Source organism: Methanomicrobium antiquum, assembly GCF_029633915.1.
Taxonomy (GTDB): domain Archaea; phylum Halobacteriota; class Methanomicrobia; order Methanomicrobiales; family Methanomicrobiaceae; genus Methanomicrobium; species Methanomicrobium antiquum.
Genome location: NZ_CP091092.1, coordinates 459374 through 517044, shown reverse-complemented (window position 1 = coordinate 517044; position 57671 = coordinate 459374). Strand labels below are relative to the sequence as shown.

The following is a 57671-nucleotide window of genomic DNA, read 5'->3' as shown; positions in this document are numbered from 1 at the left end:
GGGAAGTTTTCCTATCTCTGGCGGCTTTCTGTATTCAGTCTCAACACTGTCCGGGATTATAACTCTCTCACGCATATGTCCGATTGTCTCATCAGACATTACAAATACAGGACATCTGAACCTTTCTGAAAGATTAAAAGCCTTTACTGTTAGTTCATACATCTCCTGAACAGTTGAGGGAGTAAGAGCAATTATCGAAAAGTCACCGTGTGATCCAAACCTGCACTGCATCATATCCCCCTGTGCAGACATTGTAGGCTGTCCTGTCGAAGGCCCGCCCCTCTGGATATTTACAATAACAAGCGGTGTTTCAGTCATTACTGCATAACCAATATTTTCCATCATCAGCGAAAATCCGGGTCCGCTGGTTGCAGTCATTGTCTTTGCACCTGTCCAGGATGCACCAATCAAAGAGGAGATGCTTGCTATCTCATCTTCCATCTGAATAAAAGTCCTGCCAAGCCCGGGCATCTCTTTTGCCATATGCTCTGCAACCTCGGTTGAGGGTGTAATCGGATATCCGCCAAAAAATGTGCATCCTGCCGCGAGTGCACCCTCGGCACAGGCAATATTTCCCTGCATAAATTCTATTCTGCTCAAAACTCTATCACCACTCCAAGAGGTTCATAAGGCTCTTCCTCAACCCAGTGAATAGCCTGATCAGGGCAGATTAACTGGCATACGCCACACAAACGCCTCTGATATAATTTGGAAAGCCTGCAGTTTGTACACCTGCCGGGTCTGTCAAGGGAAGGAACAACAATTCCTTTGCTGTTTAATTCTGATCCTTCCTGAAATATATTATATGGGCAGACAAGTGTACAGAGATTGCATCCTTTACAGCGACTCTCATCAATAATTAGTTTCATGAATTACGACCCGTTTTTTTAAAATTATCTGATATTATTATTGCGCGCCAATGTTACTAAATATCTTCTTTTAAGACTAAGAGAAAGCAGTTTTGAAAACCAATTACAAATTTCCAGGGGTTTATTTAGAAGTTTAAAAACCCAATCATTTCTTAAATTTGAAAGATCTGTTCCTGTATCTTATAAAATCTCTTTCTGTATCTTAAAAAAAATGCATCAGTCTCCTAAAAGAATTATTTAAAGTGCAGAATGGTCCTCAGAACTGCTGTTTTTTAAACATTTCAAAAGCCCTGTCAGAAACTTCCCTGTAGAGATCATTTCCTTTTGAGTCGATTGCAACAGTTAAGGGAAGTTGGTTTACTTCTATCTCCCAGACTGCTTCTGCCATTCCAAGTTCTTCATAAAAAACGCCTTTTAAACTCATCCTCGATGCCGCAAGCGCCGCACATCCGCCGGTATAGGCAAGATATACCCCATTTTTATGGAGCATTTCAGTTACATTTTCACCCATACCGCCTTTTCCAATAAAGGCTTTTACACCGGCATCGATTAAAAAACCACATAGGTTGCTGAGCCTTGCAGACGTTGTCGGACCTGCGGCAACCACCTTTCCATCTTTTATAACCGGCCCGCAGTGATATATGACAGCACCTTTGGGATTGAAAGGAATACCTGATTTTTGCATCTCAAGATGCGCTTCATCACGGGCAGTATAAATTGTTCCTGAAAGATATACCCTGTCACCTGCACAAAGCTCAAGCACTTCATCTCCAAGAGGTGTTTTAAGACAAACCGGAGTTTTAATCAAAATAATCCCTCCATGTCAACCTCAACAGTAGCACGTCTGTTAACCCAGCACTGGACATTTACTGCAACAGGAAGTGATGCCGTGTGGCAGTGGCCGCGTTTTACCTTAACTGCAATACAGGTTGTGTCGCCGCCAAGGCCCATAGGCCCTATGCCAAGTTCATTTACACTGTCGCATATTTCCTGCTCAAATTCATCCATCACGTCAACAGGCTCAAGCAGGGCTTCTTTTGCAAGCGCCGCAACACCATCAAATGTGCTTCCGATACCAACCCCCAAAACTACCGGAGGACATGGTCTTCCTCCGGCAATAAGCATTGTTTCGACAACAAAACTTTTTATTTTTGAGACTTCAGACGGAAGAAGCATACAAAGCCGAGACATATTCTCACTTCCGCCGCCCTTAGGAATGGCTGTTATTGTAAATGCACTTCCCGCCTCTCCTGGAATTATGTGAATCGCAGGTGTGCCCGTTCCTGTATTATCACCGGAGTTTTTTCTTGTTATCGGGTCAACAGCGTTTGGACGAAGAGGTATTTTTTCTGTTGCCTGCCTGACACCTTCATAGATTCCTTCATAAATGTCAAAAGACAGAGGAATTTCCGGCGGGAGATTTACAAAAAATATGTGAAGACCGGTGTCCTGACAGATTGGAGCGCAAAGACTCTCAGCCTGTTTTAAATTCTCCAGTATATTTTCATATTCTGCCTTTGCAACCGGATTTGTCTCTTTTTTTATCGTTTTTTCAAGTGCAAGCTTAAAATCATCAGGAAGATGTATTTCAGCTTCACGGACTGCTTTTTCTGTGGCTTTTGAAATCCTTAATTTTAGCATTTTATCATCATACCGGCGAATTTTTGAGTTATTTATTTATTTACACAATATTTCTTAAACATGCGCCTGAATCAGAGAAAAACTAAAAACAACTGCAGAAAAAAACCAAAAAATATCAAAAAACATAAAACAATATCAAAAAACATCAGAAAGAAAAAAAAATGAAAATTAAAAATTAAAATTAAAAATCGAAATTAGAATTAAAATAAAAAATTAAATAATCAAATTTCCATACTGAATTAAACTGCAGAAAGCATTTCCCATAAAAACGTCCATGAAATTATATATCATGCACCGGTTTCATGTAAGTTACGAAGTAACTTTCATGTAAATTTAAGAAAAGAAACAGCCCAAAAAAAAAAATCAGGCTGAAAAACCGCCTTTACAAATATTGAATAATAAATTATTCAGTTAAAAATTTGATTTGGGATATTTTCATGCCTGAACGTTTTTTACAGTTACTGTAATACGTGTTGGCGTAGGGAGTTTGTATCCTGCAGTTTTCAAGGCTTTCTTTGCCTTTTCAGCATATTCTCCAGTAGTATATACTGTGAAAATCTTCTGGCGCTCTTCAACACGTGCCGCAGTTCCTACTGCCTTTCCAAAAGCCATCCTCATACCTTCTGAAACACGGTCTGCACCTGCACCGGTAGCCTGCTTGTTCTCGCGCAGAACCTGGTGAGGGAATGTGCGGAGCTTGAAGTGATAGTTCATTCTTCCAATCTCCTTTTGAAGTTTCCTGTTTACAGACATACGTGCCGCTTCAAGAGCCTTGTGCTGAATCTGACATGCCTCATCGGCCTGAATTGTTATTTCAACAGGAAAAACCTGTTTTGTATTTCCCATATCAAACTGGACAATCTTGGAGCCGGGCACACCACCCATATATTCGCGTCTGGTGTAAGCCTTCTTCGCAAGCGCCCTATACATTTTTGCGGGTTTTCGAACCATTTTTTATAAACTCCTCGCTATCTAATGTGCTATAAAAAATGGGGATAAATCCTAATAAACCTAACTATATTTTTCATGAAAACCGGTTGTGATTTACAAAAAAAATGCATGAAATATTTTTTTGATGAACTTTTTTTTAAAAAAACGTCCATGAAATTATATTTCATGCACCGGTTTCATGTAAGTTTCCGAAATAACTTTCATGTAAAAAATTAAGTATTTTTCCTTATTTTTTTATTTAGTTCCCTCTCCCATCAGGGAAAGAACATATTTTCGAAGATCTGCAAACTCAGGAGAAGTTCTCTCCCTGCACCTTGGAATATTAATCTCAACAACATCTCTTATTTTCCCGGGGCGCGGAGACATGACAATAATTCTGTCAGCCAAAAATACAGCCTCATCAACACTGTGAGTGATAAAGATGATTGTTTTTTTAGCTCTGTGCCAGATTTCAAGAAGCTCTCTTTGCATCATATTTCTTGTCTGCGCATCTAGTGCTCCAAAAGGTTCGTCCATTAGTAAAAGTTTGGGATCATTTGCCAGTGCACGTGCAATAGCAACACGCTGGCGCATTCCTCCGGACAGTTCATGTGGATATGAGTTTGAAAACTGTGACAGACCTACAAGCTCAAGATATTTTCCTGCCGTCTGCATCCTCTCTGGTTTTGAAACCCCCTTCATCTCAAGTCCGAATGCGATATTGTCAATGACACTGAGCCATGGAAAAAGAGAGTACTCCTGAAAGACCATTCCACGTTCAGGATCAGGCCCTTCAATTGCTTTATCCACCAAAAGCGCCTGACCTGATGTCGGAGTGTCAAGACCTGCAATAATTCTTAAAAGTGTTGTCTTTCCGCACCCGGACGGCCCTACAAGGCAGATAAACTCTTCATCCTCAATTGCAAGGTTTATATTGTCAAGTGCAACAACTTCATCTTCCTCTCCCTCCGAGAAGACTTTTTTGAGATTTTCTATTGATAAAAGTGACATTTAAAGCTCCTCATCCTGCCATTTCAGCATCTGTCTGTTCACATAACGTCTAAACACGAGATCTATCAGGAGTCCTATTAGTCCAAGAATCACCATGTAAACAACAACGTTTGGCATCTGGTGAAGATTATAATAAGTCCACAGGTTTTTCCCAAGACCGTATTTACCACTGCCTGCGCCAAATATTTCTGCACCAACAAGACACATCCAGCCAACACCCATTGAAATTCTGATTCCGGAAGTTATCGAAGGAATAGCTGAAGGAAAGGCAACCCTCCTTATAAGACTCAAACTGCTTGTACATCCAAGCACCATTCCGGCTTCAATAAAAACCTTTGGAACTCCCTTAAATCCGGTATATGTATTTACAAGAATCGGAAATACCGCTCCGATAAAAATTATAAATCCGGCGGCGGCATTGGTGAGTCCAAACCAGATGATTGCAAATGGAATCCATGCAAGTGGAGGTATTGGTCTGAAAAGCTCAATTAAAGGATTTAATGCCATATCAGCCTCTTTAAACCAGCCCATAGCAATTCCAACCGGAATTCCGACAGCTATTGCGGCACACATCCCTATTGCAAAATGCAAAAGACTGTACTCAAGGTCCTTTAGAAGAGTGCCCTTAGGACCAAATGCCATATTCCAGAATGCCGAAACTATATCAGTAAAACTTGGTAAAAGAAAGGGATTTCCAACATAATATTCAGCTATAAGCTGCCATATTAAAAGAAAACCTATCAGAGTTGCGGCAGGAAATAATATTTTTTTTGTATAGTCCTTTTTTTTAGAAGCCATATTTTCTGTCCTTATGAAAAGTAAACTCAATTTATGATATAATTATGGCAATTGAAAAAATAATCTCCCACTTTTTTAAAGATTTTTTTTGCCACATTTAATACCCAAAATTCTTTTGGTTTTTCCAGATATTTAATCAGAATAAACTTTGGTTTAATTCATATATTTGTTTTAATTCAATTTTTTGTTTGATTCATATATTTGTTCTAATTCAATTTTTTTGTTTGATTCATGTATTTGTTCTAATTCATATTTTTTTGTTTGATTCATATATTTGTTCTAATTCATATTTTTATAAAAAAAAGAAGTTTTGGTTTTTAATTTTTCGAGCTTTTTTTAAGCAGTTGCAGTTGCTTTTTCGTAGAATGATAAATCGAAGATATCATCGGCAGTGAGATTTTTCTCGATATATCCAAGTTCGTTTTGCGATTTTACATATGAAAGAACGCCATCTACAATGAGATTTGGATCTGAAACCCATTCTCCGTCCCAGTTTTCAAAGGACTTTGCCGCAACTTCTTTTGTATTCTTGGTGTAATCCGAATATATCTGTGCTGCTTCATCAGTATGCTCAAGGTTATATTCAGAAGCCTTTATCTGTGTTCTTACAATTTCTGTTACTGCATCTGGATTTTCACGGATAAGTTTTCCGCTGACTACAAGGACACAGCAGGGATGATTTGGACTCATTTCTCCTGAATTAAGAACAATTTTCCCATAACCGTCCTCTTTTATGATTGTGGGCGAAGGTGCAGGTAAAAATACTGCATCAATCTGTCCGGCAGTGATTGCTGTGACTGCATCGCCAGGCCCCATCGGCCTTATATCCACATCAGATTCAGGGTCAATACCGTTTGACAAAAGCCAGTCTCTTAAAACAGTGTCCTGAATTGTTCCTGACGGGAATGTGGCAATAGTATGCCCTTTAAGTGAATCAGGGCCGGTGTATTCAATATCAGGCTTTACAACAAGTGCTGAACCCTGAGTCTGGACAGCCGCAACAATTTTTGCGTCAAGACCGGTTGCAATCGCGGATAATACAGGCGCCGCACCAACATATGCGACATCAATTTCTCCTCCAAGCATTGCCTGCATTTCAGGTGCTCCTGTGGGGAACAAATACTCATTCTTTGATGCATCAACAGTGATTCCATATGGTGCGAGGTTTTCTGTCCACCATCCTTTCTTCATTGCAGTCATGTATGCAAGCTGATGTGTACTTGGCTGATAACCAAAATTTATTTCAGCTTTTTTCTCCGTTCCCGGCTGGGAAGGCGTTTCAGTACAGCCGGCTATTAGCATAAATCCGGCTGTCAGCATTAATACCAGAAAAAGACCAGTTATTTTTTTCATCATTTTCCCCTTCTTTAATTAAACAATAACTTTTGAGAGGGAAGAATATAAGATAATATCTTTTTGGGTAACGTAATTAATACATTGAGGTTATAAAAAAATAAATTTTTTATACAATAAGGAATTTTTGTTTAAATCATTAGCAAATTAAATCAAAACATCCTTTAAATCCATAGTATTTTTTGGCATATGCTTTGTATTTTTGCGGGCGCTTACAGCATAATATGAAATTTTTGGTATTCTTACTGTATAAGAGCAGAATTCATCATCGCAACCCTCAAATTCGACAGGCAATTCCACCCAGGTTTTGTTTTCCAAAACATACATAAGAAAGGTAACATCATTCTCTGTCATACTGACATCAGAGAGCCAGTTTTTGCTTACTTCAAATGAAGCAGATAATGCAACAACCGATGATTCCGGCGCACCTGACATATGAACTGCTCCATATCCATAAACAGGTCCCAAAGGCTCTTTGAACAGATCCCTTGCAAAATCAACTTTTGAAACTTCAAACATAACATTTGAGACATCCTCGCCAAAAGCGGCTGAAAATTTTCGCATGAAACCGGTATTAATATAAAATGAAAATATGTCACCTTTTTTGAGATTACTGCTACAGGCAGATGAAAGATAAGGCGAGCATCTTACATTATACAGCTTATTTGGAGCATTTCCATAGTAACTTCCTGAGCTTTTGAAATTGTTATTACTATTTTCGGATGAATCATCTTCATTTCCATTCCCTCCGGTTTCATCTTCTCCATCCCCATCATCTTCATTTCCATTCCCTCCGGTTTCATTCACGTAAGCCTCTGCTACAATGAATTTTTCATAAACAGTCTCATTGAAAATACCATTTTTTTCTGTTGAAAGACTTACCGTATAATTACCGGGATTTTCATAGACATGTGTAATTCCCATACCATCGTCTGAAAAAATATCAGATGTATTATAAAAGCTTCCATCTCCAAATGAGAGATTCCAGGTGTCAGGAACGCCTATACTCTTATCTGAAAACATTACATGCAAAGGCGCAGTTCCTGAAGTTTTATTTACAGAAATGTTCGAGAATGTCGGAACTGTTATCTCTTTTTCGCAATATGATTCTCCAAACCGGTTTGAGACATTAAGCGACACAGTATAGATTCCGGCACATGGATATTTGTGTGCAGGAGGATTTTTTCCGGAATATGAAGAATTATCTCCAAAATTCCAGAGATAATTCTCTGCAAAAGTCTGCGAATAAGTCATATCAGAAAAAGAAACAGTCATATTTGACGATACCGGATATACAATTGCATTAAAATCAGGCTCAGGCGTTTTGCCCTTCATTGCAAAGTAAAGTGATCCGTAATTTAAATTTTCGCCGTCTTCCCTGTAAAAGGCAATGTACGGAAGATCTGTTTCAGGGTCAAATCCAAAATCGTTGTATAAACCTGAATCTGCCTCAAAAAATACGTTTTCTATCTCCCAGGCCGAGGGGTCACCCACTTTTTCAAAATTACAGGTTGCAAACTTTAGATCACCATTAGTGCCATCGCGTCTGTCATAATAACTTATTCCGGGACAGTCAGAATTGTTGTAATCCAGACTTGTATAAGGATAAGGGCGCTCTTTACTATCTGAGCCCACATCATCGACCAGAATATAATTCCAGGAAATCCCGTTGTGCCATGCGTAATAAAGATCCCCTGTATTTTTAACATAACTCACTCCCGGATATCCGTCTGAATTAAAAGCAAGAGAACAGCCAAATCCGATATTGGATGAGTTGTAGCTTATTTTATCAGATTTCCAATTTTCACCATCATATTCGCGATAATAAATTTTCTGATCTGATTGAGGATATAAATAAACAATCGCAGGATATCCCGTCAGAGGATTCAAAGCAATAGATGAATATTTAGAGCCTCCTGAGCTGGATGAAATTTCAAAATTCTGCCATATTTCATTTATACTGTAAGCATACGAAATTTTATTAGCACTATTAAAATAAGATACAAAGGGTATATCCGAATTATTATAGACAATAGAAGGCTTTGTTGTCCCGACTTTAGGATTGATTATACTCTCATCCCAGTTTTGAGAGGATTCCCATTCAAAATTTTTAGCTCCTGTCAATCTCAGAGTTATTTCAGGAGTGTCTGAATAAAAGACTATTGCAGGATATCCTGTTGAATTAAAAGAAATATCATTATATGAAGCATTTTTTGCAATATCTCTGTTTATATTCCACTGACTGCCATCATACCAGGCAACCCTGAGATCTTTTGATACAATTTCAGTATAGCTTATTACAGGATTATGTGTCACCGGACTAAAAGCAACAGAACAGTAGCCGCCTGCATTTCCATCTGTATCAATAACAGTAAAATTCCATCCATATTCATCTGATGTGGCAGAAGCGGATGCAACAGGTGCTGAAAAAAAAATCAAACCTAAAAACACAAAAATATATATCAATCTAAAACTGACCGGAGAGTCCACATTTTTTTGTTTTTATCAGATTTAAATAAAATTTTTGATTTTCATCAGGGATTTTTCTATCTCACATGAAATCTGGTTATTCCAAAATTTATCCACAATAAATCAATTTACAAAAAACAATTTACAAAAATCAATTTACAAAAATTAATTTACAAAAGTTAACCGGCATCAGATAAGATGAACAATATAAGATTCACAAATTGATGTAAAATCAATAGTCGCCTTAAATATGCATCTGAACATATAATTATGGCAGGAGATTTGTGATGAGTAAAGACCCGCTTAGAGGAGGGCGGCTTGGCGATGGACGCCCATCCGAGGTATGGGAGTATCTGTCGTCAAAAGATGCCGACAAATTCATTGGAGAATCCGATATTTTAGTTGACATCGGCCACCTCCTGATGCTGAACAGGCAGAAAATTATCGACAGCGATTCAGCAAAGGCCATAATGGAGGTTCTTTTAAGCCTTCATAAAGAGGGTCTTTGCGACTCTGTTTTTGACCCTAAATTTGAGGATGTTCACGCCGGAATCGAGGCATATATTATCGATAAAACCGGTTCTGATAAAGGCGGCAGGCTTCATATGGGCAGATCAAGAAACGATGAAGTTGCAACCTGCGTCCGCATCAGATTGCGGGAAGACATATTAGAAATTCTGTACAGAATCGCCGGTCTTAGAGGAGTTCTTATTGAGCTTGCAGAAGAGAATAAAACTTCATTCATGCCGGGATTTACACATCTTCAGTATGCACAGCCAACTACGCTTGCGCATTATTTAATGAACTATGAACAGGCCTTCGGACGTGATTTTGAGCGGTTTGGCGACTCATTATTAAGAGTAGACTTATGCCCGCTTGGCGCCGCGGCCTTTGCATCAACAGGATACCCTATTGACCGAGAATATACTGCAGAACTACTGGGCTTTTCAGGAGTTCTTGAAAACTCAATGGACTGTGTTTCCGGACGCGACTTCTGCCTTGAGACAATCTCTGCATGTGCTATAATAATGACAAACTTAAGCCGTCTTTGTGAAGAGTTAATCATATGGAGCTCTTCTTTTGCCGGATTTGTAAATCTTGACGATTCTTACTGTTCGACAAGTTCCATAATGCCGCAGAAAAAAAATCCGGACTGCGCGGAAATAATGCGCGGAAAGGCAGGATCTGTTGCCGGAGCGCTTTCCGCATCAATTGCCCAGATAAAAGGGCTTCCGATGAGCTACAACAGAGACATGCAGGATTTATGGCCGCATCTTTGGAGAGCAGTTTCAGATACAAAATCATCTGTTGAAATTATGACAGGCATGATTAAAACTGCCCGATTCAATATTGAAAAAATGGCAGATGAGGCAGGAAAAGGATTTTCCACTGCAACCGAGCTTGCCGACGTTATGGTTAGAAACTACGGGCTTCCATTCAGAACAGCTCACGGAATTGTCGGGCGTTCAGTAAGGCTTGGAAAACTTGACCTTGAAACACTTGAAAAAGCATCCCTTGAAATGGCAGATATTTCTCTCAAAGAAAGGGGAATGGATGAAAAGTCAGTTTCAGAAGCACTGGATGTTGAATTTTCAGTCCGTGAAAGAGACAAAACAGGAGGACCGTCACCGGCGGCTGTTTCAAAAAGCATTGAAAAGCGAAACTATGCATTAAAAGAAGACATAGAGTGGACTTTTTCAGTTAGAAATAATATTGACAAATCTCTTAAAAATATGATAAAACAGGCTGAGGAGCTGATTAATTAACAATGGAATCCGGAGATAAGGTTCTCTTTAGTTATGCAGGAACAGAGCTTAAAGGAACATACATAACAGAGCGAAACAAAAAAGCGGTCATCAAGCTTGAAAACGGCTATAATATTGGAGTTGACATATCAGCAGTTAAAAAAACTGAATCACCAAAGGCTAAAAGAGCAGTCCCAAAAAAGATTGAACAGGACAAAAATCTCCCTGCACTCTCAATTATCTCAACAGGCGGAACAATAGCCTCAAAGATAGATTACAGAACAGGTGCTGTTACAAGCCAGTTTGAGGCCGAAGACATTCTTCGGGCAATACCCGGTCTTAAAGATATTGCATGCTTCAGTGCACATGTTCCTGCAACAATTCTTTCAGAGAATATGACTCCTGAGATATGGAAAACTCTTGCAAGAACAATATATGATGAGATTAAGAATAACACAAACGGGATTATTGTTACGCATGGAACAGACACCCTTGCCTATTCTGCCGCGGCAATAAGTTTCATGGTGAAAACTCCGGTTCCAATTATTTTTGTCGGGTCACAGCGTTCTGCTGACAGGCCGTCAAGCGATAATGTAATGAACGGAATGTGCAGTGCAAAAGCCGCCCTTTCAGACCTTGGAGAAGTAGCGGTTGTAATGCACGGCTCAACAAACGATGACTTCTGTGCAATTCACAGAGGTACAAGAGTCCGTAAAATGCACACATCAAGGCGTGATGCCTTTAAAAGCTTAAACATAAAACCGCTCGGACGTGTTGACTATCCCTCGCTTGATGTTTCACTCGAAGAACACGCCATAAGACGAAATCAAAACAAATCTGAGCTTTTTGACAAGCTTGAAGAAAATGTCGGGCTCCTATATTTCTATCCGGGGATGAAGCCTGATATTATTGATGCATTTTCCGGCTACAAAGGGCTTGTAATTGCCGGAACCGGCCTTGGACACACATCATCGCTCTGCATTGATTCAATAAAAGCACTTTCAGAGACAGGAACAAATGTTGTGATGACATCGCAGTGTTTAAACGGCCGTGTCTGTGACAGAGTTTATGATACAGGACGCGATCTTTTAACTTCTGGAATTATTGAAGGAGAGGATATACTTCCGGAGGTCGCTTTTGTAAAACTTATGTGGGTTTTGGGACAGGAAAATAATCCCTCAACAGTAAAAGAGCTTATGAGAACAAACCTTCGCGGCGAAACAGAGAGGTGCCTTCACAATGAATTATGAAGATATTGGCCTTAAAGCCGGAATTGAAATCCATCAACAGCTAAACACGAAAGAAAAATTATTCTGCCACTGCCCGACCCAACTTCGTGATGTTACTGAAAAATGCGGAGAGTTCAAAAGATTCCTTCGTGCAACAGAAAGTGAGATGGGCGAAATTGACCGTGCGGCTGAAGAGGAGATGAAAAAGCAGGACAGAATTTACACATATTATGAATATGATACAACGTGTCTTGTAGAAAACGATGAAGAGCCTCCCGCGCCGATGAACACCGAAGCGCTCGAACTTTCCCTCATTCTTGCAAAAATGATGAACATGACTCCTGTTGAACAGGTGCATGTAATGAGAAAACTTGTAATTGACGGTTCAAACACAAGCGGTTTTCAAAGAACCTCTCTTGTTGCTCTAAACGGAAGAATACCCTGCATTCCAGGCGGTGCCGGAATTGAGTCAATCTGTCTTGAAGAAGAAGCGGCACAGCGGGTAGAAGGAGATGTATTCTCTTTGGACAGACTTGGAATTCCTCTTGCAGAAATTACAACTGCGCCTGATATGAAAACTCCGGAGCAGGTAAAAGAGGTTGCATCATACATCGGAATGCTTCTTCGCTCAACCGGAAGAGTAAAACGCGGACTTGGAACAATCCGCCAGGATGTCAATATATCAATAAAAGGCGGGGCAAGAGTTGAGATTAAAGGTGTTCAGGACTTAAATTTAATTGATGAGGTTGTAAGACGAGAGGTTTTGCGCCAGCAGAATCTTATTGCAATAAGAGATGAGCTCAAAGAGAAGAACGCCTCTGTCTCTGAAGAAATTTTTGATGTCACAGAAATCTTTTCTGAAACAGGCTCTGCAATTTTAAAGCGGGCAAAATCAATTCTTGCAGTCCGTCTGAATGGTTTTGCAGGCATTGTCGGAAGAGAAATTCAGCCCGGCCGAAGGCTTGGAAGTGAAATTTCAGATTATGCAAAGAAATGTGGTGTAGGAGGCCTGTTTCATACTGACGAACTTCCGGCATACGGAGTTTCCGAAGATGAAGTTGAAAAATTAAAAATTTTCACAAATGCCGGACCTGATGACTGTGTTATTCTGGTTGCAGACTCCAAAAAGAAGGCAGCATGTGCAATCGGCCAGATAATTAAGCGCTCCAGGCTTTCATTTGAAGGTGTTTTAGAAGAGACCAGAAAGATGCTGGAGGAAGGTTCCACTTCATATATGAGACCTCTTCCGGGCGCGGCAAGGATGTACCCGGAGACCGATGTTTTCGCATCAGACATAACAGAGGATTACTGGGATTTGCTTCAGATTCCAGAACTTTTAACAGAAAAAGAAAGACGCTTTTCAGAGGAGTTCGGGCTGGACCCTGCACTTTCGAAGAACATGGCATATTCTGTCAGGTGCAGGCTCTTTGAAGAGGCTGTATCAAAAGGTGTTAAACCAAACCTTGCGGCAAGAACTCTTTATTCGACACTGAGAGAGGTAAAACGGGAAGGATTTGACACATCAGTTCTAAAAGATAAAGAAATTATTGATATCTTATTGGCAGTCGAAGATAAAAAAGCGGCAAAAGAGGCTATTCCCGATATAATAAAAGCAGTCTGCAAAGGAGACAGTGTTAAATCAGCAATGGAAAAAATTGCTCCGTCTGTCTCTGAAGAAGAGCTTTTAAGTGTAATTTCAGCCGTTATTGAAGAGAGAAAAGACTTTGTAAAAGAGCAGGGGATGAGGGCATTGGGGCCTTTAATGGGGGTTGTCATGAAAGAGATGCGTGGCCGCGTTGACGGTAAAGTGATTAGCGAAGCTCTAAAATCCGAACTTCAAAAAGTTCTCTGAATTATTCAGAAACATTCATTCAATTATTAAAAAAAATGTTTTTTTTCAAACATACATTTTTTAGGGATTATTTTTTGATTGATTAATGGATCCTTTTTTTATTGTTTCACGGGTTTTTTTAAATTTGATTAATGAATCTCTTTTTTAAATTTGATTAATTGATCTGTTTTTTTATTATTTTACGGGTCTTTTTTTTCTATTGGTTAATTGTTTAGATTAATTGTTTAGATAAATTGTTAATTTTATTTCATCACAATTTTGTGCATCAAATCAGTAACACCGGGCTTTCTTCTCCGTCTTTTAGAGGCGCTGTTACCTCCTCCATAACCCATTCCTCCGGGAGATGTTTCATACATTTCCTCATCTAACCTGTCTGCGATTTCGTCAAATATGCGTTTATAGGCAGGACAATGCGGATCTACTCCCCGTACCTCACCTCCGGTTGGAGCAATTGCGTTGTAAGGACATCCTCCACGACAATATGTTATATGGCGGCAGTTTTTGCAAGATTCATCTACAAAACTTTTAAACTCCTGCATAAGAATCCATGCCTTTGAACTTTCTATTTCATCGGGTGACGGGTTGTCATGCACATTTCCCATAAGATATTCCTGCATCCCGACAAAACGATAGCATGGATATATCCCGCCGTCAGGTCCGATTGCAAACGTTGTTCCCATACAGTCGGCAAATGTGCAGACATTTCCTCTTCTTGTAAAAACACATCTTACGAGATCGTTTATGTTCATAATCTCAGCTTTATTAATGTATTTTATCGCCATATCAAGAAGGTACACTAAAAGTTCGCCGTATTTTTCAGGTTCGAGAGCATATTTTTCCGGTTCTTTTCCACGAAGTGACGGAAGTGCAGGGTGAAGTTTCAGCGGAAATCCGTTATCCATAAAAAACTTAAAAATCTCCTCTTTTCTCTCATACGAATCAGAGGTAAAGGTGCAGATGTATTTGACATCAAGTCCGTTTTCGGTTGCTGTTTTAAAGCCTTTCATATTTTTTTCATAGTACCCAGATCCCCTCTGAATATCATTTATCTCTTCCGGCCCGTCAATGCTTGAGCCGACAGGAATGTTGTATTCAGCAAGAATCTTTGCAATCTCAGGAGTCATCCTCCAGAGATTTGTCTGAATCGCAAAGGTTGGCTCAAGATGTTTTAAGCCCTCAGATAATATTGGAAGGGCTTCTTTGTAAAATTCTGCTCCGGCAAGCAGTGGTTCACCCCCATGGAAAGTTACAGTAACCTGATAATTTTTAAGATTTTTTAGCCATTCAACCGTTTTTCTGACTGTTTCAACAGTCATTACCGGGGAATCCTCTTCAGAACTCCAGCAGTATACGCAATTTGAAGGACACCCGAGAGTAGGGATAATCATCACATGAAACGGACTTTTCATCAGGATATTTTAGGCATTCTACATGGTATAATTTTTCTTAAATTTACGAGAGCCAAATGAGATTTAAGCTACATGATATATGCAAAGTCTGAAAATTATGACAGGAGAAACAAAAACAGAGGGAAGATGATATATACTTTCCTTTAGCATATAGGAAAATACTCAATATTTGAGAGGAGTTCTTTATGATTGATATAAAAAAGGTAGCAGATATTCAATCGCAGAAAAATCCGCACAATGTGGATGCAAGAAAGATATATGAGACAAAGCATGCAACAGCAGTTGTAATAACATTAAATCCCGGAGAATCTTTAAAAAAGCATAAGACACCGGTTGATGTATTCTTCTATGTGCTTGAAGGAACAGGTGTCGTTGAAATAGGAGATGATAAGGATATGGCATCAAAAGATTCAATAATAAACAGTCCTGCAAACATACCTCACAGATGGATTAATGAATCAGATAAAGTGTTTAAAGTGCTTGTTGTGAAAGTTCCAACTCCAACAACAGAGACTAAACTACTTTAATCTTTCAATTTTTATCTTCAGCATCTTTGTTTCCCGTACATGTTAATAAGCCTTATAAGATCTGAGAAACCATCCATTTCCATCTGAAGAACTCCGTTTTTATCCATTCCCATGCTTGTTTCAGCATCGGCTGTAAGCATGTCAGGCCCTCTTATAACAGTCCTCTCAACTCCGTCTGAAGATAAGACTTCTGCGGCTTCTTTTTCATGCACAAAAGCTCTTCCGGGGATTATTACAACTTCTCCAACACGGGATAAATCAACTTCTTTTAGATCATCGATTGTAATTAAACATGCTATCTCTTTTTTTGTTCCATAAACCCATGTTTTATTTCCACAGGCGTCTAAAATCGCCTGAATCGGCCGTGCCGCAATACTTCCTGTGATGATAGTTGCATCTTTTTCTACTTTTGGCAGTTTTTCAAGAAGGTCCGGTTCGTCCATGATTGCAAACGGAGATCCTATCTCGGGGTCTCCAAGCGGAGTTCCATTTATTTTAAAGCTGTATCTGGAATTTAAGGAGGCTACAAGTTCTGCAAATTCACGCACTGTATGAACTCTCTGACCCTTAATGATAGGAGCGTTTTTAAGAATCAGTCCCTGATCAGTGCGGTTTGCAAACCTCATCAGAATAAGTCCCTTTACACCACATTCCTCTAAATATCGGCACATGTCTTCAAGGACTTCTGCATCATTTACACCGGGAATTACCAAAGATGCGGCATAAACATCTATTTTTTTACACAGTCTTTTGAAGACTTCAAGCGACACTTCCGGTGTCTTGTCTCCCATGTATTCTTCGCGAAGTTTTGGGTTGCTTGAAAATACTGTGAATGATATCTCAGACAGGCCGTTTTCGACCATGAAATCTGCAATTTCAGGATCGTCAAAGCCTTTTCCGGATGTATATCCGATGTGAATCGGAACTTCCATACTTCCAAGAATCTCCATTAAATCCTTAAATTCAGGATAACAGGAAGGATCTCCTCCGCCGCTTATTGTTATTTTTTCAAGTTCACCGTCCATTAACTGCAGATTTGCAAGGATGTCGTCTGCAACATCACGCAAATCCTTGAATCTCTCATATTTTTCCCGGACTCCGTCAGTACAGTATTCACAGCCTTTTGTAAAAGGAAGGCAGTATTTACATCCAAAGGGTTCGGGTTCATCCTCTTTTTTGAGGCCTTTGAAATAGCAGTATTTACAAAAACCCCGGCAGTCTACTCCGGGACTTCCTCCCAGGTCTACGGTAAGATGCGCCATATTGTATCCTTCACAATGTTTTGTTGCGATAAGGGATTAAATAATGGTCTTTTAATCAGGTGATTGAATTTTTGGCAGATGCAAAACGTCATCTTTTTTATAGTAAACAGCCAACATTAGTAGAGCGCCTCAGTGGCTTAGCGGCATAGCGGCTGATTTGTAATCAGCAGGTCGGGGGTTCAATTCCCTCCTGAGGCTTCCAGACATCATGTCCAATTCCCCCCCATAACTCTTTTATATTCATATTCTGAACTTTCTTTCATGGGAAGTACCACAGCACCCACCAGGACCGACAGTAATTTTCATTACGTCAAGCCAGTCTATGCAGACCGGTCAATTAAACGGGCACTCACAGAAGGCCAGATTCTCCAGTATGACTTAGATCTCATCTATGAATTTATATCCGAGCTTCAGGCATCACAAAACATCGGCCTTGCAAGAACAAACAAAATAATTTATGCTCTCATTACATGGAGACGTTTCATCTGTCCTTACAAAGAGGCAAAAATCTCTGATATCTACAAAGCGATTTCAGATCTCAAAACAGCAAAGAGCAGCAGGGACAGGCCATATAAGGCCAACACAATTCATGACTACGTCATGTTTCTGAAAAGATTCAGCCTCTGGATGATTGAAAATGGCTATAATGATCTTCCGAAAGAAAAAATAAACAAAATAAAACCGCCAAGCGCAAACTTCAGCACAAAACTTCCTGAACAGATGCTTTCAAAAGAAGAGATAGAGACGCTGCTCTCAGGCTGCACAAATTCAAGAGACCGGGCATTAATCGCACTTCTTTATGAATCAGGATGCAGAATCGGAGAAATCGGCCGGCTCACATGGGGAAGAATACAGTTTGACGAGTATGGAATCATTCTGACAGTTGAAGATACAAAATGCAGTAAGCAGAGATATGTCCGGATAGTTATGTCAAAACCTTACCTTCTGGCATGGCGCCAGGACTATCCCTTTGAACCGAAAGATAACAACCTCGTCTTTATCACTCAGCAAAAAACTCCATTTAACCACGGCACTGTAATGAAAATCCTTCACACTTTAAGGATAAGAACAGGTATTCATAAACACATAACACCGCACATCTTCAGGCACAGCAGAATCACACACCTGATCAATGACGGGATGAATGAATCAGTAATAAAGCTAATGATGTGGGGAAACATCAACACACCGATGTTTCAGACATACGCACACCTGACCGGACGTGACATCGACCGTGAGGTTCTCGGAAATTATGGAATCGTTTCAAAAGACGAAAAGGAAACCCATGCACTTGAACCGGTAATGTGTCCAAAGTGCATGACGATAAACCCGCCGAAAGCCGAATTTTGCAACCGCTGCGGACGATCATTCACCGATGAAGCAACAGCAACCATTGAAGAGATGGCAGAAGACATCAGCAAAAATCCCAACCTGCTAAAACAGATGATTGAGAAGATCCTTGAGGAGAAAATGCAGGCAAAAACATCTCTATAATTTTTAAAAAACCCAAACCTAAAGACTTCTTTTTAACCACAGTGCGCCTTTTAACTATCTAACCCGCAAAAATACTGCACACAATAAATCCACCGCGGGCGGTCTGAAAGTAAAACGCCTGCAGGTTTATCTGCTCTTAAAAGTGACCTGAAAATATGAATCAGTTGTTGAAATGGGGAAGAGACACTGTTTCGGGATCTTTCAGCCTTTGAATCTGATTATATTCCTGACCGGTTTTTATTCAGGGAAGAGCAGATAAGAGAGCTTTCATATAATCTGAGACCGGCGCTTAAGGGGTGTTCGCCGGTGAACACAATATGCAGGGGGCTTCCGGGGACGGGGAAAACAACATGTCTCAGAAAACTTTTTTCCGAGGCAGAGATGCACACAAAAAAGCTTGTTACTGTTTATGTAAACTGCCAGATTGAGAGGTCTCCGTTTTCGATTTATTCAAAGGTTTATCGAAAGGTTACCGACACTAAAATTTCGCCCGCAGGTTTGTCTTTTGAGAACCTCGTTGCAGCGGTTGCAAAAAAGATTGCAGAAGAGAATAAAGTCGTTCTTCTCTGCCTTGATGACGTTAATTATATGGGCAGTAAGAGTGCGATGAACACTACACTTTTTACTGCTTTAAGACTTCACCAGGAATTTGAGGGAGTCAGAATAGGAGTTTTTGCAGTTCTCTCAGATGTTCATAAGAATATTTTAGATGGCCTTAATGCCGGGGTTGTGTCATCATTCAGGCCGGCTGAGGTATATTTCCCGCCTTATTCCGCTGCAGAGATGCACGATATTTATCAGGCCAGAATCCTCCAGGGTGTTTATCCGAATGTTATCTCAGGGGATATTCTTGATCTGATTGTTGACTATTCAATGAAGATTGGGGATCTCCGTGTCGGCCTTGATCTGATTAAGCGGTCTGTGATGAATGCGGAGAACGATGCCAGGACATCTGTTACTGAGGAGGATGTGAGCCGGGCCTTTTCGGTTTCAAAGGATGTGCATGTTAATGAGACCCTTAAGACTCTGAAGAACGGTGAGAGGCAGCTCTTTGAGCTTATCGGTGAGATGACACGGGAGTCTAAAGAGAGGGGAGACGCTGCCGGCGTCACATCAGGACAGGTGCAGCGGCGTGCGAAGGATGAGCTGAATATCGGTTATACCTACTTTTTTGAGTATATCAAAAAATTAGAGGAGCTTAGGCTTGTTGATCTTGTGAAGAAGGACGGGGTTCATGGTAGGATGAGTTATGTGGAGGTTAGGGGGTTTTTATAATGGGTTTTTATGTTAAAATCCTTTTAAAGCGATGAGAGCAAATTAGAGAAGTTGTAAATCGCTTCTTCAGCTTCAGATACAGTTTTTGCACCTGTGCAAACCAGGCTTCCGGTAGAAAACAGGAGTATTGTAACTCCCCTGGTTTTGCATACCATCCCTGGGAATTGTTCAGGTTCATATTCACAATCAACCTCTTCTCCGGACCTGAATTGCTCGTAAATGGCTTCCAGACTGGAATTAATTTGTATTTTATCGTGACAAACGATGTTGCATATATCGAATTTTTTTAATTCGGCTGGGAGTCCTGCTTCGTGTATTTTTTCAATGATTCTTTCAATCAGGGAGTCTGAATTTTCAATAATATCCGCTCCTGTAAGCAGGAATTTTCCGGATTTATAGAATGCCACATACTTGTTTTCAGGCTGAAGGCGGTATTTGAGCCAGTGTGATTTGCCTTTTTCCGATCCTGGAAGTCCTGTTTGCAGTTTTTCCAGGTCCAGAGGCCCTTTTAGTGAAATGGTGGCTACAACATTGGTTATCTTCATTTTTCTCCCGTATATTAATTATAAACAATCTGTTCAGGACAAAGCGAGTGATTTATAGACAGCATCGACAGGGTCTTCATAAAAGGATATCTGGAATTTGCTGAAAAGATCCGGAGGGACCATTGAGATCTTTCCTGCAGAAGATATCGGGATTAAAACTTTCTTTGCACCGGCATCTAAGCAGACCTGAAGAAGGTCAGAAAGATTGTCAATAACACTAATCGAACCGCCGATAGTGAAGGTTCCAAGAATAACAATCTGTTCATGTACGGGTTTTTCAAGGGCGCCTGAACAGAGACTGATAAATGCAGGAAGTGCAAGGCCGTCTGCTATTCCGACACCTGTCAGGTCCTGTACATGAAGCTGGTAATCTTTCTCTTTTGTGGAGATACTCTGGCTGACGGATTTGGCATTTGCCTTGAAGTAATTAAAAGCGGTCTGAACAGCCTCTTTTGCTTTCGAATTTGAGCCAAGACCGGATTTTTCATATTTCCCCGAACCGGCTACTACCTGCAGTTCAAATTTATATACCCCAATCTTTCCATCTTCGTTTCTGTTAACAGAAAATACCTGGCCGGGTTTTCCCATGCCTTCAGGAATCAGCCTGCTGCCGCCGCTTTCAGGAACTGTAACAAAATGCTCTGAATGCTCCTCAACATCAATGTATGAAAAGTTGACATCGTAGAATTCAATTCCGCCAATCTTTTTTAATTGTTCTTTTACTCTTCGTCTTCCGGTGAGGGCATATTCTAGGATTTCACGTGCGTCTTCCTTTGTTGCACTGTCATCAGGATATAATAGTTTCATCAGACCGGAAAATGTCTTTTTTACTGCAATTACATCTCTCTGGTTGAGGTTGTTTCCAAACCTGAAGTATTTGAAGATATGATCTCCAAAGGATCTCTTTCTCATCTCGCGGAGGAATTCCGCAAGGTAGTCAACAATGAATCCGTACCCTTCAGTGAAATGTTCAGGCCTGAATTTTGGGACCTCCCAGCCGGGAAGATAATAATGAATCCTGTCGAAAAATGCACTGTCATTGTTCATGACATCCGGAAACGGTGCAAAGAGATGTGCTGTTTTCATTAGAGATGATATGCTCTGGTTTACGTTTCCGACAAAAACAATTGAGGCGTTTGCGTTTATCTGGTCTTTGCCTCTTGCAAATGAACCTGATGCCATGTAGTCTTTGAGGATTTGGATTCCGTCCTTGTCTTTGAACCTTATGCCGGCGACTTCATCAAACGCTACAACATCCCATAAACCGACGAGTCCTACCTGTCTTGAACTCAGGTTGTAGAAGAGATTTGCAACTGTTGTCTGTCCACCGGATATTAATATTGAATTTGGAGAGATCTCCTTGTAAACATGGGATTTCCCTGTACTTCTTGGTCCAAGTTCGCACAGATTATAATTATTTTCAACAAGAGGAACAAGTCGTTCAAGGAGATGCCATTTGACAGGATACTCCAGTCTGTCAGGCTCCATTCCTATGGTTCTCAACAGGATGTCGATCCACTCATCTTTTGTGAATTTCTTCCTCCTGTCGATTAGTTCATTGATATCCATATTGGGAATCTGGATAGGTTTCAGGCTGGATATCATAAATGGGGAACGGGATGATTCGACAGAATATTCCATCTTTACTATGCACCAGATTCCGCCACCTAGGAGTTTTTCATACTTCTTTACCGTTTCGGGATCGATCTCAATCTCTTTGATTCCAAGCGATGAGAATTCGGCTTCATAAACATCCCGCCTCTCATTGAGATGAACAGTTATCTTGTCAATGACAGTGTAATATCCGGTCTCACGGATTCTTGATTTAATAAGCTCTGCTTCGTCAGGGCGGACGTAGTTGTCTGATAAGATACGTTTTACTTTTTTTACCCCTTCTTCGATTAACTCTTCATCTTCTGTTGCACAGTTTGAGCCAAGCAGATATTCGAGGACATAGACCGGAACATTATTGCTTCCTTTAAGCTTTTTTGTCAGGTCTTTTCTGACTACTCTGCCAGGGAAACACTGGTTTAGTTTTTTATCCGTTTCAATTGCTGGTATATGTTCTGTCATCTTTTAAGCCTCCGGTTAAAAATCATCAGTTATCAGAATATCTACTTCAAGGGTGGTCTCTAAAACATCAGTGTATTTTGCCTTTGTGTCCTCATCGACAGCTTTTAAGAGATAGATGCCGTTTTTAACATTTCTACCCAATGTAAGTGTTACATCAATAATTCTTTTGTCCGGTTCGTCAGAGGTTCTGTCTGCAATGATAACCTTTTCGTCGCTTAATCTTTCCCCTTTATTGTCATAAAGTGCGATTCTGCACCGGAGGGGTTCACGTTTATCTGTTACACTTTCAGTCTGTAAAAGACTGATCCTAAACGGATTACTGGTGATTTTTCTGATGTTTCCAAGCAGTGTTATTCCTACTTTACCATATCCTATTCCTTTTCTGTCAAGATCGGATTCTGATTTAATGTGGTTGTAGTGAAGCACTGGTATGACTATCTCCTGGAGAGATGATCCACCATGAACAAAGTTCCTTCCGCCTCCCTGGTGCCTGAAACGGAGATCGGCGAAGGGTGTGTATATATAGTAATGTTCTCCTGAATCTGAAGGGATATTTAATTCAAATCTGTGTGTATTTGGAAGTTCTGTCTTTTCACTGCTGATAATAAATCTTTTATTTGCAATAAGGAAATTGTCCTTTTCAAACCCTGCTGTATCAACGATGTCGACATTTTCGAGAGCGTCGCGGTTGTAGATGAATCCGTGATCTGCAGTGATTATTATATTGTTTACATTCAGACTTCTTCCAAGACGGTTTATCATAGTGTTAATATCGTCAATGGCAAGTTCTGCGGCCTCAAAGACTTCGTCTTCTGAGGATTTGCTGTCTCCGGTATCATCGATTCTGTTGTGATAGATATATACTATTCTCTTTCCTTTGATTAGCTCTCTTTGTTCATCTGATTTCAGTTTACTGAACTCTTTGAAGTTTAAAGCTATGGATTCCTTGCCGTAGGCGGCGAGTATTTTATCACGGTTTGCAAGACCGTCAGAGTCCATCCCGTCAACAAAGACATGATCTTTTTTGTATTCAAGCTGTTTGTGGGGAAGAAGTGAGGCCATTGCGAGCCGCGTGTAGGACGGAAGAGAGGAGGCCATTGTCTTCATCTCAACTGTTCCGTTTGTACTTTTGTTGAGGACATCCATGAGTTCGGCGGCGACCTCATATCTGAGAGCATCTGAGATTATGACTGCGACTTTGTCTCTGTCGTTTCTTTTGATTATCTTTGAAACATGGTTGTCGAAGAAATCTTTCTGTTTGTCGATTAGTTCTATCTCCCATTTTCCGTTTGAATTTTTTTCGAGGAGGTCGCTCCATTTCGTCAGGATTTTTTCGTTGGTGTTCCTGTATTCCCTCTCGACTATCTCCCTGATGCTGTTTTTCAGGATGTCTTTATCACTGTTTTTGTCATAGTGGCGGTAGAACTTTCGATAGTAGTAGTCGTGGAGATAATATTTTTCAGCATATCTTCTGAAGAGTTCATTTGGAGTGTTTGCAGGGGTTTCTTTTTCTTCTATCTCTTCTGATAAACGGATTAACATTATGCCATATTTAAGTGCTGAATAGATGTGCTTAAATTCGGGATAGTAATGTCTGGTCTTTCGTGCTTCTATCCATTCGAGGTATTTTTCATAGTCCCTGCCGCCGTTTTCGATTGTTTTTACTATCTGCCGGATTATGCTTTTATCAAAAATATCGGGTGCATTGACTTCCAGGTAGCTTTCAACTTTTTGTTTGTTGAGGATGGAGGTTAGATCTTTTTCCAGCTTTTTATCTTCTTCGAGGAGAAGTTTCCGGCAGTATTCGTCAAATCGTGAGTAGTCTTTTGAATTTTCCATCCAGCCGGAGATGAATATTTCACATTCGTTGCTCTGCTTTGGATGGTTAATATAACTCTCAAGTGCTCCGGGGGGGATTTGTGCATTTCTGTCGATATGGGTTATAAGAAAGCTTAAGAAGAATTTTTCGAGCGTGGGGTGCTCTTTATAAAAGCCAAAGTTTCTTCCTGCAATGTCCCAGAATTTTTCTTCAAGGCTGTATCGGACGATGTCTTCCCAGATTGTGTTCTCTTCTTCAGAGAGTGAGTTCATCAGGACGTTTTTGACAATCTCCCTGTCGTCCGGGGCTGTCGATCCTGTGATTACTGTAAAGATACCTTTTAAGAGATCTTTTTCTTTCCATGTATTATCATAGTATTTTTTTAAGGCTGCAACTCTTTTCTTGCTTGCGAAGAATTTCTGGTGCTTTTCAAGGAATTTGTCATATTCATAGCCTTCTATTCCTATCTCAGATTTTATATCGGATATTCTGCTGTTTTCAAACCGTTCGGAGTATAACTGGATGTCTAAGAGCCAGTTTTCCTTATATGGTCTTTCAGCTTCGTGGGAGTAGATGAGATAGTCAGATTCGGTGTCTGTATGTTCGATTATTTTTTTTATTTCATAGAAGTTGTTATCGAGGATGAGAGTTTTTATGCCGTTTTGACTGAGTGTTTTTGAGATTGATTCCAAGTCTTCGTCTTCGGCTGTTTTTTCATTGTCATACCAGAAGACTATCTTTCTTTTTTCAAATTCTGATAAGTTTTTGAATTTATGAAGTATTGCGGCGGTTGTCTTCTCAAGGCTTAGTATCGGCATCTCTTTTCCCCTATTACTGGAAATTTTGATCTGTGTTCATATAAATACAAAAGTTTCATACTCCTCTCACCAGTCCCTCAAACTTTTCATAGTTGACCTTTACTCCATCGTCGAGGTCTATTTCTATCTGCTGTAATGATTTGTTGTTTAGGAGTTCGTCGTACTTCTGCATCTCTTCGACCTGGTTTTTGATCTTCGTGAGCCTGGCCTTGTTCTTCGTTTGATCTCCGGAGAGCATCTCCACTTCTGCGATGAGTTTTGATTCGAGTTCGAGGAGATAATCGGTTCTCATCTTCGCAAGGGTTGACTTGTCATACCTGTGCATGTAGATGAGTGCATTGAATCCCTGATTTTTTCCGGATGAAAACATCCAGTAGATAGGTCTTTTCTTGTATGTCTGGACGTGGTCTTTGTAGAACTGTTTTATGAAGTAGTCGCGGATGACTGCTTCAGGCGATATTGTGCTCCTGTCGGATAACGCCTTTGCAATAAAATCAAGATTTGCTGAGAGGTTTTCTCTTCCGAACGTGACCTTCAAAAAGTCCTTAAACCTCGATACGATGTCGTCTTTGAAGTACTCGTCATCAAGGACAGGGATGATGTTGTCATCGTCCGGCAGAAAAGCTGTCTTTTGTACCTGCTCAAGATAATCATCGATGGTCTCTCCCTGGTTTGCGAGAACAAGTCCGGGTTTGTCAAGCGAGTATCTTCCAAACATGCACCCGACTGCGTAGGAGATGAGTTCTTTCATTGTGTCTTTGAGAAGCAGTGCTTCAAGTTCCTCTTCAGTTTTATTCCCGTTATACCTGTAATGTGGATTGCATGTAAGCGTAATCTCAGATAGCGGAACATCTGGCGTCAGCTCGTCCTGAAGTCCGTATGCCTCAATAAAAATGTGGTTATTCTCCTCTTCGAGACGCTGCATCTCATCGGTCATCTCCTGCCAGTAAGAGCGGAGTTTTGTGTATGATTCTTTTATTGTCGGTGATTTGTATTCAGGGGAGAGGATGGGCAGTGTCTCGAAGTCCCATGAGGTTTCATAGGAGTTCCAGTCGGTTTTTGCATGTTGAATAGTCCTATTAACTATTATCTGAGCGGATTTTTCATCGATGAAGGCAGCAGGTAAAACATTGAAATAGCCTATGTGAAAATGCATCGTTGGATTGAGAATTTTAACAATTTTATTAGTGAATTTGTTATTACAAAAAGAAAGTAACTGCTCTTTTGTACAGCGGTTGGAAATAAAGGCCGAATGGCCAGTAGCATCAAAAATAAACCCATTAGGATAGATTCTGAACGAATTTGAGCCACTCGTTACATCTGACCACGAAACAGATTCTAAAAAATAATAATCCATATTTTGAGGACGTGATCTCAATTTGCCGTTTTTATCTCTAAAGTTTCTTATTTCTAAACCGTCATTTTCCCAATTTACAATATATTCGTTATTTCCATACCATTTACGAAACTCTCCTCCTTTATTACAGGGAAACCAACAACATCCAGATTCTTTCGCCTGGATTCTGCTTTCAGCATGGAAATATATATTTTTATAATTGGCTTCCCACCATAATCTTAAGAAACGATTATTATCACCAGTTGCCAATCCCTGTCTTGCAACGACATTTTTTTCAATAGAGGGTAGTTTGTCAAAAATATTACGATTTTTTACACTAACCCAATACGCAATAGGACTCCCCGGTATCTTCTTAAAGTCCTCGGCGGAGGCCCGGTAGAAGTTCGGGACAGGGTTGTTTGATGTTGATTTTGATTTTGTGGTCATCATTGCTCATCTCCATCTGTTTTCAAAAGAAGTGCCTTTCCTTTTTTTGTCAGTCTGTATTTCTGTGTTGGGCTTTTTGGTGAATCAGGCTGTGTCATCTCAACAAATCCGTCATCGGTTGCAGGTTTTAAGTAGTCATATATAAAAGTAGGCCGGTGATTAAGCCCGAGAACTTCCATTGCACCCTTAACACTGAGTGGTTTTTTCTTTAGACATAAGATAAGGCGTTTTACCTGCGGAGTTACTTGTTCGGTTACTTGTTCGGTTACTTGCTCGGTTACTTGCTCGGTTACTTTGCCGGAGGACTTTACTTCTATATTTTCAGCAAGATAAACAGTCACACGAATCCGCATTCCTATCTCTATAATCTCAGGCTCAGGAAGCCCCAGTTTGTCAGCCTCCTTTAATATCCTGCGAAATCCGCTGCCCCACTGCTCAATTAAATCAAGTTCACTAAAAACCCTGGCAATCACACGGTTTCTTATCCTTGATACACCCTGCTTAACATCCTCAACTGTCATTCCGGGGAGAAGAATTCCGGGGTTTTCAATCTCAATTCTGTCATCAAAAAAAGAAACCCTTATTGGTGCCCCTTTCTGTGAATAATCTGCATGAACTATAGCGTTAATCACAGCTTCACGAAGAATTGTTAAGGGAATACTCCAGACATCCTTACGTTTAACATTAGAAAAATCAGCTCCCTTAAATGCATGTTTCTTCAAAAAGAGCATAACATCCTCAACTGATTTAGAAAGAGGTTCATGAATATCCGTATGATCAAAGATGTCCGCCTTATCCTTTCCTATAAACCGTCCGCACTGGACCCAGGCATCCGGAAAATAGAAATTCCTGTTTTTTCCATAAAGAAGCATGGCACCAGTAGTCGGGACCAGTTTTCCCTGGACAGGAACCAGAAATTTAAGAGTCAGAAGCTCTTCTTCATTTAATTTTCTGACTCCCTCAAAGTCCTTCTTTGCAAACCCGATATCAAGATTATCCAAAGAGAGATCAGGCATCGGCATCTCATCGAATGAAACACCAAAAGCACTCCGCTGTAACTCTTCGATAAGCTCATTATCTGCCTTGCGGTTGGTTGACCCGAGCCTGACATATACCCCGTCATCAGGACCTTCATTCTTCATAAAGTGAGGTCGCCTTCCACTTGGATACACTTCAACTGCAAGAAGCGTTTTATCACCAAAAGACGCCAGTTCAACATTAGGGATAAGTTTTGGTGCAATATTATCAGCAATGAGACTGCAAAGCCTCTCCTCCTCATCAAACGGATTTGTGATTCCCAAAATGTTACGCGTTTCATCCTCAACACCGATGAAAATCCTTCCTCCGGCAGTGTTTGCAAACGCTATTATTGTCTTTAAGACATTTTTTGGTGAGGAAAGGTCACGTTTGAATTCAAGCGTTTTACCTTCCGGCATTTTTATCATAGAGGAGAGTGGGATAGCCATTACGCCTCCTTCTGCAGACCCAAAAGACCGGCTGACTGAACAACTGCCTCATGAAGTGCCTCCATCTTCTCCGATTCGTTGCGGCCGTCAACGAGGCGGATATATGCACCTCTATAATTAGGATGTTGGGCATTCTCTATAACAAAAGCAGTAGTTGATACAACTTCGCCGCCTATGCTGTCAAATGCCCTTGGGCCCATATGTGCCATTGTAATTATGGTTTCATTATCCAGTATATTCGCACGAAGTTTTTCAAAAGAGGATAAGAACATCCAGCTTTGCATCGTAATCATCGCAACCAAACCCTTCTTCATTGAAAGATCCAGATTGCGCTCAATAAACATAGCAAAGAGATCGGATTTGCTGTCCGGATAATAGTCCTTTGCAAACTTTTTAAGATCTTCATTCAGCCCCTTATTCCCCATATATGGGGGATTTGCAACGACAACATGGTAACGCGGCTCAAGATATTCTGCCTGTTTTAAAGCGGACAGAACCTTCTTGTGAGTCTCATAGAGAATAAGACTGGATGAGAGATTCTTCTCATTTAACATCCGGCGGATGTCAGAGAGAGAAGTTGAAGAAGGACGGATAAGCGATCCGAAATTATCAGCCTCAGTGAATCCAAGAATCGTCTCTTTTAGCCCGGAAGAAAAAAGATTGCTTCCAACCGCTGACATATAATCCTCAAACTCACCCTCATCAAATGAGATATTCTCAAGAACACAGATATTCGGCTGAACAGGACTCTCAAAGAACTTCCTGTTCTTCCTCTTCGCCTTCATAACAAGAGCAAAAGCCGCAAGCGATCCCGCACGCTTATCAATTTCAATACCATAGAGATTGTTTCGTAAAATTGTCTGCGGGATTTCGGATTCGATATAGCCTTCCTCTTTGTACATCTCATACAAAAGGTCGAATGCATAAACCAATATGTGCCCCGAACCGCAGGCAGGATCACACACCCGTATTTCCTCCGGTGAAGAAATCCTCAGAAAGTCTGACTCCTTCTCCTCAGGCATGATATAGTAATCCATCATCTCAAAAAGCCGGGAGTTTGGCCGGTTTAACATCCACAGCCGCCCAAGAGAATTCTCAACCAGATACTGAACAATCCACTTCGGAGTAAAAAGCTGGGTTACAGCCGGAATCTGGTCAGGTGTATACGCCTTTTTAGCCGCCATCAGGCGATCCTTCTTCTTCGCAATATAATCCTGGTAGATCCATCCGATGATCTCAGTCTCTCTCCAGTCTTCCTCGCTGATAATATCATTGAGATCTTCAAGAAGAGAATCGGTATGCAAAAGACGTTCAGGGAATAAAAGTTCGGTATAATCCGAGATCTCCTCAAACATAAACGGCATTGTCTCATGAAGGAAATTACAAAGCCTGAAAAACAGATAGCGGTACAGCTCCTCCTCCTTTCCCTCAGACTTAAGATCAAGAATATGGCCGCGATCAACATTCAGGAAAGAAAGATCCAGGGCCCTTGTCAGGATATCAGGCTCTTTTTTTCCTTCGGTCCCGGATGAAAAAACCCTGACCGGCATATACCCGTTCGCCTCCATAAAACGGATAGCAACAAACCTGTTAAACCATGTATAGGTAATCTCCTCAACAACCCGTTCGTAACCCTTTTTCTTTATCTCACCAACCAGAACCTTTCTCTGGTCTGCAATATCCTTTTTGTAAGGTTTTCCGCCGATAATAACCGAATCTTCAAATTCGCTCTCAACCTCGTAGATCTCTTTTGGAAAAATCTTGTAAAAAGCCGCCCGCTTCTTCGTCTCTTCAGAAAGCCTCTCTCTAAGCGAATCTGAAAATTGCAGCACCCTTGCCTTATCCATAATCAGATCACCTGTATCTTCTTCTTCTCATCCAGAATTTTCTTTAATTTGGCTTTCAATTCAATGATATATTGCTCGAGGTCTTCCTCATTCTCAATGTTCTTCTTTGTTTTAAATATCGATTTATTATCGATTATCTCAAGAGGGACTTCAGAAACTACCTCGTCTCCATCTTTTAAATCCGGCTTTTCTGCCTTAATCTTACTTTCAATCTCCTGGTATGAATATTTATATTTTTCAGGAAGACTTCCAATCTGCAGTTTAATGAATGAACAGTCATTTGATCTCTCAACCTGTCCTGCAGAATAATCAAATGATTCACCAACAGATCCTATTTCAGCCGAATAATCTGACATAGAATATGAAAATTCTTTATTCAGCCGGGATTTATATCCCTCAGTCTCGTTTTTAAATTCATCCTTTAATTCTGCAAGAGACTCTGCCAAAGAATTTTCAATAGATGCCTCAAGCTGTGGAAGCATCCGAATCTCTGGATAAGGTTCATCAGAACCAAGAATCCCTTCAATCTTGGAAAGACTTTTCTTTGCCTCCTCGTTTAGAAACTGGGCGTTTCTCCTGTATCCCTCGATCTTATCCAGAATTCTTTTAAATATATCCTTCTGGCTCCCTTCGAAGAATTTTACAGGCAGTTCAGCCTCTTTGTTAAGCCTGAATATTTCATCCGTCTCATCAGAGATCTTAGCCAGAAATGCCGACGGATCAGATACTCCCAAAAGATCCTTAATAAATCTCAGATAATTTTCAATAGGCTGTTTTCCCGGATACCTGCTCTCCTCTGAATATTTGACAAGATCCTCAGAAAGCTCCTGCTTCTTATCATCAAAGAGAGTTTTTGCCCGATTATAGAGATCACTCTCTTTATCCGGCAGATCGGTTTTTTCAAATACATCTCTAAGTACAGACTTAACATTATTTAAAATCTCAATGCCTGTCTTCTTCCTGATCTCAATGATAACTCTGTCAAAATGTTCCTTCTTTGTCAGATACCTGGTAATCTCTTCAGGTTCTAAGGAAAGGTAAGTTCTCTGGTACCTGAGTTTAATATCTTCATTTCTGAAAAGAGTTGCAACCAGGCCGGAAACTGTAAAATTCTTCCATCCATAAGGTTTCTTCATAAAATGGCTTCTTATTTCGCTTAACAAAACCTGGATTTTTTTCTCTTCTTTGACACTGATGTAATTGAGCATCTCATCAAGTGCAAGTTCATTTGCCCCCTGACTTCCCACTCCAAATCTCTCAAGGTCATCTTCTTTTAACAGCCTGATGATATCATACTCGGATTCAAACTCTTTCTTTACATAATCCGATTTGCTATAGACATTATCAATGAGTTTTTCATAACCCTCCTTTACCCTGTCTCTCGGCCCTCCCGAATCGATGCGAACCTCTTTGCCGTCGATAAAGACCCTTGCATTCTTAACTCCCTCACAGATTGCCATCTTTGAAGAGTCTTTAAGTCTCGCTGCTTCCTGATTTTTTTCAACAATAATTTTCTTTATAAAATCATCACTGCGGGTAGAACCGTTCTGTTTAAGATATTTTTCAATCTGTAGATACTCTTCAATCTGGGAAATAAATCCACTATCCTTTGGGAATATAAAAAGAAGAGTCCCATCTGAATCAACATTGCTTAAAACCTCCCCGGCAAAATTGCTCTGGTCGCTGCTTCCAGGATATTCATCAGACAAAGGTGTCAAAAACCTGATTGTCAAATCAGCATCAGTGGAATTCGTAATCTTATCATCAACCGATTTATTGAACTTATACTCTCCGTAAGACTTCTGGCAAACTTCATTTGAATTGAATACTTCATCATATACCTCATCGACAATTTTGTGCCTGTCAACATCGATATTTTTTATCTCCCTGTTTATTTCCTGCTCCTCATTTGTGAGAAAATGGAAAGTATCCCCGGATTTACTAATCAAAGTCTCCTTTTCAAGCCGGTTTAATGATGAGATTACAGTGTCTTTTAGTGCAAGTTTGTCCTCATCCACGCTTGTAAGCGATAAAACAACAATATTGTCAAGGGTTGGCTGAAGCTCCTTTACATGCCTGATTAAAAACAAAGTCTTCAGTATGAGACAGTCAAATTCTTCAAGATTATCATTATCCTCAGCCTGGGCTATCGTTCTTGCAATCACCGGGTCGAGAAACGTAACAACAGTATCATAAAACGAATAAAACGGAACGAGAGCACCCAGAGAAGAATCCCCATATTTTTCTGCTGCTTCCTTATATGCATTTAGCATCGAGCGTTCGCCTTTTGCAAGATGTTTCCCTGCAAAACCTGTCGATCGAATCTTTTCAAAAACCCTCTGCAACACATTAAACTGATATGGCACAAATGGATAAACCGATGTAAAATCTTCAGAATCCCGGAAATTCTTCATCTCGGCGCTGCCCTGTGAAAAAGATATCAGATTCTTAAGAATAATCTTCTTCTCATCGAAATAAAGAGAAAGAGTTTCATTATATTCATCCTTCTTCTTAAGGATCCTCTTCTTGATTACCTCATCGACATTCGCACTGGATAAACTAACTCTTGTATCAAAACGAGCCTGAATTTTAGAGAAATCCTGTTTTGTCTCTTTCTCCTTAATACCTTTAACCGCTGTCTCAATATCAGCCTGTGAAGTAACGATTATCCAGGCCTTTCCTTTAAGAATAGTCCCGAGTTCTTCTGCCACTGTCTGAAGATTAAGCATCAGGTGGCTGTTATCTCCGATATATTGCCCTATTTCATCAATAAGGAATATCACCTGATGATCCTTATCTTTTGAATCGCAGTATTTTTTAACAGCCTTTGCAAATTTTTCCGGAGTTAAAATATAGTTCTGGCCATCTGATTCAAACATCCTTGCAGATGCTTCCTTACTCTGAAAACCGCATCTTTCCAGAGCCTGAACAATATCATCCTGCTCAAATGAATACTGATCGCGGATATCTTCCCAATTGCCACCGTTTATCTTTAGAAATTCTTCTTTAAATGAATCAAAAAGTCCCTTATCATCAAGATTTTCTTCAAGTTCTGCTATCCAGAAAACGTCCCCGAAATATCCTCTCTTTTCATTAAATACCCTCATCAGTATATCGACAATTCTCTCTGATGTCTCTCCGGATTTGGAATCAATATTGAATAGTATTACATCTTTAGTACCTGTCTTCACAGATTTGTCGATTGTACTTAGAACACCGGGATCCTGAATCTTCTGCTCAAAAAACCCGAGTGCGGTTTTACCAAAAACTTCCTTATTTTCAAGAAGATATGCAAGTGTTTTAAGAAAATGCGATTTACCTGATCCAAAATCTCCGGAAATCCATACACCTGTTTTATCAGTTGGAGAATTTATTGATTTCAAATAATTCTCGAAAAACTGATCCAGGTATTTCAAAGATTCCCTGGTTACAACATATTCATCAAGTTCAGTAAAGACATTGTGTTCATCATACTGATCAACCTTGATTACCCCGTTGATCTCTCTTTTTATGTCATTATAAAACAAATCGCTGATTTTAGTTTCCATTATCCACCCCCGGATTAACTATTTTATTCATTTACAATCCTAAATGCACGGTAATAATTGGCATCTTTAAACTTACCAAAGAGACTTAGTTCAGTGTTACTATAAACACCCGGATAAAATGCCAGCAATGGAGTATTTCCTAAAAGAGTCTGCAGGTTGTTTAAGATCGAATGTGATCTAATCATAGGCCAGGCTTTTCCAATTCCTGTAAGAAATACTACTTCAATATTACCGGAGTCTTTAATCCTTTTACCTATAGCATTTTTCACTGTTTCCGGCTTCAGAATAATCCTTAATTTATTCAGTAACTCGTCCGAACCCTTATTTTTCTCAAATTCAATAATCTTTTCTGGTTTAATTTTACTTTCAATAATCTCAAGGCACAACTCATAAAGGTCGATCTCAATAAAAATGATTGAATGAGATTTCATAATCTCTTCTATTCTTCGTATCGAGTCTCTTATCAGGTGTTCATCTTCAGGAGGATAATCAAAAATCCAGAAGGGGATTTCATTTCCCAACCCCCTTCCCTTTAAAAAATCATCACTAATAATTTTGTCTTTGAGAAGTTCTATCCGTGCCTTGGTGTTCATTCTTATATCTCTTATTGTAGAGAATGTATAATAGTTTTATAGATTGGATTTTTCATCTTTTCATTAACATTTCAGAATACCAGTAAAAAATTCCAATGAAAATTTTAAACGCCTTCAAATCCAAAACACATTCAAATGACAATCTGGATTGCGTCAACCAACCGCGACAACTGGGAAGTAATTAAGAAAAACAACATCTGGGGCGTTCCAAAGCGAAACAAAAACAGCATAGAAAGATCAGAGCCCAAAGATAAAATTCTCATATTCGTCCGCCAGGAAAATGCAGGAGACACTATTCTTCCATCCGCAATAACGGCAGCGTTTGATATAGCATCAAAGCCTTTTGAAGAAAAAACAGAAATTTTCAAAAAGCCTCCGACAATGAGCGGCGAAGAAGTATTTCCATTCCGTGTCAAATTAAAGCCTGTTAAAATATTCAAAGAGGAGCTCGACTTTAAATCGTTGATTCCAAATCTTGAATTCATCACAAACAAAAAACAGTGGACCGGGCACTTAAGAACGGCAATGAGAACAATCCCTGAAGATGATTATGAATATATAATAAAGGCTGCCGAGACTCCGAGAGGGTGATTTTATGGGAGACATTCGAAAATCAAAAAAATCCAAAAAAACGAGCTATCCGGAATTTCCGGATAGTTCAAAAGTATATAATTTAAAATCCCCGGCGTTTTTATAACAATTTAAATGCCTCTTTGAAAACATTCAAATTGTTTATCTTACTAATAAGATTTGTAAGATACAGCATGCCATTAATAGAAATAAAAACCGGAACCATTACAGAAAAAGGTCAGATTGTCATTCCAAAATCATTAAGAGAGAGATTTAGTCCGGGAGATAAAGTTGCAATAATTTCTTATGAGGACAGAATTGAATTAAGGCCAATCGATTCTGTAAACGAAGCGCTTTCATGCGCATATGCAGCGGAGAAGACTCTTAAAAAAGACTGGGACTTAAAAGAAGAAGATGAGGCATGGAAGAATTTGTAAAAGGTGACGTCTTAGTCTTCCCTTTCCCTTTTTCAGACCTCTCCGATGCAAAGAAAAGACCTGTTCTATTAATTGCAGTTTTGAAAAGGAGAAGACATCATCCTGTGCCAGATAACAAGCAAAAACAGAACTGACAGTTATTCTGTAAAAATTGCAGACAGCGATTTTGAATCAGGAGGTCTGAAGATTACAAAGTTTCATCAGGCCTCAAAGAATATTTACAGCTGATAAATCACTTATATTATACAAAGCGGGCAGACTGAAGGCTGAAAAGATAAATGAAGTAGAGGATAAACTTGTAAAAATTATTAAAAACTGTTCATGACACCCCACCCCTCCCATTCTCCTCCCGGAGAAGCCTCCCGTAACACTTCTCGCAAATCGCAATCTTAAGCCCGTCCGACCTAAACAAAGCCTTCCCCTCATCACAAAGACCGCACCGGCCGAGATCAACACTCACCCTCTCAAAATCCGCTGCACACATAACGCCCGGTATAACATCAGTTATACCTGCTTTTTTGAGTATATCAAAAAATCAGAGGAGCTTAGGCTTGTGGATCTTGTGAAGAAGGATGGTGTTCATGGGAGGATGAGTTATGTGGAGATGAGGGGGTGTTTGTGAAATATTATTATGAGTTCCTTTCGTGACATCTCTTGCTAATGGTTCGCAAATGGATCGTAAATGTTTCGTAAATGTTTCGTAAAAAAGGCGTAAAAATGGTTTAATCTGATTTTATGAAGTTTCTTTGATGTGTGTATGAGATGTAAATGAATCGCAAATGGTTCGCAAACCGATCATGGTTATTGCTTATAAATGATCGATTTACCTACATCAGTCCGTTTGAGAACTCCTGATGATACAAGCTCATTTAGATCTCTAATTGCTGTAGTCTTTGAAACAGAATTCAATTCCTGGTAGACTTTATTTGAAATTTCACCTTTTTCAATAACGTATTCAGCAGCTATTTTTCAATCGTACAATTTCCTGAGAAAATTTAATCATCAGCTAAAAAAGATTAAAATTAACGGAATATATGTTAGATCAATATGATGGCTATCCAAAAGGACCTGATCCCTCTTTTGAAGGGGCCGTTTTTCTCGGATGGTTGAAAAAAAGAGGGGCGATGGTAAGGGCAAAAGACTGTGAACGAAAATGTCAGGAAAACGGGTTCACTGCAAAAGATTTCATAAAGCAGGTTGGTGAGGAAAAAGTTCTAATTGGGCTAACAGGGAATGGAAATAAGGTAATAAAACTTGTTGATACAGTATGGGCTGATCAATGGATGACATATTATGATCTTGAAGTTCCTCACCACAGGCATTGGAAACCACTGTAAAAAATTAAGGGATATCAGCAATTATTTAATATATCTCTACCATATACAATAAGTGCAGGAGATGGAAGATGACAAAAGAGGACTTGCCAATAATATCTTCAGAAGAAGAGATGTACCTTGATGAGCCATACGGCGGTTTGTTTGGCGATACAGTCATTGCAAAAGTTGTTGAAGAACTTGTTGCAGACCCTACGATGGATTATCGCCCAAAATATCTGGAGGACATTACTGGAAAATCTGAAAGATCTATCTATAATGCTCTTAAAAAATTATTACTCCTTGGCCTTATAGAGAAAAAAGGTGATGAAAAACACCCGGTGTACAGAGTCAGAGTCGAGTCCAAAAAATTTGCAGCGCTTTCATTTCTGGCATATGCAATGCTGGATGATCGTGACGGAACACAATGCATGAATATGGCAGTCAACGGTTATTACAATTCAGTGCTCAGAGAAAAATATGAACCAAAGGCAATCGCAAATGTTGAGAACTGGGAATCAATTCCGGGAATTGTGAGTGTCGATAACAATAATTTCAAGAAATTTGCAGGGGTTGCATAAATATGACAAAGAATACTAAAACCGCAGATACCGAATCAATGACAATAGATGTCGGTGAAATGTACAAGTACAAAAAAGAAGATCTAATGACCGATATTTCTTCCAGTGCTTATTCTAATCTTGCATATGTACAGGCAACCCACAGGGATCTGTATATTGATTTTCTTGAGATGCCTGGAATAAAAAGAGAGGATGGAAAGATGCACATAAAAGGCACAAGAATTTATATGTCTCACTCGGCGGCCCAAAAACTCTCTAAAGCCCTTGACGGAATATTAAAGACGGTCCATTCAGATGGTGGAATGGAATTTTATACGCCTGAGGATAAAACGGAACCTAAGATATCAACAAAAGTGCAGCAGGCAACTACCAGAAATAAACTTTAAAAATTTATTCTTTTTTTTCTAAACAACTCCCTTCCCCCCATTCTCCTCCCGGAGAAGCCTCCCATAACACTTCTCACAGATCGAAAGCTTCAGATCACCAGACCTAAACAAAGCTTTTCCCTCATCACAAAGACCGCACCGGCCGAGATCAACCGAAACCCTCTCAAAATCCGCTGCACACATAACGCCCGGCAGCGGCAGCGTGAAACCCTTACCGGCACCGGATGAGACACCTGGCAGATATGCACTTTTACACTGGTTTGCACCATCATGCACTTTGGATGTGCATCCGTAAAGAGAGATATCCTCAGCCCTTTTGGAATTTGCCAGACTAAAATGTCCTTTTTCATTCTTGATTGCACTTGCAGGAAAAACACGAACAGAAGAAGACGGCGAAGACAGTGCAGCGTATGTCTTCTCCGCTCCGGAATTTTGGTGCAAACTACTATTATTAGAGAGAAGCATTTCATCATCTGTACTAGGAATAGAAGATGCCTCGCAGAACGGCGGGCTTTTGGTTTGCACTAAACCGGTGCAAACACGCTGCAAAGAAGGTGCAACTGTGCAAACATCCGAAGTTTTGTCCGGGGAGGTATCACCCCCCGGCTCTTTTTTATCATCAGGCCCGCATTCACCGCCGGACTCATCATCGCCATCATCGCCGGAGACGGCGTCATCATCAATCCAGACAAGACTTCCCGAATTCCACTTGTGATAAATCTCATGGCTGAATGAAAACCGGCTCTCACGTCTCCGGACCATGCAGCCGTCCATCTCCTGGGAGACTGTCGCATCAATATAGCTTATCGCCGGACACTTCTCCAAAAGGCCGGAATATGAGCTTCCTCCGTTGGTGTAGCCCTGGAAAATTCTTCTCGCCTGATGGTATGAAAGCCCCATCGCGTCCTGGAGCATCCTTATGGTGAGAACATCCCAGCCCATTTTGCAGATGGTGTTTAAGGCAGCGGCCTCATTCCTTGAGAGCTTCGTCTCCTGTCCGCCGCTTACGCCGTTAATCTGTGCATAAATTCTTGCAGCTTCCCGGAAATCATCGAGGTCTGCCCGGATTGCAGGCAGGTTTTCAGAGCCGGAACCGGAATCCTGCCCGTCACTATCGCCGAAACTCTCTCGCTGCATTCTGAATAAAAGGGCATGGCACTTAATCAGGTCGAATAGAATCGCCGGATTACGCCTGTTTGCCGAGCTTGAAAACTGCACTTTCTCGGCATATGGAATTGAGACATAGACATTCTCCTCCTTTAACATCGACCACATACAGCGGCAGACCTCAGCCTCCTCCGGTTCAGTGACTGTGATGTTCTCCGAGGCTTCGGTCTTTCTTATGTGCAGAAGGACTCTCTCGTCCTGCTCAGCGGAATCATCAATCCATGTCGTCAGCATTCTGTTCATCACCTGATCATCGCCGACCGTCTCAACCTTCGCAAGCCACCAGACACACCTCTCCGGGATGCTGCATATCTTAAGCTGCCTGTCGGTCGTCAGCGTCTGGTGCTCGATTCTGTCGCAGAAGTTTGCAGTCGCAGACTTGAGGACCTCCTGAAGATCCTCTGAAAGACTGACATCATCGAATAAAAAGACAGTTCCGGGCCGAAGGTCGGGGTTATAGTACAGTGCCTTATCACTCACCGTTCCAGAAAGATGGTAATCCTCCGGAATTAATTTCAGCATTGAGTTGCAGGCGTGCGACTTTCCCTTGCCGGAATTTCCGGATACAGATACATGCAGGCCTTTTGTGTTCTCTACCGACTGCGACGCAACCGACATTATCAGGCATTCTGCCACAATCCTGTCACCGACATGGAACTTTTCAAAAACGTCAAGCATGTATGAAAGGGGATCTCCGGTCCTGAGAACTTCGGCTGCCTTCTCTCTTATTTCATCGGAAAAACCTGATTTCAGACCGCCTCCGCTGCTGGACTTTTTAAGAGAGTTTATTGTCTTCTCTCTTCTGCCTTCGTGAGCAGCGGACTTCTTCCCGGGAAAAGATCCTCTCCTTTTTTCTCCCTCATACATTGCCCGGAGTTCCGGCCACCGCTGCACTCCGCTCCCGCATGAGTTGTGATGGCATCCGGCAAAGATTGCGCCGGACTCAAACTGGATTGCAAACGCACCGTCTTTGTGTTCGTCTGAGAAAGGGCATTCATAGAGAGTGTACATGGTCCCGCCATTCCAGGGTTTGACAGTCTTTATTTCGATACCGTTGTCCCGGAGCCATTCGCCAAGAACAATACCTTTTCCGGCATTGTTTCCAAATCCGTTATCATTCCGGCTTTTCCCGGATGGTTTTATCCGGGCTTCAGCAGGCTCTTCAGGCAAAAGTGCTGCAAGTCTCTTCAGGGTTTCGGCCGGAACTATCTCCGGAATATCCGGCGCCGACACTATCTTTGAAGTTCTGTGCGGGCGTTTTTTTGTGTCATCGCCTTTCTTTGATTTTGTTCCGTAGAGCTTCCAGATTCTGGCAGCGTTGAAGTTGGCGGTATCGACACAGACAGAAGTGTCTGAAAAGAATGTATCAAGCATCTCAAGACACCGCTTTACAAGCTCCGCTGATTCCTGATTGTTTTCAAGGTCGATTCTGTAAAGAAGGTGTGCTCCGTTTCCGGAATCGGCTAAGACCGGCTCGGAAAATCCCTCTTCGGAGAGCCATTCCCTGATAGAAGCAGCCTTTTCCAGTGCAAGTTTATGTTCGGCATCAGATGATGAAACTCCGCTCGGCCTTACCGGGTCAAGATCAACCGGCAGCCATCTTCTTCTGATTATATCGGAGTCGGCCGTTGTCGCATCTTTCTTTGAGAGTTTCATTCTGATTCTGTTAGCACGCCGTGAAAGAAGGTCCGGGTTTATCTCGTTTAGTGTGACATATACGCCGGAGACATCGCTGAGTCTTCCCACCATCCACGCTTTGGCTGCGAGAAGGCTGTGGTCGTCGAAGTATCCGCTGTGGGCTGCAAAATCACCTATTGCCCGGACTTCAATTACACTTTCAGGCTCAAAAAGAACTGAAAGTGTCTTCTCTATCACCGCTGCTCCTTTCTTCTCCGGATTATGATTGCCGTTACCGGAGTCGGGGGAATTTTCGTTCAAAGGAACACACCTCCCCTGATATCCGGCATTATCTGAAAGAGCGGTGCGGATACCGCCTCTCCCCTTGCAACCTTCTGGAGTGAGAAGAGCGGAATTATGTATGTGCCCTTTGTTGTCACAAAGTGGACCGCCCTTCCGGCCATGTTAAGAGTGACGTGGCCTTTGATTCCGGTTGCGAATATCTCTGCCCATTCGTCCTTCTTTTCAGTGCAGGTTTTTAGAACCGGGGCTGATCTTCCGTAGAAGATGAGGCTTTTAACATCTTCGGATGTAACGTAGAACTGTTCATCTTCGATAAAAATATCAAGCCTTCCCTTAATTCCGGTGCGGATTGTTCCGCAGGAGAGTTCATTCATCGCCGCCATCTCCTCCGGCAGTTTCTCCGGCAGCGGGTTCTGTGCTTTTGACTTCTGTTTTCACCCTGAATTCGGTCTCAATTTTGTATGAGTGTCCGGCCGTTCGTTTAACAGAGATTGTTTCAATACTGTCGCCTTTCTGGTGAATCTCTTCAGATAGAGCCTGAGGTATCAGATAAAGCGGGTAAACTCTGGAGCTTTTCTCTGTTGTTGCAGCGGCAGTTTTGACAGTCGCCCCGTCAGCCTGTGCAGAATCTTTTCCGGCTGCCATTTAGTTCTTCACCCCGGCAGGGATGGGATGATTTATCTTTTTTACAGACAGATTTATTTTGGCGGTCGGGCCTGGGGTGCTGTGATAATTATTTCGGGTCTGGCTGCCGCCTTTTTCGTCTGTCTTTTCCTCTCTCGATTCTACAAGACACCAGATGCCAGCTTCAAGCATTACTTTGCCTATTTTTCCATAAGCGGGATACTGCTTTTCAAAGGCTTCGATGTCTTCCTTTGTTACTTTTCTCGGTTTTTTCTGCATGGTCTCACCTAATTCTGATGATTTTTTCCAGCTGTTCGTTTGTGTGTCGTTTAGAAAATCCGCGGGGATCTGGTCATCACTAAAAGAATTTTAAAATCCCGGTCGTCACTTTTCCCGGCATTTCCCAACGCACAATTATTCTGTCTTTGTTGGAGGATTTAAAGTTTAGGGGGGGAGTCTGGAGGTGAGATCAGAAGATAATAATTGCATATTATTATTGAATTCACAAAAGTTCGGTTTTTTATCTATTTTAAAAAATCAGTAAACAATAAAAACCGGTTTCTTTTTTACATAATGCCTGAAAATTATTAGAAAGTATCCTATCTTACTTTCAGATTTAGTATATTGAACAAGTATAACAATTTTCTTTAAATAAAATGGGGGGAAATAAGATAGCCACTCCGTCCTTATCATATTTGGGGGGGGTGATAAGGCGAAACTGACTAATCAGAGGTAGGTTAGGGAGCAAATAAACGTTTTGATTTTGATTTGTCAGCGAATTACAATTTTAGCTTTGTAAAGACATTTAAATAAAACAATTAACTAAAAAATCCTATTTTCCATTAAATGTACAGATTATCTTATTTTACAGAATAAAAAAAATTCAGTTTAGAATTATCTCAAGCTCAGAGAGACGTGCTCTTTTCGCATCCAAAAGCCTGACTATTTCGGAGAGTTCCCCTTTATCCTCTATCGATGAATCCGTCTTCATCACCTTGTAAAGACAGTCAAGCATCTTACGAAGTACCCGGACATTATTACAAAGCCGGGCATATTCACTCACAACTGCCTCATCTGCACCGGACTTTCGGGCATTTTCACACTTTTTCGCAATATCATTCTCTTCAGCAAAAAATCCGCTGATAAGTCCCTCAAATTCTTTCATACGGAGAGGCTTCATAGCAAATCCGTTCAAAAGCCCCTCATAACCAATAATCTCCTGTGGAAGAGGAATCTTTCCGGTGAGGACAATGACAGGAACATTTTTGGTGTGGATATTATTCCGTATCAGACTAAGGACCTCCCATCCGCTCATTGGCTCCATCATTATATCAAGAATTACAAGATCCGGTGTCTTCTCTGCAAGGACTTTTAAGGCATCACTACCATTATCCGCCAGCCTTACAGAAAAACCCCTATTCTCTAACAATTCCCTATAAAGACAGAGGATATCGGCAGTGTCATCTACCAGCAGAATATCTTTCATTTTTATCTCTCCTCCATTTTGTTCTCTGTATCCTCTATACCAATCCCATAATTACCCTTTAAAAAATCCCAGACCTTTTTTGACCGAACCCATCCGGCATCAAGCATCGAGATTATATCATTAATTATTCTGACCTGCTCAAATATTTTTTCAGATGATTCAGGGCATTTAAGATCCACAATTCCGGCAATAACAGCAAGCGGGTTTCTGATCTGATCATTTAAGGTTGCAAGCTGCTCTAAATTCTCCTCTATCTGAGTCAAAGCTGCTTTTTCACGATTCTCCGCCTCTACTCTCTCAGTTATGTCACGTATTATTGAAACCCGTCCTGTAAGATTTCCTGCCGAATCATATAAAGGAGTTACTGAATGTTCGGTTGGAAATATGGTGCCGTCTTTTCGCTTCATCAGAAATTCAAACCGGGGGACCGGCTCATGCTTTTTTAGATAAGGGGAGACATGACTGTGAAAACTCTTAAGTGACGCATTATCAACATGCAGGAAATCTGTCGTCTGTCCTGTCATCTCCTTTCGGCTGTAGCCGAATAATGATATGGCTGCCTCATTTACTGCCTGAATAGAGCCGGGGTAGCCATCAACGACGAAAGCAGCATCCTGAATTGACTCAAATGTCCGCAGGAAAAGTTCCTTTTCACGTTTAATTTCATCCTGCGTATTTTTCTGATCCGTCACATCCCAGACCATTGAGATCACCATGCCTTTTTTGGGGAGCGGTATATTTCTCGCATTGATAAAAGTGGTCTCTTCTCCTGCACGGGTTATTGGAATCTCCTCCCAGTGCATCTTTTCAGGATCTCCGCTTTCACAGTCTTTTAAAACCCTTTTTTTGATCTCTTCCCTGAAAATCGGGTCCTTATAGACAATATCCCAGAATGAATCAGGTTTCTCAAGCTCTTCTGCTGTTATATGGTAATAATTCAGAAAATTCTGGTTGAAATATTCAAAGTTCACTTCCGGTTTTACTGAGTTAACAGCAATTCCAACGGGTATATTGTCAAGCACAGTCCTGATATAAGCCTCATTTTCCTTAAGCATCTCCTGACCTTGCACGATTTCATCAAGCTGCTGTCTGAGCTCCTCTTCTGCGGCTGCAAGCTCTTCATTCTTTCTTTTGAGTTCTTCCTCGGCTTTTCTGCGATCAGTTATGTCCCGGATAAGTGCTATTACCTCATCCTCAAGGTACGGTATTATGCATGCTTCATAATATGAGAGCCCTTTGGGAAGAGTAAGGGCATATTCAACCCTCTCCATTTCTTTTGTATCCAGTGCGGACCGTGTTTTTTTCATCAAAAAGACTCCGAGTTCTCCCGGAATTACCTCAGTTAAAACCCTGCCAAGGCTCTCTGATTTGGGCGCAAGCAGAAGCCTCTCATCCGGTGCCCTGATATCAGTTATTGTTCCATCCCTTTTGCAGCGGATTAGAATGTCCGGGATGGCGTCGATAATATGACGGTTTAAATCCTCTATCTTTTTAAGACTCTCTCCGGCCCTTATCCGGTCAGTAATATCCCTGATAACTCCCCCCACTCCTGTTTTTTTATCGGCAATTTCAAGAGGAAATTTTATTGTTTCAAAAATCCGGTCGCCGACAATCTCTTCAGATATTACCTTTTTTCCTGTTTGAAGGGTTTTTTCATCCGATTCAAGGCATTTCCTGGCAGAATCCGGATTCATCAGGTCAGAATCTGTCTTATAGAGCATCTCCTTTTTAGAACGCCCGAAAAAATTCTGGACTGCATCATTTGTGATAATATATCTCAGTTTCTCATCCTTGACAAACATCAGATCAGAATGCGAATAAAAAAAGGACTTGATCAAAGTTTCACTCCTGCTTTTTGAAACCACGAATTTTATTCTGCCGGAGAGTTCAGCAAACTCTGCTTTCGGATCGCCCTTCTTCTGAAGATAAAAATCAGCACCACTGTTGAGTGCCTCAATGACGGCGTCCTCGTGACCTTTTCCTGTGAAGATGATAAATGGTGTATTGTCCCCTTTTTCACGGAAATTGCGGAGTAAGTGTAGACAATCACATTCTTTTAACCGGAAATCTGATATGATTGCGTCAAAAGATTTTGTTGACATTAATTCTGCCGCATCCGCTGCATTTCCACAGATTGTAACCGCGAAATCCCCGCTATGTTCAAGAAATGTTTTCCCTGTTTTTAGAAATAAAGGATCGTCATCTATGTAAAAGACAGATAGTTTTCCTTCACTACCGGTCACAGCATATTTATCGTTTATTTTATCTCCTTTCATCAGAAGCAGGCCCTCATAAAACTAATAGTATTGAATTTATAAAAAATAGTCCTCCTCATTTACTATTGTCCTACTTTCATACCTCACGCCTCCCTCCTAAAAACCAAAAAACCCCAACCATATTTTCCCATGACTATCACACTTCCCGATCCAATAACTGAGTGCAGCGGTAATCCCCGGAATCGCAGGTGCAGCCCTTGTAGCTGCAAAAAGTTCTCAGGTCCGTCGTGCAGGTTTTTCATGCCGGGGTTTTATACGCCGAAAAACGGCCGTTAAAAAAAAGAGAATTTATTCCTCTCCACCTTCAGCTCCTAACTGAATGAAATAATGAGAACAGTCAGATGTATAACACAGACCCTTAATGCCCGCATAACATATTTTTTATTTCAGAAATCGTAATAATACCTTACCGGAAAAAGCTTAAACACATATTAAGTTGAAAACTCAAAACAGGTGAGATAAGAACATATGAAATTCAGAGTTATCATAGAAATGGACGAAGATGGAATCTTTGTCGCCGAATGCCCGTCCCTTCCGGGCTGCATATCTCAGGGAAAAACCAGAACCGAAGCACTTGAAAATATAAAAGACGCTGCAAAAGGGTACCTTGAAAGCTTAAAGAAGCATAATGAACCAATCCCTCCGTCAATATATGAAGAAACTGTAGAGATAACTGCCTGATATATGCCAAAATTACCTGTATTATCTTACCTTGAAGTAATAAAGGCACTTAATAAAACAGGTTATAATATCGACCATCAGACCGGGAGTCATATTATCCTGAGGCAGGATAAAGAACCCTATCGAAGGCTTACTATTCCAAACCACAAAGAAATTTCAAAAGGAACAATAAACAGCATCATCAGGCAGGCAGGACTTACAAGAGACGAATTTTTAAATTTATTATAGTTTTAAAAACCTGAAATAAAAATGCTGATAAAGTTTAGCCAGATTAAACATCCATCCGTGTGATGTAAATTTCCCCGTGGAACCGTGACTGTATCTCCTGCCGAAATGCGGTTTCAAAAAAGAGCTCCAAGGCCTCATGAAGGTTATTTCGGGCTTCTTCTACTGTCCCGCCCTGGCTTGCAATGTCGTATTCCGGGCAGAATGAGACATAGCCATCGCCCTCCTTTTCAATAATGGCTGTCAGCTGTTTTTGCATAATTTTATCTCTCCCGTATTTTGTAATAATATATCTCACTATAACATAAAAATTCCTCAGGAACCAGAAGAATTTTTGTGCTTTTCTATTCTTTGCAAAAGAACCTGGGAAAATCTCAACTTTCACCCCCTCACGCCTCCTTCCTAAAACCAAAAAACCACAACCATATTTTCCCATGACTATCACAATTCCTGATCCTCTGATGAGTGCAGCGGTAATTCCCTGAATTTCAGGTTCAGCCCGAATCACTGCGAAAGTTCTCAGGTCAGGCGTAAGAGTTTTTCATTATCGGTTTTTTTTAATCAGGTATGTGAGAATTCAGGTGAGGGGCACAAATATGTATAAATAACCTGAATTTTTTTTTATTCCGGGAACAATATCTGATTCATCAGCCAATCCGGAAAATATCCATTTGAGATGTTTGACAATCCTGATCTATAAAAATACGGACAAAGAAATCTCTTAGAATGCGCTTTTTAAATGATTAAAGGAAATATGGAGATACTCAGCGTTCAAGGAGATATTATAATCAGCTTAAGGAAATAAAAAAATGGGATAATTCTTCAGAATATGTTGCTTAAAAAATGTGAATCTGGTTTTCTACAAAGTCAAAATTTAGCATATTTTTCAAATAATCACTCCCTGCATTAAATTTTATGTAAATAAAAATGAGTAGTAAGACTTAACAATTGTGAATTTTAATATTATATTGGTTGATTAGACTATGAGTGATCGTTTTTGTAGTAAAAACCCAAAAGAATGAGGAGAAAAACCGCAATATCGGTCATCTCCCTCCGTCTGTAAAGCTTGTATACAAGACACTTGAACTGAATGGAAATCTTACCCAGAAAGATCTGATTTCTGAGACGACACTTCCCTCAAGAACTGTTCGTTATGCCATAAAAAGGCTTAAGGATGAGGATCTCCTGATTGAAAAGCATTATTTTATTGATGCCAGACAGAGTCTTTACGGGTTGAATTTATCGTCAAAAGAGGTTATTGTTGCATGATGCATAAAGAAATTATTTTGTTTATTTGTTGTTGAATATAGATTTATATTCAATTTGCTATGAAAGTTACTTCGTAACTTACATGAAACCGTGCATGAAATGATAATTTCATGAACGCTTTTCATCAAATTTATTTAAGTTTTCAGTCAGACTTTTTTTTAAAAATCAGGATTACATGCTATGATACTATAGCTGATTGAGGTGAAATTAAGTTCAATAATGGCCTTTAAAGCAGCTAAATGTTCAGTGTCTCGGGATGCAGTTCCGAACACTTTTTATTACTTTTTTTAATACTACCTCTTTAAAAAAATAGAGGACGGATCATTTTGGATTTAGCATAAATTCATCTGATATGTAAAAAAACAGATTCAAAAGAAAATTGAGGTTGATATTCTTGTTAGTGCAGATTTCTTTAGATCTGTATTAATCTCAGAGCGGTCCTACAAATGAGCTTATCACCTCTTCAAAAAGTGTCAGTGCCCCTTCATAGCCCGAATATGTCCGGTTTAATACGAGTCTGTTCAAAGCGGGAAATGCCACTGTTATGGGAATTGCTCCATAATTTGCAAGAGCAGTGGGAGCCTCAAGGGAACTTCCAAACAGAAACATAAATGGTCTGTCTTTTAGATTCTGCCTGATTATGTGTGAGTCTGTCTCAAAGATAACTTCTGGTGTGAGAGGAGTTTGTAGTCCTTCTGTCAGATTTCTAACAATTTCCTCTCTTATCTCTTCTGGCGGATCATCGGTTATCTGAACAATATCCGGCAGATAACCCAGCTCATTTATTAGAAATCCTGAAATTCCAATTGCTGTTCCTGAATCTGCTACCACTGCAAAGAACGGATGTGGTCTGACCATCATATGTGCATCCCCGCCGTATTCTATGAATCTGTAAATTCTTTGTTCCTCTTTTCTGATAACCTCTTCAACAAGTTCTTCTGAGATATTAAATAATCCTGCGACTTTACGCAGAAAATTTGAGGTCTGTTTTGGTCCCACAGGCACTGATGGGAAGGTGATATAGGGTGTTTTAAATTTATCTTCCAGAAGTCTGGCAACCCTGTGACCATTCCACGTTGAAAGAACAATATTGTACTCTGCCAAAGGAATATTTTTAAGCTGCTCTGGTCCGTCAAATTCTGCCAGAAATACGTTAGCCTTTATGCCAATCTCTTCAAGAAGGTTCTTGATTGTTCTTGCATCACCTTTCCAGAAGATATGTTGATAGGGAACGATTCCAAATATATTAACTGTTTTTTCTTCAATTTTATCTGCAGGCTTTAAGAGATCATTTATCAGCCCTTCAAAGAAGAGTTCATATCCTTCATAAGAATTCCCGGTAAACCCTGATGATTTTACGAAAAATATGTCATTATTTCCCCTAAACTCTTTGACAACAGCATTTACATCATCACCTATAAGTGATGGAACACAACCATTGATGACAGCATAGATGTCTCCTTCCATAAGCTCAGTGCTTGCACTGATAAGATTCCTTAATTTCTCTTCTCCGCCAAATACTACATGATGTTCAACAAGAGAGGAACAGGGAGTGCTTGTTCCTCCCTGAGGGCCGCCGGCATTCTGGCCGCCGGCATACAACTGCCCGAACAGCTGGCCGATACCACAACCTGCACCTGAGTGGAGGATTGGAACAACTCCATAAATTCCTAATGCTGTCCCAAGGGCACCTCCCAGTGCACAGGAAAAACGTGGAGCTTCAATTGCTGAATGCTCGAATAGCTCTTCTGGTTCCTGGAATGTTTTTGCTTTTGCATCAGTCATTTTATAGCTCCTGTTTCATGTAATAGAGTGGATTTGCCTGTTTAAACCACCAGTCACGGTAGCTGTCTTTGGTTTTTTCTTTAAGTGTTTTCTGAAATGATTCACTTTTGAGTGCCTGGAGCAGGAAATTGCCATAAGCAACAGATCCTGAATATCCGGTCTGTGTACTCCATGGATGCGCATCTCCGCGAAGAGCATGGATTCGGGTAGAGCCTTTATTCCTTTTGTATGCCCCTCCCTGAAACGGACAGGTAAGCGTCAGATCAGGATCAAGCTTGTTTGTTATATGTGATTGTTCTGCAGCCTGGAATGTATTGACTAAAAGATCAAAATCTCCTACCCGGGAAATTACAGCTTCAAGGTCTTCAAGTATTAAATTGTCATAATCCTGCGACATGGCAGCAGGAGCAGACAGCCCCAGTTCATCAAAGAATGGCATCTGTGCAAGAAGACGTCCCTGACCCAGAGAGCCAAGGACACTGACTTTACTTCCTTTTTCTTTGGCAATCCTGTCAAATTCTCCTCTTATTACCTTAAGTTTTGGTTTCCATACCTTGTGCTCTTCTTTTATAAGTTCCTCAACCTCGGCAGCCTTATCTGTGTATTTTCCTATTTGCCTCAGCCATTCATCGGTATTGCTAATTCCCATCGGTGAAGGATACATAAAGTACGGAACTCCATATTCCTGTTCAAGCCCGCGTGAAAGATAATCTGTATATGTCGCACATAGAGGTGCAGTCACCGCAGCTTCTGATAACTGCTCAAACTGTTCAACAGATGCAAACTCCGGTATTAAATTTGCACGAAGCCCAATTTTGCCGAGCAGGCGCTGTATTTCAAGACGATCCTGCCAGGTATATGAGAGCATGCTTGCAACATTCACAAGGTCTTTTTGCTTTTGTTCCGGCTTTTTCACAAGGTATTTCATTATGGCATGCCAGAAGGCATCATATCCTGTCTGGACAAGTCTTGAGCGAACTCCTTCACAGTGGATCGGAACAATTTTAGCCTTTATATTTGGCTGAACATCAGACACTGCACCTTCTATATCCTCTCCGATGATTCCTGTTGTACAGGAAGTCAGGATAAAGATGGCTTTTGGATCATACCTTTTTTGTGCTTCATATATTGCTTTTTTAAGTTTATCGCCTGCTCCGTATACAACATCTTTCTCACGCAGGTTTGTAGTCATCCAGTGGAGATCAAACTCTGCCGGACGTCCTAATTCAACAGGTACGTGACGGAATAATTCCCGATATCCAAGGGCAGATGATGAACATCCGACCGGTGCGTGAAAGATAGTTACAGCATCCCTGATTGTGCCTACACGAACAGACAGATAAAAATTTAGTGTACAGCCGGACGACTGTGCAAATCCACGTTCGTGATTTTTAAGACAACCAGCCTTTGCTTTATCAACCAGTTCACTTGCTTTTCCATAAAAAATATTAATCCCGTTTGCACGCTGTTCACGGTTTGGACATGTTTTTTGAAAGAGATCAATTTTTTTTTCATAAAGAGCTTTATCTGCTTCTTCCTGTGTGTTAAATGTCATGTCTGGCCTCTTTTATTCTATGTTGCAGTAAGAGCATCTGATGGGGTTTTAACTCCTGTCTCTTCCTCTTTTTTTATAAGAAGTCTGTCGGACCAGGACTCAGCCCATCCTTTTAATTCCTCTGCTTCAAGAGGTGCCGGGACGTATTTCTCCTGATTTTTAAGTATTGCTCTTGCCAGGTTTCTGTAAACTTCTGCCTGTTCAGAATCAGGATCATACTCAACAGCTGTCTGTCCTCTTAGTTCACTCCTTGTAATTGTTTCCGAACGCGGAACGTACTCTGCAATTGTTGCGCCGGTTTTGTCCGCGAAATCATCTATTATCTCTCTGTGAACCGGAAGTATCACTGAGTTTGCAATGATTCCGGAGAAGAGTGCCCCACCATTGTTTGCATATTTTTTAATTCCTTTAAACAGGTTGTTTGCAGCGTAAACTGCCATAAAATCAGCAGATGTTACTGTATATACCTGCTCGGCTACACCTTCACGAATAGGAACAGAAAATCCTCCACAGACAACATCTCCTAAAACGTCATATAAAACCACATCAGGATTGAACTCCTCAAAGATTTTTTTCTGCTTTAAAAGTTCAATGGCGGCAATAATTCCACGGCCTGCACAGCCGACACCGGGTTCGGGCCCTCCGGCTTCAATACATAAAACACCTCCAAATCCTTCATGGACAATATCTTCAGTCTCTATTTTCTTGCCGCTCCTGATAGCGTCAAGAACAGTTGGGATTGAGCGTCCTCTACGAAGATTGTTGGTTGAATCGCTTTTTGGATCACATCCAATCTGGATGACGCGTTTTCCCATATCGGCAAGTGCAGCACTTATGTTTGAGGTTGTTGTTGATTTTCCAATGCCTCCTTTACCGTATATGGCAATATTTCGTGCTTGTGTCATGTAACCTCCTTTTGTGAATACAAGGTTAGTCTAAAACAATATAATGACGGGTTTAAAGGCTAAAAGTGTCACGAATCTGTAAAAAAAAGGGTTTTTGCGGCAATAAATACCACAAGGAGAAAACAACCTGAAGCTTTGGTAATGTTAAAGAAAATGGGTTAATCCTGATTTTTGACACTTTCAAAGAAAACCGGCCAGAATGGGTCCTGCTCCGGCATTAAAAGAGGCTCTGTTCTTCCGTCTCTTCTTTTGATTGTTTTTTTAGTCATATCCTCAGTTAAAATTCCAATTACTGATGCAGGAATGTTATTTTCTTTAAGTTTTTCAATTAATCCATCTGCGTGTTTTTCTTTCACTGTAATCAGAAGTGATCCTTCAGCAATTGCTGCAACCGGGTCTAAGTTAAAAAATTCACATACCATCCTTATCTCATCCGGATAAATGAATAATGACTCGTCTATCTCCATGCCGACACCACTTGCCTGTGCAATCTCAAAAAGACCTCCAATAACACCTCCTTCTGTAGCATCATGCATTGCGGTGATACCTCCTGCTGCCATTGCTATTTGTGCATCACGAACAACGGACATCTCTTTAACCATCTCCTGTGCTTTTTTTATCAGAGAGAGTGGATGTCTTTTAAGGAGGTCTTTTTCCCGAAGGACAGAAAGAATTCCTGTGGTTTCAACAGCCGGCCCTTTTGTGAGGATTACAGCATCTCCCGGCTTTGCACCTGCAGGTGTTATATAACTGTCTTTTGTTGTTATTGCAAATACTGTAATACCTCCTATTGTAGGGGCTGCAAATCCCGGATAATGTCCAGTATGGCCTCCGACAATTGCAATCCCGAGATCAGCTGCAGTATTATGAATGGAATCAACAACTGTCTTAAAATCCTCTTCTGAGAATTCAGGCGGCATTAAAAGACTATATGTCATATACTGCGGAGCAACACCCATTACAGCAATATCACTTGCGCCTATGTGCACTGAATACCACCCAAACATCTCAAGCGGCTGACCCGGGATTGCAAATACAGGGTCCTCTGCGATAATTAAAACCTTCCCGTCTCCTATGTCAATAACACCTGCATCTATTCCCGGAGCCGGAGGGACTATGACATTTTCACTCCATTTTCCAAGTTTGTTCTTTAGAACCGATGAAAAAAGTTCAGGATTAATTTTTCCTATTTTCATATTATATCTCTCCTGTAAGAATGTGCAATAGAGAGCATCTCCCCGACAACAGAAATCGGGTCTTCTCCAATAAGTACAGTAACAGGCTCTTTTCCAACCGCACCGGTTTCATAGAATATATCCGGAACCCTGCCGCCCGCAGCACGGACAGCCTCAGCCACTTTCCATGGCATGGATGCTCCCTCAGCCTCTTTTATCTCGTCCGGCTCGTGACTTCTGTCAATGACGCTGAATACCAGGCCATTATGCCGGCAGTAGCCCTCAAGCCATTTTGCAATGTCCGGGTCATTGGCAAAGTCGATTCCTGCCCTTATTGATGGCTTTGTCTTTCTTATTTCAAGCATAAGGCGCGCCATATGACTTGATGTACCAAACCGTGGTTTTCCTGCCGCCTTAGGCATCCCGTCAACCACAGTAATTCTTCCGTCAATAGCGAGCACATCACGGGGGTTCTCTGACTTTTCTTTTGCATACACCAGATTTGACCTGACTTCCGGAATTAAAAAAGCAAAATTCTTACATGATTCAAGCATCTCAAGAGCAATGTGCATCCGGCCAGACATCTCTATTAATTCATCCTGATTGTTCTCTGTCATATCATATATCTCCTGTAATTAATCTCCATAACAAACTGTTTTATCAGTATTTTGCAATTTTTTTTCACAAACTTCTTTTTTTAAATCAGAATAATGTCAGTTAAAAAATATGCATTATAAGTATTTCACAATTGTGAAGTCCTATGGTGGCAATAAATATTCTCAGGATATAATCCGGCAGTTTTAGCCGATAAATATACATTTTTAAAGCTTATGCCGGAATTAATAGAGTATGAATTTTGAGGAACTCAGGCATGGAACTGAGCTTATAAAGAGAGGATTTGCATCCATGCAGAAGGGAGGGGTAATCATGGATGTTGTGAATGCAGAGCAGGCACGAATAGCAGAGTCTGCAGGTGCAGTTGCTGTTATGGCTCTTGAGCGGGTTCCGGCTGATATCAGAAAGGCCGGCGGAGTTGCGAGGATGGCTGACGTTTCAATTGTTGAAGAGATTATTGATGCGGTCTCAATTCCTGTTATGGGAAAGGCAAGAATCGGCCACTTTGTTGAGGCACAGGTTTTAGAGACTGTTGGTGTTGATATGATCGACGAGAGTGAAGTTTTAACGCCGGCCGATGAGGAATACCATATAGATAAGATAAAATTTACAGTCCCTTTCGTATGTGGTGCAAGAAACCTCGGAGAAGCCTGCAGGCGAATCAATGAAGGCGCTGCGATGATACGTACAAAAGGAGAGGCCGGAACGGGAAACGTGGTTGAAGCCGTAAGGCACATGAGAGCAATAAGTGGAGCTATCCGGACACTTGAAGGGATGAATTATCAGGAGTTCGCTGCATATGCAAGGAAAATAGAGGCGCCCCTGGATATTATTAAAGACTGTGCCAGATTAAAGCGTCTTCCTGTTGTGAATTTTTCCGCTGGTGGTATTGCAACTCCTTCTGATGCGGCAATGATGATGCAGCTTGGATGTGACGGTGTCTTTGTAGGTTCCGGAATATTCAAGTCACAGAATCCTGAAAAGATGGCTCTCGCAATCGTTGAGGCAGTCAATAACTATAGCGACCCTGCTATTATTGCAAAGGCCAGCCGCGACCTCGGCGATGCAATGCCCGGACTTGACGTTCACACATTAAAGGAAGACGAGGTGTTATCTGTCCGTGGAAATTAAATCAGAAATTTCTGCTTCTTTTAATTTAGATCTTAATACTGATCCCGAAGAGCAGAATAACACCTCTAAATCTGCTCTTCTCGTAATGGGCTGTCCCCAGGTTCCTTTACAGACAACAGCGGTCCTTTATATCGCGGCAAGACTTAAAAGGGCCGGTATAAATACTGTAATTGCAGGAACGCCTTCAGCAAGACTGCTTATAAAATATGCTGATTTTGAAGGTCACTATATAGATGAAATTAAAGATCTTGACCTGACAATAGAAGCAATTGTAGACAAAGGAGAAAGATATCCATTATGTTTTGTTTTTATTCACAATGATGCAGGAGTGTCATATGCCGCAACAATGGATTCCATAATGAAATCTGCTATCTATCCTGTTATTTTTGGGAGCAATGCAGAGGATGTATCTGCTCAGATTACATTTGAATGTGAGAAGATAACTGCGGTTGCGGCTCATAATCCAAAACCGTTCATTAACGCCATTAACGGAGTGATGGAATGGGATGCTTAGATAAACTTCCATATGAGGTGCTTCTAAGGCATTCCAGCTTTTCTGAATGCAGGGATTATCTTAAGAAAAATTACAATGAGATTTATACGGTAGCGCCGGGATACAAAATATTCGATGTGCATATAATAGGTGTTCCTCCTGTTACAGTCGCTTTGGATGATAATATTGTAATATTTCCCTTCACAAAACCCTGCCACGGTACTTTTCTTGTAAGGGTTGAGAGTGAGGAAGAGGCACAAAGACTTAGAAAAGGGTCAAAAAAGATATAATTTTATATCTTCATTATTTTTCTAAAATTTACTGCAGGCACTGCTTTGAGGCACAACTTGCCGGATTTTTCCAAAAAAAATTATTTTATATCAAAATTTGCTGATAAATCAGCAGTTAAATCATTACTTTTCGTATAAGTGATGATGAGTCCTGACATGTTAAAAAAAAATATGCAAAAGTCAATAGAAATATTGTATAAAACCGGACTTTTGCAGATATATTGTCGATAGTAATTATAAAAGATAGGAAAAATTATTTTAAAATTTTAAATTACCAAAGAGAGGTGATATTTACGACATCAATAAAACTTGAAGATATATCAATGGTCTACGGAGTGAACGGGAAGAGTCATACAGCCCTTTCAAATGTTAATCTTGACATAAAAAACGGTGAATTTATATCATTAATAGGTCCTTCAGGCTGTGGAAAGAGTACAATAATAGACCTGATTTCCGGGATAAAAGTTCCAACCAAAGGCAGAATATTCATAGGAGATGAACCAGTGATAAAACCAGGTCCGGAATGCGGAATAGTATTTCAGGATTATTCATTATTTCCATGGATGACTGCATATGAAAACATTTTTTTTGCAGTTGAACATGCAAATAAAAATCTTTCAAAAGAAGAAGTGAAGAAAACAGCACATACCTATCTGGATCTTGTCGGACTATGCAAATTTAAGGATGCATATCCCGGTACGCTCTCCGGAGGTATGAAACAGCGTGTCTCAATTGCACGAATGTTTGCCATGCACCCTAAAGTGTTTTTAATGGATGAACCCTTTGGAGCTCTGGATTCACTGAACAGGATTTTTATGCAGGACCTTCTCCTGCATATGTGGTCAGAAGGAGAATCAAGAAACACAGTACTCTTTGTAACACACGATGTGGATGAGGCGCTTTTACTCTCGGACAGAATCGGGATTATGTCATCAACTCCGGGAAAGATAGAAGAGATAATTGATATTCCCTTCTCACGTCCAAGATGCAGAAAAAGTCTTAGTGGAACTGAGGATTACATCAAACTGAAACAGTATCTATTCTCAGTGTTGTACTGTGAGATGCAGGAGATAATAGAGAGTCAGCAGGCGCAAAAGGAGGCCTTATAAATGAAGTTTAAGCTGAATAAAACCGGCATTCTGACATTTGTAATCCTGATTGCGGTATTTATACTTACAGTGGCAGTTCCTGATGCTCCATCACAGTCTGTTGATGACAACAGTGCATTTTTAGCCGTGCTAATTCTAATTCTGGCAGCATTTATAATTGAAATCTACAGAAAACCCAAAGAGACAGAGAGGATTACGGATATATTTCTAATATTATCAGTTGTCATCTTTTTATGGGAAGTGCTAATCGGAAAACTGATTTTATTGGACCCTTTCCTGTTCCCAGGCCCTGCACGGGTATTTGCCGTGTTTCAGGACGATTATGAACTGATAATAAATGGTTTGTTCAGCTCTCTGACGTTTCTTGTGGGGGGGTACCTGCTTGCACTCGCTCTTGCAATTCCGGCAGGCCTTTATATTGGATGGAGGAAGAGACTGTTTAATGTCGCGTATCCTATCTCAAAAGCCATATCTCCGATACCTCCTACGGCATATCTTCCGTATTCCATCGTTTTACTCCCAACATTTTCAGCAGCATCAACATTCCTGATATTTATAGGAGCATTCTGGCCGATATTGGTTGGAACAATATTCGGAGTATTTGGGATTGACAAGAGACTTATCAATACTGCAAGAACACTTGGTCTTTCAGAGAGAGTCATGATGAAGGATATTCTTCTTCCGGCAGCACTGCCATCCATATTTTCCGGTGCAATGATAGCTCTAATCATCTCATTTATTACGCTGACTGTGGCAGAGATGATTGCAGCAACATCCGGTCTCGGATGGTATATCATCTACAATCACCAGTTTGCCAATTATGATATGGTTGTTGCCGGAATAATCGTTGTAGGAGCGGTTGTAATGGTTATTACATATTTCTTTGATCGGATTCAGGCATACTGTCTTCGGTGGCAGAATATCTAAATCAAATTTTTTTACCTAAGGAAAATAAAAAAAAGCACAAAGCTATTTAGTAAAAAATTCACAATTGTTAATCACTAGGTAAACTAAAATTTATAGGGCAAACGATAATGAAAACAACGGTTTTCACAGGTTTGGATAAAAAATTACAGGGAAAATTATCGAATAAACATACCTCTGTTATTGAAGAACAGTAATCATCAAAATTAAAGAAAAATGTCAGGATAAATAAATGAAGGATGAAATCGCTTTTTCCAGCAAAACAGATAGTTACCGTACATTTATCGATCCGAAAGGAACCGGACATATTCGTATACTTAAGCGTGTGAGTTTCAGAACGCTTGTCTCACTGTTTAGAGAAATATATCCGGAAATTGTAAAAGTCTCACCTGCAAATC

Annotated in this window: 53 protein-coding genes and 1 tRNA gene (2 of these 54 running past the window's edge); 22 read left to right on the top strand and 32 right to left on the bottom strand. The window is 40.6% G+C overall.

What is annotated here, in order from left to right; all coding sequences use genetic code 11:
* The 9 genes from L1994_RS02510 to L1994_RS02470 all read right to left on the bottom strand — a co-directional run.
* Window positions 1-600, bottom strand: partial view of a 2-oxoacid:acceptor oxidoreductase subunit alpha gene (locus tag L1994_RS02510; protein WP_278100118.1) — the 5' portion only. The gene continues 501 nt to the left of window position 1, outside the view; 600 of the gene's 1101 nt are visible here — the first part of the coding sequence; it begins with the start codon at window positions 598-600; the stop codon falls past the left edge of the window.
* Window positions 597-869: a 4Fe-4S dicluster domain-containing protein gene (locus L1994_RS02505; protein WP_278100117.1), complete on the bottom strand. Its 273-nt coding sequence runs from the start codon at window positions 867-869 to the stop codon at window positions 597-599. Before L1994_RS02505 ends, L1994_RS02510 begins: the two co-directional genes overlap by 4 nt.
* Before the next feature lie 256 nt (window positions 870-1125).
* The gene (locus L1994_RS02500) at window positions 1126-1677 is read right to left on the bottom strand and encodes a FumA C-terminus/TtdB family hydratase beta subunit (RefSeq protein ID WP_278100116.1); all 552 of its coding nucleotides are present in this window, start codon (window positions 1675-1677) and stop codon (window positions 1126-1128) included.
* Entirely contained in the window at window positions 1674-2510 is an 837-nt protein-coding gene (locus L1994_RS02495) for a fumarate hydratase (protein ID WP_278100115.1), read from the bottom strand. Before L1994_RS02495 ends, L1994_RS02500 begins: the two co-directional genes overlap by 4 nt.
* Window positions 2511-2945: 435 nt before the next feature.
* Window positions 2946-3461 (bottom strand): 50S ribosomal protein L16, encoded by a 516-nt coding sequence (locus L1994_RS02490; protein ID WP_278100114.1) that lies wholly within the window; start codon window positions 3459-3461, stop codon window positions 2946-2948.
* Window positions 3462-3695: 234 nt separating this feature from the next.
* Entirely contained in the window at window positions 3696-4451 is a 756-nt protein-coding gene (locus L1994_RS02485; RefSeq protein WP_278100113.1) for an ABC transporter ATP-binding protein, read from the bottom strand.
* Window positions 4452-5249: an ABC transporter permease gene (locus L1994_RS02480; protein ID WP_278100112.1), complete on the bottom strand. Its 798-nt coding sequence runs from the start codon at window positions 5247-5249 to the stop codon at window positions 4452-4454.
* A gap of 336 nt (window positions 5250-5585) precedes the next feature.
* Window positions 5586-6602 (bottom strand): ABC transporter substrate-binding protein, encoded by a 1017-nt coding sequence (locus L1994_RS02475; protein ID WP_278100111.1) that lies wholly within the window; start codon window positions 6600-6602, stop codon window positions 5586-5588.
* 147 nt (window positions 6603-6749) lie between these two features.
* Entirely contained in the window at window positions 6750-9041 is a 2292-nt protein-coding gene (locus tag L1994_RS02470) for a PKD domain-containing protein (protein WP_278100110.1), read from the bottom strand.
* A 317-nt stretch (window positions 9042-9358) separates the two neighbouring features.
* Here L1994_RS02470 and argH point away from each other — a divergent pair, with 317 nt between their 5' ends.
* From argH to gatE, 3 genes are read left to right on the top strand one after another with little or no spacing between them, the layout of a single operon-like run.
* Window positions 9359-10837 (top strand): argininosuccinate lyase, encoded by a 1479-nt coding sequence (argH, locus tag L1994_RS02465; protein WP_278100109.1) that lies wholly within the window; start codon window positions 9359-9361, stop codon window positions 10835-10837.
* A 2-nt stretch (window positions 10838-10839) separates the two neighbouring features.
* The gene (gene gatD, locus L1994_RS02460; RefSeq protein ID WP_278100108.1) at window positions 10840-12066 is read left to right on the top strand and encodes a Glu-tRNA(Gln) amidotransferase subunit GatD; all 1227 of its coding nucleotides are present in this window, start codon (window positions 10840-10842) and stop codon (window positions 12064-12066) included.
* Window positions 12056-13897 carry a Glu-tRNA(Gln) amidotransferase subunit GatE gene (gene gatE / locus L1994_RS02455; RefSeq protein ID WP_278100107.1) on the top strand — a complete coding sequence of 614 codons (1842 nt, stop codon included), beginning with the start codon at window positions 12056-12058 and terminating at the stop codon, window positions 13895-13897. Before gatD ends, gatE begins: the two co-directional genes overlap by 11 nt.
* A 242-nt stretch (window positions 13898-14139) precedes the next feature.
* On the opposite strand, the gene L1994_RS02450 is transcribed toward gatE, so the two are convergent.
* Entirely contained in the window at window positions 14140-15306 is a 1167-nt protein-coding gene (locus L1994_RS02450; RefSeq protein WP_278100106.1) for a TIGR04083 family peptide-modifying radical SAM enzyme, read from the bottom strand.
* Window positions 15307-15491: 185 nt separating this feature from the next.
* On the opposite strand from L1994_RS02450, the gene L1994_RS02445 reads away from it, so the two are divergent.
* Complete coding sequence (locus L1994_RS02445) at window positions 15492-15833, top strand: cupin domain-containing protein (protein WP_278100105.1); 342 nt, start codon at window positions 15492-15494, stop codon at window positions 15831-15833.
* A 17-nt stretch (window positions 15834-15850) separates the two neighbouring features.
* Here L1994_RS02445 and mmp10 read toward each other — a convergent pair whose 3' ends face one another.
* Window positions 15851-17095, bottom strand: a complete 1245-nt coding sequence (gene mmp10 / locus L1994_RS02440) for a methyl coenzyme M reductase-arginine methyltransferase Mmp10 (protein ID WP_278100104.1) — start codon at window positions 17093-17095, stop codon at window positions 15851-15853.
* Window positions 17096-17221: 126 nt separating this feature from the next.
* Between mmp10 and L1994_RS02435 the strand changes: the two genes are divergently transcribed.
* From L1994_RS02435 to L1994_RS02425, 3 genes are all read left to right on the top strand, one after another.
* A tRNA-Thr gene (locus L1994_RS02435) sits at window positions 17222-17293 on the top strand.
* 63 nt (window positions 17294-17356) lie between these two features.
* Window positions 17357-18589, top strand: coding sequence for a site-specific integrase (locus L1994_RS02430; RefSeq protein ID WP_278100103.1), 1233 nt, complete (start codon window positions 17357-17359; stop codon window positions 18587-18589).
* Window positions 18590-18775: 186 nt separating this feature from the next.
* Window positions 18776-19864: an ORC1-type DNA replication protein gene (locus L1994_RS02425; protein ID WP_278100793.1), complete on the top strand. Its 1089-nt coding sequence runs from the start codon at window positions 18776-18778 to the stop codon at window positions 19862-19864.
* Between the two features lie 23 nt (window positions 19865-19887).
* Here L1994_RS02425 and L1994_RS02420 read toward each other — a convergent pair whose 3' ends face one another.
* From L1994_RS02420 to L1994_RS02385, 8 genes are read right to left on the bottom strand one after another with little or no spacing between them, the layout of a single operon-like run.
* Complete coding sequence (locus L1994_RS02420; RefSeq protein WP_278100102.1) at window positions 19888-20409, bottom strand: TATA-box-binding protein; 522 nt, start codon at window positions 20407-20409, stop codon at window positions 19888-19890.
* Window positions 20410-20442: 33 nt separating this feature from the next.
* Window positions 20443-22482 carry a protease Lon-related BREX system protein BrxL gene (gene brxL, locus L1994_RS02415; protein ID WP_278100101.1) on the bottom strand — a complete coding sequence of 680 codons (2040 nt, stop codon included), beginning with the start codon at window positions 22480-22482 and terminating at the stop codon, window positions 20443-20445.
* Window positions 22483-22497: 15 nt separating this feature from the next.
* Window positions 22498-25119, bottom strand: a complete 2622-nt coding sequence (gene pglZ / locus L1994_RS02410; RefSeq protein ID WP_278100100.1) for a BREX-1 system phosphatase PglZ type A — start codon at window positions 25117-25119, stop codon at window positions 22498-22500.
* Between the two features lie 55 nt (window positions 25120-25174).
* Window positions 25175-26902: a BREX-1 system adenine-specific DNA-methyltransferase PglX gene (pglX, locus tag L1994_RS02405; protein ID WP_278100792.1), complete on the bottom strand. Its 1728-nt coding sequence runs from the start codon at window positions 26900-26902 to the stop codon at window positions 25175-25177.
* Window positions 26902-28368 carry an AlbA family DNA-binding domain-containing protein gene (locus L1994_RS02400; protein ID WP_278100099.1) on the bottom strand — a complete coding sequence of 489 codons (1467 nt, stop codon included), beginning with the start codon at window positions 28366-28368 and terminating at the stop codon, window positions 26902-26904. The genes pglX (L1994_RS02405) and L1994_RS02400 overlap by 1 nt, the downstream gene beginning before the upstream one ends.
* Window positions 28368-30215, bottom strand: a complete 1848-nt coding sequence (pglX, locus tag L1994_RS02395; protein WP_278100098.1) for a BREX-1 system adenine-specific DNA-methyltransferase PglX — start codon at window positions 30213-30215, stop codon at window positions 28368-28370. The genes L1994_RS02400 and pglX (L1994_RS02395) overlap by 1 nt, the downstream gene beginning before the upstream one ends.
* 2 nt (window positions 30216-30217) lie before the next feature.
* Window positions 30218-33763, bottom strand: coding sequence for a BREX system P-loop protein BrxC (brxC, locus tag L1994_RS02390; protein WP_278100097.1), 3546 nt, complete (start codon window positions 33761-33763; stop codon window positions 30218-30220).
* 23 nt (window positions 33764-33786) lie between these two features.
* Window positions 33787-34356, bottom strand: a complete 570-nt coding sequence (locus tag L1994_RS02385; protein WP_278100096.1) for a DUF1788 domain-containing protein — start codon at window positions 34354-34356, stop codon at window positions 33787-33789.
* Window positions 34357-34491: 135 nt separating this feature from the next.
* On the opposite strand from L1994_RS02385, the gene L1994_RS02380 reads away from it, so the two are divergent.
* The 3 genes from L1994_RS02380 to L1994_RS02370 all read left to right on the top strand — a co-directional run bounded on the left by L1994_RS02380 (window position 34492) and on the right by L1994_RS02370 (window position 35497).
* Window positions 34492-34947: an EVE domain-containing protein gene (locus L1994_RS02380; protein ID WP_278100095.1), complete on the top strand. Its 456-nt coding sequence runs from the start codon at window positions 34492-34494 to the stop codon at window positions 34945-34947.
* A gap of 173 nt (window positions 34948-35120) precedes the next feature.
* On the top strand, window positions 35121-35363 hold the full coding sequence (locus tag L1994_RS02375; protein ID WP_278100094.1) for an AbrB/MazE/SpoVT family DNA-binding domain-containing protein: 243 nt from the start codon (window positions 35121-35123) through the stop codon (window positions 35361-35363).
* A complete protein-coding gene (locus L1994_RS02370; RefSeq protein WP_278100093.1) occupies window positions 35348-35497 on the top strand; it encodes a hypothetical protein in 150 nt (49 codons plus the stop codon). The genes L1994_RS02375 and L1994_RS02370 overlap by 16 nt, the downstream gene beginning before the upstream one ends.
* A gap of 667 nt (window positions 35498-36164) precedes the next feature.
* Here the strand turns inward: L1994_RS02370 and L1994_RS11915 are convergent.
* Window positions 36165-36311: a DeoR family transcriptional regulator gene (locus L1994_RS11915; RefSeq protein ID WP_422656655.1), complete on the bottom strand. Its 147-nt coding sequence runs from the start codon at window positions 36309-36311 to the stop codon at window positions 36165-36167.
* Window positions 36312-36397: 86 nt separating this feature from the next.
* Between L1994_RS11915 and L1994_RS02365 the strand changes: the two genes are divergently transcribed.
* From L1994_RS02365 to L1994_RS02355, 3 genes are all read left to right on the top strand, one after another.
* The gene (locus L1994_RS02365; protein ID WP_278100092.1) at window positions 36398-36700 is read left to right on the top strand and encodes a hypothetical protein; all 303 of its coding nucleotides are present in this window, start codon (window positions 36398-36400) and stop codon (window positions 36698-36700) included.
* A 68-nt stretch (window positions 36701-36768) separates the two neighbouring features.
* On the top strand, window positions 36769-37257 hold the full coding sequence (locus L1994_RS02360; protein ID WP_278100091.1) for a hypothetical protein: 489 nt from the start codon (window positions 36769-36771) through the stop codon (window positions 37255-37257).
* Between the two features lie 2 nt (window positions 37258-37259).
* Window positions 37260-37643 (top strand): DUF3467 domain-containing protein, encoded by a 384-nt coding sequence (locus L1994_RS02355; RefSeq protein WP_004078595.1) that lies wholly within the window; start codon window positions 37260-37262, stop codon window positions 37641-37643.
* Window positions 37644-37661: 18 nt separating this feature from the next.
* Here L1994_RS02355 and L1994_RS02350 read toward each other — a convergent pair whose 3' ends face one another.
* From L1994_RS02350 to L1994_RS02325, 6 genes are all read right to left on the bottom strand, one after another.
* Window positions 37662-40685: a hypothetical protein gene (locus L1994_RS02350; RefSeq protein ID WP_278100791.1), complete on the bottom strand. Its 3024-nt coding sequence runs from the start codon at window positions 40683-40685 to the stop codon at window positions 37662-37664.
* A gap of 59 nt (window positions 40686-40744) precedes the next feature.
* A complete protein-coding gene (locus L1994_RS02345; protein ID WP_278100090.1) occupies window positions 40745-41104 on the bottom strand; it encodes a hypothetical protein in 360 nt (119 codons plus the stop codon).
* Window positions 41097-41375 (bottom strand): hypothetical protein, encoded by a 279-nt coding sequence (locus L1994_RS02340; protein ID WP_278100089.1) that lies wholly within the window; start codon window positions 41373-41375, stop codon window positions 41097-41099. The genes L1994_RS02345 and L1994_RS02340 overlap by 8 nt, the downstream gene beginning before the upstream one ends.
* Entirely contained in the window at window positions 41376-41633 is a 258-nt protein-coding gene (locus L1994_RS02335) for a hypothetical protein (protein WP_278100088.1), read from the bottom strand.
* 604 nt (window positions 41634-42237) lie between these two features.
* Window positions 42238-42840, bottom strand: coding sequence for a response regulator (locus L1994_RS02330; protein WP_278100087.1), 603 nt, complete (start codon window positions 42838-42840; stop codon window positions 42238-42240).
* 2 nt (window positions 42841-42842) lie between these two features.
* A complete protein-coding gene (locus tag L1994_RS02325) occupies window positions 42843-45116 on the bottom strand; it encodes a PAS domain-containing response regulator (RefSeq protein ID WP_278100086.1) in 2274 nt (757 codons plus the stop codon).
* Window positions 45117-45584: 468 nt separating this feature from the next.
* On the opposite strand from L1994_RS02325, the gene L1994_RS02320 reads away from it, so the two are divergent.
* Window positions 45585-45797, top strand: a complete 213-nt coding sequence (locus L1994_RS02320; RefSeq protein WP_278100085.1) for a type II toxin-antitoxin system HicB family antitoxin — start codon at window positions 45585-45587, stop codon at window positions 45795-45797.
* A 3-nt stretch (window positions 45798-45800) separates the two neighbouring features.
* Window positions 45801-46025, top strand: a complete 225-nt coding sequence (locus tag L1994_RS02315; protein ID WP_278100084.1) for a type II toxin-antitoxin system HicA family toxin — start codon at window positions 45801-45803, stop codon at window positions 46023-46025.
* Window positions 46026-46068: 43 nt separating this feature from the next.
* On the opposite strand, the gene L1994_RS02310 is transcribed toward L1994_RS02315, so the two are convergent.
* Window positions 46069-46530, bottom strand: a complete 462-nt coding sequence (locus tag L1994_RS02310; protein ID WP_278100083.1) for a type II toxin-antitoxin system HicB family antitoxin — start codon at window positions 46528-46530, stop codon at window positions 46069-46071.
* Window positions 46531-47009: 479 nt separating this feature from the next.
* Here L1994_RS02310 and L1994_RS02305 point away from each other — a divergent pair, with 479 nt between their 5' ends.
* Window positions 47010-47291, top strand: coding sequence for a winged helix-turn-helix transcriptional regulator (locus tag L1994_RS02305; RefSeq protein ID WP_278100082.1), 282 nt, complete (start codon window positions 47010-47012; stop codon window positions 47289-47291).
* 429 nt (window positions 47292-47720) lie between these two features.
* On the opposite strand, the gene L1994_RS02300 is transcribed toward L1994_RS02305, so the two are convergent.
* The 5 genes from L1994_RS02300 to L1994_RS02280 all read right to left on the bottom strand — a co-directional run bounded on the left by L1994_RS02300 (window position 47721) and on the right by L1994_RS02280 (window position 53328).
* Entirely contained in the window at window positions 47721-49076 is a 1356-nt protein-coding gene (locus tag L1994_RS02300; protein ID WP_278100081.1) for a nitrogenase component 1, read from the bottom strand.
* A 1-nt stretch (window position 49077) separates the two neighbouring features.
* Window positions 49078-50631: a nitrogenase component 1 gene (locus tag L1994_RS02295; RefSeq protein WP_278100080.1), complete on the bottom strand. Its 1554-nt coding sequence runs from the start codon at window positions 50629-50631 to the stop codon at window positions 49078-49080.
* A 17-nt stretch (window positions 50632-50648) separates the two neighbouring features.
* The gene (locus L1994_RS02290) at window positions 50649-51536 is read right to left on the bottom strand and encodes a nitrogenase iron protein NifH (RefSeq protein ID WP_278100079.1); all 888 of its coding nucleotides are present in this window, start codon (window positions 51534-51536) and stop codon (window positions 50649-50651) included.
* Between the two features lie 158 nt (window positions 51537-51694).
* Window positions 51695-52732 carry an AIR synthase family protein gene (locus L1994_RS02285; protein ID WP_278100078.1) on the bottom strand — a complete coding sequence of 346 codons (1038 nt, stop codon included), beginning with the start codon at window positions 52730-52732 and terminating at the stop codon, window positions 51695-51697.
* Window positions 52729-53328, bottom strand: coding sequence for a thiamine-phosphate synthase family protein (locus L1994_RS02280; protein WP_278100077.1), 600 nt, complete (start codon window positions 53326-53328; stop codon window positions 52729-52731). The genes L1994_RS02285 and L1994_RS02280 overlap by 4 nt, the downstream gene beginning before the upstream one ends.
* A 232-nt stretch (window positions 53329-53560) precedes the next feature.
* On the opposite strand from L1994_RS02280, the gene pdxS reads away from it, so the two are divergent.
* The 6 genes from pdxS to L1994_RS02250 form a co-directional block, all read left to right on the top strand.
* A complete protein-coding gene (gene pdxS / locus L1994_RS02275) occupies window positions 53561-54457 on the top strand; it encodes a pyridoxal 5'-phosphate synthase lyase subunit PdxS (protein WP_278100076.1) in 897 nt (298 codons plus the stop codon).
* The gene (locus tag L1994_RS02270; protein ID WP_278100075.1) at window positions 54447-54971 is read left to right on the top strand and encodes a DUF1890 domain-containing protein; all 525 of its coding nucleotides are present in this window, start codon (window positions 54447-54449) and stop codon (window positions 54969-54971) included. Before pdxS ends, L1994_RS02270 begins: the two co-directional genes overlap by 11 nt.
* The gene (locus L1994_RS02265; RefSeq protein WP_278100074.1) at window positions 54959-55240 is read left to right on the top strand and encodes a DUF1894 domain-containing protein; all 282 of its coding nucleotides are present in this window, start codon (window positions 54959-54961) and stop codon (window positions 55238-55240) included. Before L1994_RS02270 ends, L1994_RS02265 begins: the two co-directional genes overlap by 13 nt.
* A gap of 284 nt (window positions 55241-55524) precedes the next feature.
* Complete coding sequence (locus L1994_RS02260; protein WP_278100073.1) at window positions 55525-56349, top strand: ABC transporter ATP-binding protein; 825 nt, start codon at window positions 55525-55527, stop codon at window positions 56347-56349.
* A complete protein-coding gene (locus tag L1994_RS02255) occupies window positions 56350-57276 on the top strand; it encodes an ABC transporter permease (protein ID WP_278100072.1) in 927 nt (308 codons plus the stop codon).
* Window positions 57277-57505: 229 nt separating this feature from the next.
* A protein-coding gene (locus tag L1994_RS02250; RefSeq protein ID WP_278100071.1) for a hypothetical protein crosses the window boundary here: on the top strand, window positions 57506-57671 show its 5' portion. Its footprint extends 119 nt past the window's final position; only the first 166 of its 285 coding nucleotides appear in the window; the start codon lies at window positions 57506-57508; its stop codon lies off the right edge, out of view.

Bases quoted from the DNA above. Each gene is read 5' to 3' on its own strand.
- L1994_RS02505 (WP_278100117.1), bottom strand. From the start codon at position 869: ATGAAACTAATTATTGATGAGAGTCGCTGTAAAGGATGCAATCTCTGT.
- L1994_RS02495 (WP_278100115.1), bottom strand. From the start codon at position 2,510: ATGCTAAAATTAAGGATTTCAAAAGCCACAGAAAAAGCAGTCCGTGAA.
- L1994_RS02490 (WP_278100114.1), bottom strand. From the start codon at position 3,461: ATGGTTCGAAAACCCGCAAAAATGTATAGGGCGCTTGCGAAGAAGGCT.
- L1994_RS02485 (WP_278100113.1), bottom strand. From the start codon at position 4,451: ATGTCACTTTTATCAATAGAAAATCTCAAAAAAGTCTTCTCGGAGGGA.
- L1994_RS02480 (WP_278100112.1), bottom strand. From the start codon at position 5,249: ATGGCTTCTAAAAAAAAGGACTATACAAAAAAAATATTATTTCCTGCC.
- L1994_RS02475 (WP_278100111.1), bottom strand. From the start codon at position 6,602: ATGAAAAAAATAACTGGTCTTTTTCTGGTATTAATGCTGACAGCCGGA.
- argH (WP_278100109.1), top strand. From the start codon at position 9,359: ATGAGTAAAGACCCGCTTAGAGGAGGGCGGCTTGGCGATGGACGCCCA.
- gatD (WP_278100108.1), top strand. From the start codon at position 10,840: ATGGAATCCGGAGATAAGGTTCTCTTTAGTTATGCAGGAACAGAGCTT.
- gatE (WP_278100107.1), top strand. From the start codon at position 12,056: ATGAATTATGAAGATATTGGCCTTAAAGCCGGAATTGAAATCCATCAA.
- L1994_RS02450 (WP_278100106.1), bottom strand. From the start codon at position 15,306: ATGAAAAGTCCGTTTCATGTGATGATTATCCCTACTCTCGGGTGTCCT.
- L1994_RS02445 (WP_278100105.1), top strand. From the start codon at position 15,492: ATGATTGATATAAAAAAGGTAGCAGATATTCAATCGCAGAAAAATCCG.
- mmp10 (WP_278100104.1), bottom strand. From the start codon at position 17,095: ATGGCGCATCTTACCGTAGACCTGGGAGGAAGTCCCGGAGTAGACTGC.
- L1994_RS02430 (WP_278100103.1), top strand. From the start codon at position 17,357: ATGGGAAGTACCACAGCACCCACCAGGACCGACAGTAATTTTCATTAC.
- L1994_RS02420 (WP_278100102.1), bottom strand. From the start codon at position 20,409: ATGAAGATAACCAATGTTGTAGCCACCATTTCACTAAAAGGGCCTCTG.
- brxL (WP_278100101.1), bottom strand. From the start codon at position 22,482: ATGACAGAACATATACCAGCAATTGAAACGGATAAAAAACTAAACCAG.
- pglZ (WP_278100100.1), bottom strand. From the start codon at position 25,119: ATGCCGATACTAAGCCTTGAGAAGACAACCGCCGCAATACTTCATAAA.
- pglX (WP_278100792.1), bottom strand. From the start codon at position 26,902: ATGACCACAAAATCAAAATCAACATCAAACAACCCTGTCCCGAACTTC.
- L1994_RS02400 (WP_278100099.1), bottom strand. From the start codon at position 28,368: ATGGCTATCCCACTCTCCTCTATGATAAAAATGCCGGAAGGTAAAACG.
- pglX (WP_278100098.1), bottom strand. From the start codon at position 30,215: ATGGATAAGGCAAGGGTGCTGCAATTTTCAGATTCGCTTAGAGAGAGG.
- brxC (WP_278100097.1), bottom strand. From the start codon at position 33,763: ATGGAAACTAAAATCAGCGATTTGTTTTATAATGACATAAAAAGAGAG.
- L1994_RS02385 (WP_278100096.1), bottom strand. From the start codon at position 34,356: ATGAACACCAAGGCACGGATAGAACTTCTCAAAGACAAAATTATTAGT.
- L1994_RS02380 (WP_278100095.1), top strand. From the start codon at position 34,492: ATGACAATCTGGATTGCGTCAACCAACCGCGACAACTGGGAAGTAATT.
- L1994_RS02375 (WP_278100094.1), top strand. From the start codon at position 35,121: ATGCCATTAATAGAAATAAAAACCGGAACCATTACAGAAAAAGGTCAG.
- L1994_RS02370 (WP_278100093.1), top strand. From the start codon at position 35,348: ATGGAAGAATTTGTAAAAGGTGACGTCTTAGTCTTCCCTTTCCCTTTT.
- L1994_RS02365 (WP_278100092.1), top strand. From the start codon at position 36,398: ATGTTAGATCAATATGATGGCTATCCAAAAGGACCTGATCCCTCTTTT.
- L1994_RS02360 (WP_278100091.1), top strand. From the start codon at position 36,769: ATGACAAAAGAGGACTTGCCAATAATATCTTCAGAAGAAGAGATGTAC.
- L1994_RS02355 (WP_004078595.1), top strand. From the start codon at position 37,260: ATGACAAAGAATACTAAAACCGCAGATACCGAATCAATGACAATAGAT.
- L1994_RS02345 (WP_278100090.1), bottom strand. From the start codon at position 41,104: ATGAATGAACTCTCCTGCGGAACAATCCGCACCGGAATTAAGGGAAGG.
- L1994_RS02340 (WP_278100089.1), bottom strand. From the start codon at position 41,375: ATGGCAGCCGGAAAAGATTCTGCACAGGCTGACGGGGCGACTGTCAAA.
- L1994_RS02335 (WP_278100088.1), bottom strand. From the start codon at position 41,633: ATGCAGAAAAAACCGAGAAAAGTAACAAAGGAAGACATCGAAGCCTTT.
- L1994_RS02330 (WP_278100087.1), bottom strand. From the start codon at position 42,840: ATGAAAGATATTCTGCTGGTAGATGACACTGCCGATATCCTCTGTCTT.
- L1994_RS02325 (WP_278100086.1), bottom strand. From the start codon at position 45,116: ATGAAAGGAGATAAAATAAACGATAAATATGCTGTGACCGGTAGTGAA.
- L1994_RS02320 (WP_278100085.1), top strand. From the start codon at position 45,585: ATGAAATTCAGAGTTATCATAGAAATGGACGAAGATGGAATCTTTGTC.
- L1994_RS02315 (WP_278100084.1), top strand. From the start codon at position 45,801: ATGCCAAAATTACCTGTATTATCTTACCTTGAAGTAATAAAGGCACTT.
- L1994_RS02300 (WP_278100081.1), bottom strand. From the start codon at position 49,076: ATGACTGATGCAAAAGCAAAAACATTCCAGGAACCAGAAGAGCTATTC.
- L1994_RS02295 (WP_278100080.1), bottom strand. From the start codon at position 50,631: ATGACATTTAACACACAGGAAGAAGCAGATAAAGCTCTTTATGAAAAA.
- L1994_RS02290 (WP_278100079.1), bottom strand. From the start codon at position 51,536: ATGACACAAGCACGAAATATTGCCATATACGGTAAAGGAGGCATTGGA.
- L1994_RS02285 (WP_278100078.1), bottom strand. From the start codon at position 52,732: ATGAAAATAGGAAAAATTAATCCTGAACTTTTTTCATCGGTTCTAAAG.
- L1994_RS02280 (WP_278100077.1), bottom strand. From the start codon at position 53,328: ATGACAGAGAACAATCAGGATGAATTAATAGAGATGTCTGGCCGGATG.
- pdxS (WP_278100076.1), top strand. From the start codon at position 53,561: ATGAATTTTGAGGAACTCAGGCATGGAACTGAGCTTATAAAGAGAGGA.
- L1994_RS02265 (WP_278100074.1), top strand. From the start codon at position 54,959: ATGGGATGCTTAGATAAACTTCCATATGAGGTGCTTCTAAGGCATTCC.
- L1994_RS02255 (WP_278100072.1), top strand. From the start codon at position 56,350: ATGAAGTTTAAGCTGAATAAAACCGGCATTCTGACATTTGTAATCCTG.